A 57,671-nucleotide genomic window follows, 5' to 3' on the forward strand; every position below is an offset into this window, starting at 1 on the left:
CCTCATGTAATGATCTATGGAGTTTGCTTATTTGCGGCCAACCAAGAGCCAGCGACTACCTCGCCGGAAGAAGCCGTCTCTGTTGCAATGAATCAACTAATCAAGCTTATAAATTTTTCACTGAAGGATTCAGATCCAGTGATGAGAGAAAAAGAATTCTCGCGTGAAATCAGATCATATTGGCTTTATCAGTTGGGTAAGTCGCCAAGCAGATTTACACTGGTCAAGTTGCCAGTAGAAACTGGCCCGATATTCGTAGTTAGTGAGAATACTAACAATCCATTGAATAGTAGGCGATACATCGGTGGTGAAACCTATGAGTCTATTTCTCGATTTGAAAGAAGATACAAGCATACGACATCAAAACAGAGAGCAACGGCAAAGCCTGCTTTTTTTCTTAAGCTGGACTCAACACCTTCAAATATTATTAAAAAAGATAACTTGCTTGGTTGGATAGAAGGCCATGTGACTCCAGACGTGTTTTATACACTTAACCGATGGTTTGAGGAGACCTCTGGTCTCCCACTTAGATGGTTAATTCTTTCGTTGCCAACTGCTGAAATTTCTTTACAGGGATTTGTGTTTACTGAAAAAATCATTGATATAAAGAAAAAACACGCTACACTCTATGGTAGGAGAACAACCAGACGAAAATTTTTCCCGACTAAACGGAATCTTAATGTCAGATTCTCAAACATTGATGTATTAGATGCAGAGATCATACATCAACGGGCAGGCCCTGCTGCGAAAGGTCTGGCAAATAAAAAGGTTGTATTAGTTGGTGCCGGTAGCCTAGGTGGCGAAATAGCTGTGCTGCTTGCAAGATCAGGAGTAGGTAATCTCTATGTGATTGATCACGACAGATTTGAAGATGTAAACATAGGGCGTCATGCTCTGGGCGTTCCTGAGTTAGGCGCATACAAAGCTAAAGCTCTGGCCGAAAGAATCAGCCGGGATGTACCCACGGTTGAAGTTGATTACAGTACGAGTAGAATTCAATCAGAGAATAAGAATCACACTAAAGCGTTATTAGAGGCAGACTTAGTTATTGTCACCACTGCAAACTGGAACTCAGAAGATTATTTATGGAACTTGAAGTCGAAAGGTGCAGATTGGGCGTTAATTCAGGGATGGAGTGAGCCACATGGAATCGTTGGTCATATTTTGTGTGCTCCCTCAGGAGGGAATCATGATGCCCGATACCTTTTTGAAAGAGGAATATTTGTTAAAGCAATGTCAGAGTGGCCTGAAGGTGGAGTGATGGCCCTGCCAGCCTGTGGAGGTGGGTATATCCCTGGAGGGCCAGTTGCATTATCAAAAATTGCAGTGCAAACTGTGCAACATGCATTGAACCAACTTATTCAACCTATAGAAAATCCAGAATGGCATGCACTTGTTGGGAGTACAAAAAAAATTGAAGAATATGGTGGCACGTATAAAGGACCGGCTCTCCCAGAAGGTATGGATGGATGTGAGTTTAGTTACACATGGCCTGCACCTCAGCCCACTGGAGGATAGTGATTCTCCATATGCTTGGCAGTGGTTCTTCAGAGAGATTGGGGTCAGACTATTGGTTTCAAAATCGGTTTATGACCTGTTTAATAGAAACAGGCAGTTTGGTAAAAAACATGAACGTGGCGGTTTATTGTTCGTACATAATAATCATCGGGATGGTGTTGTATTGTGTCTAGCAACCCCACCCAATTCAAAAGACAAATCGACAAGATGCTCTCTAGATTTCGATCATGAGCGGGTAATACCCCCTAAAAGGGCGGCATCTAAAAGTAGAATCAACACAAGTCCTGCGTTTAGTGCAGGACGCGTGAGTTTGTTAAAGCCATCATACGCGTTTGCGCTGGAGTGAATCCACCGAGCGACATATGAGGACGGTTGTTATTGTAACACCACAGCCACTGTGTCGCCTCGATTTGAGCGTGTTCGAGTGACTCAAATAATGTCTGATTGAGCAATTCATAGCGCATGGTTCGGTTAAAGCGTTCAATGTAGGCGTTCTGCTGTGGGTTTCCAGGTTGGATGTAGAGCAGTTTAATGTCGTGCTTTTGCGCCCATTGTTGGTAGTGGTGGCTGATGAATTCAGGGCCGTTGTCCGAGCGTATCGCTTGAGGTTTACCACGCCATTCAATGAGTTGGTCGAGATAGCGCGTCAGCGTGGTTGCGGGGATTGAGAAGTTGATTTCTGCCAACAACCCTTCTCGGTTGTGGTCGTCAATGACGTTGCATGAGCGGATGCTGCGCCCATCCTCGAGGTTGTCGTGGGTGAAGTCGATTGACCACGTCACATCCATTGCGTCGGGCACTTCGAGTGGTTGCGGTGTTTCTCGGTCAAGGCGTTTGTTGGGAATCAGGCGCAAGTTGAGCCCGAGTTTGCAGTAAATGCGGTAGATGCGTTTGTGGTTGTATTTCCAGCCCAAGACGTTGCGGATGTGCAGGTAGCATAATCGAAAGCCCCATGTGTTTTGTCCTTTGGTGGTGGTCAACTCGATCAGTTTAGCGGCTATCATGGCGTTGGCTTGCGCGCGCGTTGGGATGTGGCGAAAGCGTTTTTCTGAGATACTCATGAGTTCGCAGGACGCACGGATGCTGATGTTTTTATCGTTGTGCAGTTGTTGCGCCATCTCTTTACGAGATGACGCGCTTACTTTTTTGCAAGGCACTCCTTGAGGATGTCGGTGTGCAGCTGGGATTCGGCATAGAGTTTTTTCAGGCGCGTGTTCTCGGCTTCTAAGGCTTTGAGGCGGCTCATGAGGTTTGCGTCCATGCCTGCGTATTTGCTGCGCCATTTGTAGAAGGTGGCACTGCTGATGCCATGCTCACGACACAGTGCGGGTACGGGTACGCCTGACTCGGCTTGTTTTAGAATGCTGGCGATTTGGCTGTCGCTGAATTTGGATACTTTCATGTAAAACTCCTTTGGGTTAGTTTAAAGGGTTCTACTTTTAGGTGCTGGCTTTTTTAGGGGGTATTACCAGCGTTGCCGTATTGAAACAAAAGAGGCCAATGAGAAAAATCTCAGATTAATTGGTTATTGGCATACGCATCCTGAAGATATTCCAGATTTATCTTCTCAGGATATGCAAAGTTTTCGACAGTTAATCAAAGATAATAAACATGAACTTCCTTCGCCTTTTGCCATTATTGTTGGACGCAATTCGGGGCCAGAAGGTATTAGAGCTTGGCTAATTCGAGGCAATACAAGATTTCAGGCGGAATTTCAGCCTGTCACTAAGGAGTAGGGGGTTACAAGCTACAGATAGAATAGAAGATAGATGCAAGAATCTCTACTGGGATCACCGTCATCCTTATGTATGCGATACAGATCAATTTGATTACAAACAGGATCAATACCTTGAAATACCAATTCCAAAAGAAATGATTTCCAGACGCTTGCACAAAGACTGGCGTGTATTTGTGCTTGTAGCGAACAGCGTAACTATTCCAGAGAACTTCATGACCGATCGTGAAGATCCTGAGCCGCAGATGCGCGAAGCATTGCTCAGCCAAACGCTTGCGAATGATAAAGTTAAAACCATTAATTTGAATAACATCAGAGGTCTGTGAAACAAATCTGTTTCTAATTTAAGAGCAAATCTGTTGTTCAACGAACCAAAGCTTGTTAGAATCCACTAACCTAAACATACAAACCAATCATGCAGTGGATATTCCCAATGAATAAAGTCACCCGTAAAGAGGTATACCGTTTCTCTATCGTAATGTGTTTGATTGCCATGTCTATGAATACCGGTTTGGCCCAAGCCCAAACCGCCCAAAGCATCGAACAAGAACAACTGCAAAAGGCACAGGATCGCCAAAAGGCCATCCAAGAACAACAGCCTCAAGCGCCGGACGTGAAATTACAAACGCCATCGAGCGAAACCGTTCAAACGCTACCCATTACTGAGTCTCCCGCCTTCCTGATTCAACACATCACACTCACCGGTGACTCAGCCGAACGCTTCCAATTCGCACTCCAATCGGGTCTCAAACAAACTGGCTTGCACGCCATCCAAAGCCAAGACCAACAAACCTACCTCATTACCGACCGCCAGCTCAAAGGGCAGGGCACACAAACCGGCGTCATGCTCGGCGCCAATGGTATCAACATCCTCATGAAAGCCGCCCAGAATGCCCTAGTCGCCCGTGGCTACACCACCAGCCGCATCCTGGCCGAACCACAAGACCTCAGCCAAGGCACACTCACGCTCACCGTAGTGCCCGGACGCATCCGTCACATCAACGTCGATCCAAGCAACATCCAACAAACCCATGCCGATCGCGCCATCCTATTCAACGCACTACCGATGAAGCAAGGAGACATCCTCAACCTGCGCGACATCGAACAAGCCCTAGAAAACATCAAACGGGCCCCTACGGTCGAAGCCGACATCCAAATAGCACCGGCCGACACCCCCAACCAATCCGATCTCAATATCCAATGGCGCCAACAAACGGTGCCATTGCGCTTTAATATGGCCGTTGACGACAGCGGCAGCAAAGCCACCGGTAAATACCAAGGCACCGCCACACTCTCGGTGGACAGCCCATTCCGCATCAACGACCTGTTCTACTTCAGCTACGGCGGCGACCTCACCGGCTACGACAAAGTCAGCACCACGGACGAACAAGGCAATATTAATGGCCACCAGCATGGCGGCTCCAACAACTGGGCACTGCACTACAGCATACCCTACGGCTATTGGGAACTCGCCTTCAACGCCAGTCGTTACCACTACAACCAAGCCGTGGCTGGCGCCAACCAAACCTACACCTACAGCGGCACCAGCCGCACCCAAGACCTCAAACTCAGCCGCGTGCTGCACCGAGACAGCGCCAGTAAAACCGGTGTCTACCTCAAAGGCTGGAACCGCTACTCCGACAGCTACATTGATGACGCCGAGATTGCTGTGCAGCGACGTAAAACCGCCGGCTACGAAATCGGACTGACCCACAAACACAACATCGGCACGATTCAACTCAACGGCGCGCTCACCTTCAAACGCGGCACCGGCGCATTCAACGCCATGCGTGCACCGGAAGAAGCCTTTGGCGAAGGCACCGGTCGCATGAAACTCATCACCGCTGACCTCAATATCACCGTACCGTGGCAGATCAAACAAACCCCGATCAGCTTCACCAGCAACAACCACGCGCAGTGGAACAAAACCCCACTGACGCCACAAGACAAACTCGCCATTGGTGGGCGCAGCACCGTACGCGGCTTTGATGGCAATATGAGTCTATCGGCAGAACGCGGCTGGTACAGCCGCAACGAACTCAGCCTCAGCTATCGACCCAGCCATCAAATCTACCTCGCACTCGATGCCGGACACGTCTCCGGCCCCAGTGCCCAATACCTGCTGGGTCAAACCCTGATCGGCACAGCTCTAGGTCTGCGTGGACAAGTAAAACTGGGCGGTAATCTCAGCTATGATGCCTTTGTCGGCACACCACTGCGCAAGCCACAAGGCTTCCAAACCGCTAAGATCACCTACGGCTTTAATCTGAGCTACGCATTCTAATCAACCATTGCTTGTTTCTTGAATCCAACAGGACACATCATGAACCAATACGCACACAAAATCATCTTCAACAAACGCCTGGGTCGAATGGACGTGGTGTCCGAAATCGTCAGCAACCAAGGTAAAGGCTCGCAAACCACAGGCTACAGCAACGGCATTACCACTACGCAGATCAAACCGCTGGTATTCGCGCTCATGCTCACGCTGGGCACGGCACAAATCCTGCCAGTGCACGCTGGTACCATCGTGGCCGACCCGAATGCCCCAAAAACCGAACAGCCGACCATTCTCAACACCGCCAGTGGCGCGACGCAGGTCAATATCCAAACCCCCACAGCGGGTGGCGTGTCGATGAACCAATATAAACAATTCGATACGCAAAGCAACGGCACCATTCTCAACAACAGCCGAACCAATGCCAACACCCAAACCGCTGGTTGGATTCAAGGCAACCCCTGGCTCGCCACCGGCACAGCCCGCGTGATCGTCAACCAAGTCAACAGCAGCAATCCCAGCTTGCTCAACGGCAACATAGAAATCGCAGGCAACCGCGCCGAAGTCATCATTGCCAATCCCGCCGGAATCCAAGTCAACGGTGCCACCTTCCTCAACGCCTCACGCACCACCCTCAGTACCGGCAACCCCATCCTTGCCAATGGCAATCTGAGCGGTTACCAAGTCAACCAAGGGCAGATCAGCGTCAACGGCCAAGGTCTCAACACCCAAGGCAGTGACTACACCGACATCCTCGCTCGCTCCGTACAAATCAATGCAGGTATCTGGGCCAACCAACTCAAAGTCACCACCGGAATCAACGTCATCAATGCAAGCAATGACGCTGTAACCCCCGGCAGTCAAACTGGCAACAGTCCTCAGTTCGCCATAGACACCAGTGCTCTAGGCGGCATGTATGCTGGCAAGATCACCCTGATTGGGACCGAGCAAGGTGTTGGCGTGAACAACGCCGGACAAATCGCCGCCAGTGCAGGCCATGTCACCGTTGATGTCAACGGACAACTGAGCAACAGCGGTACGATTAATGCCAACCTCGATGGCAACGGCGCAGCGGCTACGCAAATCAAGTCACAAAGCCTCAACAACAGCGGCACCATCTCCAGCCAAGGCAACACCCAGATACAAACCGGACAAGCGATGAACAGCGGCACTTTGGCCGCCGGTCGTGAACTCAAACTCAATGCCAGCGACATCAACAACAGCAAAGGCACCATCAACGGCCAGCGGATTGAGTTGAACGCCAATAGCCTCAACAACACCAACGGTAAAATCCAACAAACCGGCACACAAGCACTCGCGCTGAATTCCGGCAGTCTGAGCAACGTCAATAACGGCCTGATTGGCTACGAACCCCTGAGCAGTGGTACCGGCACAGGGACAGGGACCGGCAGTAGCGGTAACACCGGCAGTGGTACAGGTAGCAGCACACCAAGCACCGCTAACGGAGGCGGCAGCAGTACCGTGGTACAACCTGCACCCGTCGCGTTGGCCGATGGTGTCATCAATATCAGCGGCGCGGTGAACAACGATTCGGGACGCATCACTGCCAATGGCGGGATTGACCTGACCAGTACCACCGGTCTAGAGAACCATGCCACTCTGGATTTACGCAATTTGACGGTCAAAGGCAGCACACTGGATAACAGCAGTGGTCAGTTAGCATTGAGTGGTACACTCAATTCCACGACCGATAGCTTGAATAACCAAGCGGGCAAGATCAGTGCACAAAGCATTCAATTGACCCAAAAAACCACCAACAATACTCAAGGTAGTATCCAGGCCATCGATACCCTTACGCTCAACAGCAGTGGCCTGTTGAACAACCAAGCCGGTACAATCGGCGCGAATCAGGCGGTGAACATTACGGCAGGCAGTGTACAGAACAGTCAAAAGGGCAGTATCAGCTCCAGCCAAAGCACGCTCAATCTGACCAGTACTGGTGTGGTAGACAATGCCAGCGGTACCATCAAAGCCAACCAAGCCTTAAACCTATCCGCACAGGGTATCACCAACGACAGCGGTATCATCGGTTCTGGACAAAACCTCACCCTCAGTAGCCCAACGGGTGCTTTAAGTAACCAATCGGGTCAGATCGTCGCAGGCAATGAGCTAAAACTCAACTCATCCGAGCTGAACAACCAAAGTGGTCGCATCAGCGCGGTGCAAACTCAGATCACCACTGGTGCCATCAACAATATCTCCGGCTCCATCATCACGCAAAAGGATGCGCAAATCACCAGTCAGGCCTTAGACAATACCTCTGGTTTGATCTATGCCGGTACCACTTTGGGCATCAACACCCAAGGGCAAACCCTGACAAATCAGAATACCAACAGCGAGACACAAGGTCTGGTGGCGTTGCAGAACCTCAGCCTGCAATCTGGCAATCTGAACAACAACAGTGGGCGAATTCAAAGCAATCAAGCCGTTACGCTCAACAGCGCTGATATCAGCAGCGTACAAGGCAATCTGCAAGGACAAAACCTGAGCGTCACGGCCAACAGTCTGAACAATAACCAAGGCAAAGCAGGGGCAAAGGATCAAGCCCACTTCACCTTGAATCAGAACCTCAGCAATCAAGGCGGGCAAATCTGGAGCGAAACCGGCGCTGTTACGGTTCAAGCGGCCTCTTTGGACAACAGTGCCAAAGGGGTGCTCAGTGGCGACACTGCCGACCTTCGCGTGAGCGTACTCAATAACCAACAAGGCACCGTATCGGCCAATGCGGTCACTGTTAATACCGCCGACTTGAACAATCAAAGTGGTTTGATCGAAAGCGCACAACAAAACACGATCAACGCTACGAGCGTGAACAACACCGATGGCAGAATTACCAGTACCGGCCAACTGGATCTGACCACGCAAACCGCTAACTTAGCTGGGCAACTATCCGCTAATGAAAATCTCAACCTCACCGCACAAGCGAATATGACCAGCTCTGCGCAGATCAGCGCTGGCGCATTGGCGACCATCTCCGCCCAAAATTTCACCAATCAAGGCAAAATCAACGGACAAGCCGTACAACTGACGGTCAACAACCTGACCAATCAATCCAGCGGGGAGATCAGCAGCAAACAAACCACCCAGATCACCACAGCAGGAACGTTGAGCAATCAAGGCTTAATCGACGGTAAAACCACACTCATCCGCTCGGGTAGTACCGACAATAGCGGTCGTATTTATGGCGACCAGTTGGCCATGTCCGGTGATCTCAACAATCACGACATCGGCGTGATTGCTACGCGCAGTGGCACTTTAAACTTGGTAGGCAATCACCTGATCAACCAAAATGGCGGACTGATTCACAGTGAAGGCGATTTAAATATAGGCGGTAGTCTGGATGCCAATTACCAAACCAGTGGCAGTGCTCAGGTGGTCGATAATCTTGGAAGTACCATTGAATCGCAAGGCAATATGACCATTGCCAGCGCTCAGGTCAACAACCGCAATATTGGCTTTAGCTACTCCACTCATGAGACCATCGAGAATATTCCGCAAGAACACTATATTCGTTTCGTTTTTGCACCTGATCCGCAGCTGGCAATAAAACTTTTTAAAGTGGAAGACTTAGGGCGATGTTATAAATGTGGTGATTGGATAGACAATAGGATTTTCTCTCCCAATAATATTACACGTTTGGAATATGTTCCTCCGAGTGAGCAATATCCATTCAGTGAAGGGTATCAACGCCATACTTATAGCTTAAATCCTTCTTCATATAAAATTGAAGACCCGATTTGGGCACTGTTTAAAGTACAAGCTGGCGACTACACTGGGCTCATTCCTAAACTTAAAGCGTATAACAACGATTATATTAATCGTGGACACTATGCTGCTTTGCGTGATTATCACAGCATCTACATCAATCAGCGTAAAACGCGGGAAAGCAAAATCGACAACCCAGGCCAAGCTGCCGTGATCAGCAGCGGTGGGGCGATGACCTTCAAAAACAGTGATATCTTCAATGACAACAGCAAGATCATTGCGGGCGGCAAACTGGATACAGATGGCCGCGCCATTCGCAATCAGGAAGTATATGGATCCAAGAGCATTGAGCTAAAAGGTACATGGAGTGGTGACAACATCGAATATGACCCATATCGGATTCGTTATGGCTGGAATGGAGCGGGGGAATATGGTCAACTCGTCTTTACGGATGATAAAGTCAAACTGCACAATGACTTGGTACAAGAGAACTTAGGTGGCTATATCACCGGCTCTGCCCCAACGGCCAACAATACCACCACGGTCAATAACTCATTTACCGGAGGCAGTGCCAGTACCGATAGTGCCAATAGTCAAACGACTCAAGGCCTAACCGGCTGGGTCAATATTCGCAACACTACCAGTGATAGCATCACCGTACCAAACAGCAGCCTGTTCACGCTCAACCCGAATGCATCGGGTAGTTATGTACAGACCGACCCGCGTTTTACCAGCTATGGTCAATGGCTCTCCAGTGACTATATGCTGAGCGCGCTTAATCTAGATCCCGCGAATTTGCATAAACGTCTGGGCGACGGCTACTACGAACAAAAACTCATTCGTGATCAAGTGGCGCAGTTGACGGGGCGGCGTTTCCTCACGGGACACAACAGCGACGACGACCAATACAAAGCTCTGATGAGTGCCGGTGTAACTTTCGCGGGACAGTACAACCTGCGCCCAGGCATTGCCTTGACACCGGAACAATTGGCGCGTCTGACCAGTGATATTGTTTGGCTGGTGGAAGAGACCGTGACCTTGCCGAACGGGAACACAGTACAAGCCCTCGTACCGAAAGTCTATGTTGCGGTCAAACCGGGTGATGTGACCGGTGAGGGCGCCTTGATTTCTGCCAACAGCATGGATCTCAAACTCAGTGGTAATCTGGACAACAGTGGTACCTTACTGGGACGCCATCTGATTAAAATGGATGCCAACAATATCACCAACAGTGGCTTGATTCAAAGCAACCTCATTGATACCAAAGCTCAGTTGGACTTCAACAACATTGGCGGTACTGTCAATGCACACACCGCTATGAACATTGAAACTGGACGCGATGTTAATGTCATCAGCACCACCAGCACCGCTCAATCACACGCCGGTCTATCGGGTTCTACGCTCACGCAAGTCGATCGTGTGGCCGGACTGTATGTGGGTAATGGCAGCGATAGTACAACGAGCGATCAAGCCATGACCAGCCTGTCGGTCAAAGCCGGACGCGACGTCAACCTAACGGCCGCCAGCATTCAAAACGACAGCAAGAACCAAACCGTCGTCAGCGCAGGTGGCAATATCAACCTGAACACCGTACAAGCCCAATCCGGTGTAGATTTAGTCGCCAGTGATGTCAATAACAGCAAATACCTAGCGACTAATCAGGTAGGTACACAAATCAATACCACAGGCAATGTCCAACTCAAAGCCAAAGACAGCATCACCGCCACCGCAGCCAATATCAACAGCGACACAGGCAAAGTGATACTTTCGGCAGACAAGGACATCAACCTCCTCGCCGCTCAAGACCAGCTCAACTACGAGTCCAACTCCTATCACAAAGAGAGCGGATTCCTCTCCAGCTCCATGAGTCAGACCCATCAAAAGTCACAGACCAATACCGCTACCGGTAGCAATGTGACCGGTCAGCAGGTATTGATTCAAGCGGGGTATGATGCCAACGTCGTCGGCTCAAACGTGGTATCAGACAATTTAACCCAAATCAACGCGGGCAATGATGTCAACATCCTCGCCGCTCAAAACACCCAAACCGCCGAAGGCTTCAGCGTCAGTAAGCAGTCGGGATTGCTCGGAACGGGCGGTTTCGGTTTTATGATCGGTAGTAAGCAGCAATCCACCGACACCGACAACACCCATGTGACCCAAACCGGCTCACAAGTGGGTAGTTTGAGCGGTAAAGTCAATATTGTTGCTGGTAATCACTATCAGCAGACCGGCAGCAGTGTCACCTCCGGTCAATCGGTCGATGGGCAGTTTGTGGCCGGCGATGCGGTCAATATTGTTGCCAAATCCGTGGACATCACCGCTGGACAGAATACCTACGCCAACGATACCGTACATCAGATCAAACAAAGTGGCTTGACCGTCGCGGTCAATGTACCGGTGGTCAATGCCGTCATGGCGGTGGCCGATACCGCTAAGACAGTGGGACAGAGCAAGAACGACCGTGTCAACGCCATGGCAGCGGCCAATACCGCCTACACCGCCGTTAAAGCCGCCGATGCGCTCAAAGGTTTACAAAATGTGCAAAGTGCCAAAGACCTCAATGTCAGCGTTAGCATCACCGTTGGCTCGTCGCAATCCAAGCAGGAAACTCATACCAAAGGCACCGAGGCGGTTTCCAGCAATGTGGCAGGCAAAGAAGTCAACATCATCGCCACGGGCGCCGGCACAGACAGCAACATCCATGTTCAAGGCAGCAACATCAGTGGTACCGATGCCACCCGTCTGATTGCCGATAACAACGTCATACTCGAATCGGCACAGAATACCAGCGAGGAACACAGCGCCAACAAATCCAGCGGCTGGAATGCGGGTGTGGCGATCTCCTACGGCAAAGGCGGTCTTGCCTTCGGTGTGACCGCCGGCGGTAATGTCGGCAAAGGCAAGGGTGAAGGCACGAGCGTCACTCAAGTGAACAGCCATGTGGGCAGCCAAACCGGGCAAACGCTGGTTCAAGCCGGCGGCGATACCACATTGGCGGGTGCGCAGCTACTGGGGCAACGGGTTGAGCTGGACACCAACAACCTCACCATCGAATCACGCCAAGATACGAATCAGTACGACAGCAAACAAATGGATGCCAGTGCGCAGGTCACGGTTGGCTACGGCTTCTCCGCCAGCGGCAACTACAGCCAAAACAAAACCAATGCCGACTACGCCAGTGTCAACGAGCAATCCGGCATTCTCGCTGGTGACGGCGGGTATAACGTCAACGTCAAGAAACACACTGACCTCAAAGGCGGCATCATCACCAGCACGCAGGCGGCTGAGGACGCAGGCAAGAATAGCTTTACCACCGGCACACTCAGCGCCAGCGACATTCAAAATCACGCCGACTACAGCGCCAGCGGGTTTGGTATCGGTGGTGGCTTCTCTGTCGGTGGCAGCGGTACGCAGGACAAAGACAGCAAACTACAAAACTTCGGTAGCAATGGTCAGGTGAGCAATGTCAACAAGTCCATCGGCTATGGTTCAGACAGCGGATACGACCGCAGCATCACCACCAGCGGTATCAACACATCGAACATCAGCATCACCGATGCCGCAGGGCAGAATGCCACCAGCTCCAACGTTGAGCAGATCAAAGCCCAAGTCAAAACCGCTACCACCACCGATACAGTACAGGCCAATAGCGGTGCGATTGCGAACAACTTTGATAAAGACGCGGTGCAGAAAGAGATTGGCCTGCAAGTAGCGGTCACTCAGCAGTTTGATACCACGCGCCAAGGGGTGAAGGCGGAGATTAACCAGCACATTGATGGTTTACAAGCTGAATTGAAAGCCGCCAAAACCTTAGAGGAAAAAGCCGCCATTGAGCAGAAAATCAATTCTTGGCAAAACGCAGGTACGCTGACCGACATGATCGCGGGTGGTTTGTCTGCTCCGACCAGTTCAGCCTTGGGTATTGCGGCAGCGACTGCTGCACCAGCCGTTCAGTATCAGATTGGTCAGATATTCAAGGACAATCAAGCGAAGAATGAGTTAGATAAACTCATGACGGGCACGGCAGGCACTCGACCTGAGGAGGGTTCTGCGCTTCATGTTCTGGCACATACCGTATTGGCCGCTGCAGTTTCCGCAGCGGGTGGTAATGATGCACTTACAGCAGGTTTGAGTGCAGGCGGTGCTGAAGCCTTAGCGCCAAAAGTAGCGAATTGGCTTTATGGCAATACGGCAGGGGTTGAGAAGGATGAACACGGCAATGTCATTGCCAGCAAACTCACTGCTGAACAAAAACAAACCGTCAGTAATATCGTCTCACTCGGAGCCGCTGGGTTGACTGCGGGCGCTGGTGGATCTGTTGGCGATGTTGTACAGGCTTCTCAGTTGGCGAGCAGTGCGGTAGAGGATAATGAGATGTTAACTACGCTAGCTGGTAAGGTTTTCAGTAGTAATAGTATAGTTGGTAAGGAAAAAGGTTATGACAAAATTGCTATCGTTCAAAAAAAACAAATTCAAAGGGTTAAATATGATCATGTAACAAAGACCACCACAACAGAAACGAAAGATGAGTATGTTGTTGTGGATACATATGATGCTTATACTCTGGGAATAAAACCAACCGATAAAGAGCGATTAGAGCAAGCTAAAGATACTTATAATGATCAATCACAAGGTGTTTCTGGAGGGTGGTCTGTTAAACCTGACAGTGACCTTCATGATCAGAAGACAGGCGCAGATTACCGCGTATATCAAAGGTTGGGAACAGATGGGAAAATGTATTATGTAGTGGCAACAGCAGGAAGCTTACCAAAAAATGGAGCTGTTGATTTTTATGTTGATCGCGATCAAACACTGGGCAAAATTCCTGAGCAGTACACTCAAACTGTTTCAGGAGTTATTGATTTGAAACTTCCTGCATCCAGAACAGAAGCCGTTGGACATTCATTGGGATGTGGAACTGGCTCAGCATATGGACTTGCTACAGGTAGTAATGTGACGTGTTTTAGTGGAGCTGCGTTGCATCCAAACAGTATTCAATATTTTTCAGGACAAAATACAGGTCAACAGCCAATTATTCGTAATTATGCAATTCAAGGAGAGATTGTTACTAGCGGTCAAAATCTTTTGAATTTGTCTGTGCCCAATACGACTGTTTTGCGCAAACCAGATAGGATGCCTGTAAGCCCATCTTCAACTTTTAATGATGCTGTTCATTCTATTCTTAATCATTCGATTGATAGTGTGGGCGATCAGTTATTTAAACCCAATGTACTAGAGGAGAATAAATGATGAAATATCTTCATTATTTGTTTTCTCTCGCTGTAATGCTATTACTAACGGGATGCAATCAAAAAGATGAAAAGCTCTTAGGTGATGATATTCTTCTATTTAGGGGAACGCCGGCTTGGGGTTTAGCCAAAGCAATTGAAGCGAGTGATGTTGCTAAAATCAATCAAATACTTGATAAAGGAGAGATTTCTGTTGATTTTCGTGAACCGCGCTATGGTGTAACCCTCTTAACAATAGCGGTTAAAAGATATAAATATGATTCTATGGTGGCGTTGTTGGATAAAGGTGCTGATCCTAATTTGCAAGAAACTCATGGGCATGAGACGGCTTTACAAGCTGCAATTCTTTATCGAAAAATGAATAATAGTGGTGAGCATGACACTCGGTATGTAAAGAGTTTAATTGAGCATGGCGCCGATGTTAATTTATACGATCATCACCCTGGAAAATATGATGGACTTGCTGCTAAACCACCTTTGCATCTTGCTGCTATTATGCAAAGTATAGATATAGCTAAAATTTTATTAGGTGCTGATGCATTGATTAATGCAAGGGATGCAAGTGAATTTCAGTGTTTGGCGATATCAGAAACGACTTTGTCATTTATTTATTTTTTGGTTGTTGAACGAAAAGCTGAATTTAAAGAGCCATTGTGTCTATATGAACGCAGTGATAGAGTAAATAGATTAGTTGATTTGGTTCGAGCTGAAAATATGGCGTTCGATAATAGGGCAAGGAATAGTGATTTATCAGAGGAGTTGCGTAACAGTGCGAAAGAGCAATTACGTTATGGACTGATGCTTAAAGAATTTTTAATTTCTCATGGGGAAGATTATTAAATTCTTTAAAAAATTTTTAGGAATTTTAAGTTGAACACTTTTTTTTATACTCCCGAAAGCCACAGCAATAAATTGCTGTGGCTTTTGTCGTTTGAGGAGTTAGGAACCTGCAAAAGCCGGAGCTCAGACACATCGCAAAGCAGTGACCTCACAGGTAAACAAGTTGTGTTAATTACCGGACACAATACACTAATTTGGGGCTCAAATGTCGTCTCAGACAACTTGACCCAAATCAATGCCGGCAATGATGTCAACATCCTCGCAGCCAGCAACAGCAAAACCACCAGCAACTTCAAAGAGGTTAAGAAGTCCGGCCTTATGGGTACTGGCGGCATAGGTTTTATGATCGGCAAGAAACAAGACTCCACCGACACCGACAACACCAACATCACCCAGACCGGCTCACAGGTCGGTAGTCTGAGTGGTAAAGTCAACATCGTGGCCGGCAATCACTACCAGCAAACCGGCAGCAGCGTGACTTCGGGGCAATCGGTCGATGGGCAGTTTGTGGCCGGTGATACGGTCAACATCGTTGCCAAATCCGTGGACATCACTGCCGGGCAGAACACCTACGCCAACGATACCGTGCATCAGACCAAACAAAGCGGTTTGACCATCGCGGTCAATGTGCCGGTGGTCAATGCCGTCATGGCGGTGGCCGATACCGCTAAGACAGTGGGACAGAGCAAGAACGACCGTGTCAACGCCATGGCAGCGGCCAATACCGCCTACACCGCCGTTAAAGCCGCCGATGCGCTCAAAGGTTTACAAAATGTGCAAAGTGCCAAAGACCTCAATGTCAGCGTTAGCATCACCGTTGGCTCGTCGCAATCCAAGCAGGAAACTCATACCAAAGGCACCGAGGCGGTTTCCAGCAATGTGGCAGGCAAAGAAGTCAACATCATCGCCACGGGCGCCGGCACAGACAGCAACATCCATGTTCAAGGCAGCAACATCAGTGGTACCGATGCCACCCGTCTGATTGCCGATAACAACGTCATACTCGAATCGGCACAGAATACCAGCGAGGAACACAGCGCCAACAAATCCAGCGGCTGGAATGCGGGTGTGGCGATCTCCTACGGCAAAGGCGGTCTTGCCTTCGGTGTGACCGCCGGCGGTAATGTCGGCAAAGGCAAGGGTGAAGGCACGAGCGTCACTCAAGTGAACAGCCATGTGGGCAGCCAAACCGGGCAAACGCTGGTTCAAGCCGGCGGCGATACCACATTGGCGGGTGCGCAGCTACTGGGGCAACGGGTTGAGCTGGACACCAACAACCTCACCATCGAATCACGCCAAGATACGAATCAGTACGACAGCAAACAAATGGATGCCAGTGCGCAGGTCACGGTTGGCTACGGCTTCTCCGCCAGCGGCAACTACAGCCAAAACAAAACCAATGCCGACTACGCCAGTGTCAACGAGCAATCCGGCATTCTCGCTGGTGACGGCGGGTATAACGTCAACGTCAAGAAACACACTGACCTCAAAGGCGGCATCATCACCAGCACACAGGCCGCTGAGGATGCAGGACGCAACAGTTTTACCACCGGCACACTCAGCGCCAGCGATATTCAAAACCACGCCGACTACAGCGCCAGCGGGTTTGGCATGGGCGGTGGATTTGGGGTCAATGGTAAAGGAGAACAGGGCAAATGGGCGGCTCAGGGCGCGAACACCAACGGCGTTGTGGCCGATAATCAGCAAGGCAAAGCCGGCACCACCGTGACTAAATCCATCGGCTACGGCTCAGACAGCGGACACGACCGCAGTACCACCACCAGCGGCATCAACACATCGAACATCGCCATCACGGATGCAGCAGGTCAGAATGCCACCGGCATCAGTGTTGAACAGATCAAAGCACAGGTTAAGACCGATACCACCACCGACACGGTACAGGCCAACAGCGGTGCGATTGCGAATAACTTTGATAAAGACGCGGTGCAGAAGGAAATTGGCCTGCAAGTGGCGGTTACTCAGCAGTTTGATACCACGCGCCAAGGCGTGAAGGCCGAGATCAACAAGCAGGTGGACAAACAACAGCAGGCTGTCAAAGAAGCCGAAGCTGCATTGAAATTGAATCCAAATGATCAAGCCGCAGCGCAGAAATTAGCCGATGCCAATGCCGCGATTGAAAACTGGCAACAAGGCGGTGTGCTGGTCGATATGATCGCAGGCGGTTTGTCGGGGCCGACTTCTACCGGCGCAGCGGGTACAATTGCCAATGCGGCTGCACCAGCACTTCAGTATGCTGTGGGGCAGTACTTCAAAGACCAAAAAGCTGAAGGCTCCACAGCACATATCGTGGCGCATACCGTATTGGCCGCTGCCGTTGCCGCAGCGGGTGGCAATGATGCACTCACAGCTGGATTGAGCGCGGGTGGCGCAGAACTGCTTGCGCCGAAAGTAGCGAATTGGTTGTTTGGCAACACCGCAGGCATCGAGAAAGATGAAAATGGGAATGTGATAGCGAGTAAACTCACCGCCGAACAAAAACAAACCGTCAGTAATATCGTCTCACTCGGAGCCGCTGGGTTGACTGCGGGTGCTGGTGGGACTGGGACAGATGTGGTTTCGAGTTCTCAGCTCGCGAGTAGTGCGGTGGAGGATAATATCCTTACTATTCAGCAAAAATTAAACCTTGAGAAAGCAAAGAAGGCTTGCGATGGAAGTATATTTTGTGAGGGTTGGCAGGAGCAAAAGGCAGATTGGAAGAGTAAACAACAGGATGCTCTTATAGGAAAGGCAAAGCTTCAGTGTGCCGCTTTTGGTGATTGTGGTGATATAGAAAGATGGGATAAGTTGTTTGAGGATTCAATGTATTATCCTGCAGTTGTGAATCAAGTTAGGTCTGTTTATCCAAATCTGAATGATCAACAAGTTTATCAAATTGCAGATGAGTACATTAAAGAGTCACGCGAGGAGTATTCTGGCTTTACAAGAAGAGCGATCGCTAATGTTATCGTTATGGCAACCTCGCGAGGAAAAAATGCATCCGCGATTCGAACCACTGGCGGTGGGAAAAATGCACAGCATGCCAGTGAAGCTGCACGAGAAGCGGCTAAAGTGAAGTTAGATGCTGCGCAAGCTCAAATGGCTCAGGCAAAAGCAAATGGCGCAACAAAGAAAGAAAAGGCTGAAATTCAAAGACAAATAGATCATTGGCGTAATAAATATCAAAACTCTGGAGAAAATCATTCGATGAAGCCGAAAGGAAATAGATAATGACAAGTATTTTCCATTGGACTCCAAATACAAAAATTAATGAGTGGCAGTTAGGAGAGGCACTAACCAATGCAATAGAGTTTATGAATACACATGAAATTGTAGGCTTACCGGATTACGAAGAAGGAGCCTTACATTTTTTATATGAGCATCATGTTTGGTTTAGTATCAATGCTATGGGGGTGCTGGAATCTATTGAAACATGGACTAATCTTTATCTAGATGACATTAATTTGATTGGGTTATCTCGCCAAGAGCTAATTAATTTATTGATTGAAGAAAAGTTTCTTTATGATGATAACAACGACTGTTATACATTTGATAGTCTTGGAGCAATATTTTGGCTGGAAAATGATATTGTAACGGCTGCTTCGGTTGCACGGGTATCGCCAAAAGAGTAACAAAAGCACAAAGGAATATCAAAAATGGAAAAAAATCAGCTACTTTTCCCCTATTCAGTTGAAGTTGCGGAAGGTTTGGAATCTTCAAAATGCCAGTGTTGTATGGAGATATGTCGCATAACTCATGGATTTGTTTACAAGAATAATGATGCTCATGCCATATATTATGCTAGCTGGGTAGTAAGCCATAAGGATAATTGTGCTTATGTAGCCTTAGGAATTGGAGATTGGGATGAGTCTACAACAGAAAAAGACAGGCTATGCTTTAATTTAAAAATATACTCAGCTGCAAAAGAATATCAGTTATTTTTTATTGATCCACAAGAGGCACCTTGGAAAAACAATTCTCTATTAGGGGTTAAAATTACAAAGGTTGAGGCAAAACAACATCCTCTAAAAGAAGAGGTATTTCAGATTTTGAATGAGATAATTTTATCGGACCAATATTTGAAGGACTTCTTGGATCATCATTGAGTGCTCTGTCCGCAGGTATCATCAGGTTAAATTGGTATTAAAACGAAAGGGCGATAGAATAGGGTATGAATACCAAAAAGCTTACTATTGCCACCGTTTTCCGCCAGAGTGGGAGGTACGATTAGCGCAGCATAATCGTACGAATGAAAGTCACCGATGCCGCAGGGCAGAATGCCACCGGCACCCACGTCGAGCAGATCAAAGCCCAAGTCAAAACCGACACCACCACCGACACGGTACAGGCCAACAGCGGTGCGATTGCGAACAACTTTGATAAAGATGCGGTGCAGAAAGAGATTGGGCTGCAAGTGGCAGTCACTCAGCAGTTTGATACCACGCGCCAAGGGGTGAAGGCCGAGATTAATAAGCAGGTGGACAAACAGCAGCAGGCCGTCAAAGAAGCCGAAGCCGTATTAACACTTAATCCGAATGATCAAGCCGCAGTGCAGAAATTAAACGAGGCCAATGCAGCGATTAAGAACTGGCAGCAAGGCGGTGTACTGGTGGATATGATCGCAGGCGGCTTGTCGGGGCCAACCTCTACCGGCGCAGCGGGTACGATTGCCAATGCGGCCGCACCGGCACTTCAGTATGCCGTAGGGCAGTACTTCAAAGGTCAACAGGCCGAAGGCTCCACCGCACATATTGTGGCGCATACCGTATTGGCCGCTGCCGCTGCCGTTGCCGCTGCGGGTGGCAATGATGCGTTGACCGCAGGGATTTCAGCGGGCGCATCAGAGGCCTTGGCTCCTGGGTAATACCCCCTAAAAAAGCCAGCACCTAAAAGTAGAACCCTTTAAACTAACCCAAAGGAGTTTTACATGAAAGTATCCAAATTCAGCGACAGCCAAATCGCCAGCATTCTAAAACAAGCCGAGTCAGGCGTACCCGTACCCGCACTGTGTCGTGAGCATGGCATCAGCAGTGCCACCTTCTACAAATGGCGCAGCAAATACGCAGGCATGGACGCAAACCTCATGAGCCGCCTCAAAGCCTTAGAAGCCGAGAACACGCGCCTGAAAAAACTCTATGCCGAATCCCAGCTGCACACCGACATCCTCAAGGAGTGCCTTGCAAAAAAGTAAGCGCGTCATCTCGTAAAGAGATGGCGCAACAACTGCACAACGATAAAAACATCAGCATCCGTGCGTCCTGCGGTAATCCCCCCTAAAAAGGCGGTATCTAAAAGTAGAATCAGCACAAGTCCTGCGTTTAGTGCAGGACGCGTGAGTTTGCTAAAGCCATCATACGCGTTTGCGCTGGAGTGAATCCACCGAGCGACATATGAGGACGGTTGTTATTGTAACACCACAGCCACTGTGTCGCCTCGATTTGAGCGTGTTCGAGTGACTCAAATAATGTCTGATTGAGCAATTCATAGCGCATGGTTCGGTTAAAGCGTTCAATGTAGGCGTTCTGCTGTGGGTTTCCAGGTTGGATGTAGAGCAGTTTAATGCCGTGCTTTTGCGCCCATTGCTGGTAGTGGTGGCTGATGAATTCTGGGCCGTTGTCCGAGCGTATCGCTTGAGGTTTACCACGCCATTCAATGAGTTGGTCGAGATAGCGCGTCAGCGTGGTTGCGGGGATTGAGAAGTTGATTTCTGCCAACAACCCTTCTCGGTTGTGGTCGTCAATGACGTTGCATGAGCGGATGCTGCGCCCATCCTCGAGGTTGTCGTGGGTGAAGTCGATTGACCACGTCACATCCATTGCGTCGGGCACTTCGAGTGGTTGCGGTGTTTCTCGGTCAAGGCGTTTGTTGGGAATCAGGCGCAAGTTGAGCCCGAGTTTGCAGTAAATGCGGTAGATGCGTTTGTGGTTGTATTTCCAGCCCAAGACGTTGCGGATGTGCAGGTAGCATAATCGAAAGCCCCATGTGTTTTGTCCTTTGGTGGTGGTCAACTCGATCAGTTTAGCGGCTATCATGGCGTTGGCTTGCGCGCGCGTTGGGATGTGGCGAAAGCGTTTTTCTGAGATACTCATGAGTTCGCAGGACGCACGGATGCTGATGTTTTTATCGTTGTGCAGTTGTTGCGCCATCTCTTTACGAGATGACGCGCTTACTTTTTTGCAAGGCACTCCTTGAGGATGTCGGTGTGCAGCTGGGATTCGGCATAGAGTTTTTTCAGGCGCGTGTTCTCGGCTTCTAAGGCTTTGAGGCGGCTCATGAGGTTTGCGTCCATGCCTGCGTATTTGCTGCGCCATTTGTAGAAGGTGGCACTGCTGATGCCATGCTCACGACACAGTGCGGGTACGGGTACGCCTGACTCGGCTTGTTTTAGAATGCTGGCGATTTGGCTGTCGCTGAATTTGGATACTTTCATGTAAAACTCCTTTGGGTTAGTTTAAAGGGTTCTACTTTTAGGTGCTGGCTTTTTTAGGGGGTATTACCCTGCGAACTCATGAGTATCTCAGAAAAACGCTTTCGCCACATCCCAACGCGCGCGCAAGCCAACGCCATGATAGCCGCTAAACTGATCGAGTTGACCACCACCAAAGGACAAAACACATGGGGCTTTCGATTATGCTACCTGCACATCCGCAACGTCTTGGGCTGGAAATACAACCACAAACGCATCTACCGCATTTACTGCAAACTCGGGCTCAACTTGCGCCTGATTCCCAACAAACGCCTTGACCGAGAAACACCGCAACCACTCGAAGTGCCCGACGCAATGGATGTGACGTGGTCAATCGACTTCACCCACGACAACCTCGAGGATGGGCGCAGCATCCGCTCATGCAACGTCATTGACGACCACAACCGAGAAGGGTTGTTGGCAGAAATCAACTTCTCAATCCCCGCAACCACGCTGACGCGCTATCTCGACCAACTCATTGAATGGCGTGGTAAACCTCAAGCGATACGCTCGGACAACGGCCCTGAATTCATCAGCCACCACTACCAACAATGGGCGCAAAAGCACGACATTAAACTGCTCTACATCCAACCTGGAAACCCACAGCAGAACGCCTACATTGAACGCTTTAACCGAACCATGCGCTATGAATTGCTCAATCAGACATTATTTGAGTCACTCGAACACGCTCAAATCGAGGCGACACAGTGGCTGTGGTGTTACAATAACAACCGTCCTCATATGTCGCTCGGTGGATTCACTCCAGCGCAAACGCGTATGATGGCTTTAACAAACTCACGCGTCCTGCACTAAACGCAGGACTTGTGTTGATTCTACTTTTAGATGCCGCCCTTTTAGGGGGTATTACCAGTGCATATAGATTTTAATTGGTTAAGATCTTTTACCTTTAAGTCCTAAACTTTTTTTAATCGCATAATACCTATCTTCAGATATTATATTTTTAATAATATTTTTAGGTTTCATAAAGAAAATGATAATTTTTTTATAAAATACCCATTTAAATGGTACTGACTTTAACTCTTTCACCATAACTCCCAAAGTATTGCTCTTATCGTAAAGAGTTGATAATGAAAGTCCATCTTCATAGTATTCAATTACTTTAACTATAAGTGGACTAGTGTATATATTTGATGGAATTTGATAATAAAAAAGATGTTCAAAACCATTTTTAAAATATTTCTCTGGATATTGTAAATCGCACAGTAAAATTGAGCCAGATGACGGAGTAAAGTAGAGCCACTGAGCATTAAAAAAATAGACCGAAGTCCTCGTAGAGGATTGTATCGTAAATCCCGATATCATAAACTCAATCAACCGTCCAAATTAGCCTCCTTATCATTTTTGCGTCGTTTACGCGCCTCAAGTCGGTAGCTATCACCATTCATTTCAAGGATATGAGCATGATGTGTGAGTCTGTCGAGCAAAGCGCCAGTCAAACGCTCGGAACCAAACACCGAAGTCCATTCATCAAACGGCAAGTTACTGGTGACCAATGTTGCCCCTTGCTCATAGCGTCGGCTAAAAACCTCGAACAACAACTCAGCACCCACAGCGGTAAACGGCACATAACCCAACTCATCAACAATCAGCAATTGCACTCGCGCCAATTGTTTTTGCAAAGCCCGTAAACGCCGCTCATCCCGCGCCTCCATCAGCTCATGCACCAACGCGGCAGCGGTACTGAAGAAGACCGAATGATTCTTCTGGCAAGCCGCCAATCCCAATGCCAGAGCGGTATGGGTTTTACCCGTCCCCGCATTGCCCAAAGCAATCACCGACTCACGCTGTTCAATCCACTCGCAACGTGCCAATTCAAGCACCAATGATTTGTTCAAGCTCGGAATCGCCTTAAAGTCAAACGTGTCCAGCCCTTTGACTTGCGGAAACTTGGCTTGGCGAATTCGCCTCTCGATGTTGCGCCGCTCGCGGTCGATGTGTTCGAGTTCGCACAGGCGCAGTAAGTAACGCTGATAGTCCACATCGCCTTGAGCGCATTCAAGTGCCACCTTCTCGTGTTCGCGTACAAAGGTGGGCAAACGCAGTTGCTTCAAATGGTGGTTGAGTAATACGGCTGGCGGCACAGAGGTTTCCATCGTTGACAATTGATTAAGCGACATGGCGCACCTCCTGTGTCAACAGGCTCATGTAAGCACGGGTATCAGTCGTGCCCACCGATGCTTGTGGTACGTGTGGATAAGCCGATAGATTCAAACGTGGCTGACGACGCTCATGCTTGGCCAATACCAAATGTTTGACCGCATCATAACTGATGGTGGACAAACGCAAAGATTCCTCAACCGCAACGGCGACTTCTTCCTCACCAAAGTCTTCAAGCAATCGCAATACCTGAATGTACTCACGCCGTCCCCCATTGCCCAAACGAGCTTCCATCAACCTGCGCAGTCGCTCGAAGTCCTCTGGCAAAGCCCAACCGTGTAACGGTGCAGCTTGATTGAGTGCATTCGGCTTGGTTTCGAGTAAAGCCAGATAATGCAAAGGGTTATAGACAAACTGCGCTTTGCCATAATTGCGCTCATGCACGGCAATCACCTTGGCTGCGTGACCAATCACGACTCTGTCCACATAACCACGCACCTGCACGGTTTGATAGGCATATTCGGTCGGAACCGAATAGTCGTTGCAGCGATAGCGCACCAATGACAGCGAACTGACTTTGGTGGATACCGATTCACACGCATCGAACGGCACGTCGCTCAACGGCAAGAAATGTGCTTTGTCTGCCTGCAACCGTGCGCCAATCGTCCCCGAATGTCCACGCAATACAGCCTTTAGCCGCCGCTCGCATGCCTCTTGTAAACGCACATTGAGCTCATCAAGGGATTGCACACGTGGCATCGGCACTAGAAAGTTACGGCGACTATAGCCCACAATGCCTTCCACCTTTCCCTTGTCATTGCCACGCGCAGGTCGTCCGAAGCGCGTATCAAACAGATAATGACAGTGTAGACGTTTGAACGCATCGGTGAGCGTGCGCTCTTTGGTTTGTTTGTTGATACTCGACACCAACATCTTGCTGTTGTCGTACAGAATCGATTGCGGAATGCCGCCCAACCAAGCAAATGCGCTGACATGGCCATCGAGCCATGCCTCTGTGGTCTCGGCTGGGTAAACCTTCACATAGAATGCATCAGAATGCGGTAATGACAGGCAAAAGTAATGCACGCGCGTCTTGCAGCCGCGATAGATGATGTCGGTCTCGCCAAAGTCTGCTTGCGCTTGACCCGCTGGATGATGCAAAGGCATAAACACCTCTCGCATCCGTAACTGTTGTTTCATGACATAGCTGCGCACAATCGTATAGCCACCCGTAAAACCGTGCTCGTCTCGCAATCGTTCCAAGATTCGTTTGGCGGTGTGGCGCTGCTTCTTGATGACCAATTTGTCGTCTTCGAGTATCTGGTCAATGATGCCCGTAAATGCATCCAGCTTGGGGGAAACGGGGGCCGCTTTGCGGCGATAACCAGGTGGCAGATGGTGTTTGACCATCTTGGCGACCGTGTTGCGTGATAATCCTAATTCTTGAGCCACCGAGCGGCGACTGCGACCTTCTATCAGCACAGCTCGTCTGACTTGTGCGTATGTGTCCACTGTAAACATCCTTATTGCGCTTCCTTTGCTCTTCTAAAAGCAAAGTCTAACGCGCTTAACAGTGGCTCACTTTTACTCCGCGTTTTTTAAACATACTGCGCGGTAAGTGGCTCAGTTTTAAAGTGTCATTTACAAATTCAGAAGTGAATTCTCAAAATACTACTGGATCAACCAATAACCAAAGTTTGGAGTCGAAATGAACTCATGGTGGAAACTATCTATTGCAGGTCTAATCGGGATGATTGCTCCAATCTCTGCATTTGCCACTCAGTATGTTAATGGTCTACTAGACATTGCACAAACAGTCAATGTTTCGAAAAAGGAAATGACACGTATTTCTATCGAAGATGGGTACATATCAGACTTGCAGGCAATTGTAGGGGAACTTGATACCAAAAAAGATGAAGTTACCGGCCAGGTCTATATTCGACCTTTAGTATCAAAGCCAATCAATTTATTTATTAAATCTGAGCGTGGAAATAACTATTTATTGAAGCTTAAACCCACAGTGATGGATGCAGATAGCATCATCATTCGTGAAGGCAGCGCTGTGCGTGAAAATCAGGCTCGTGCTAATCAGTCAACATTGAGTCAATCACGAGAATTACAACGTAATTCCGAAGCTTATACTTCCTCAATCAAAAGTTTTATTAAAGCAATTACTACGCGACAACTTGATGGTGATGTTTCATGTGGTGATTACAGTGGCGAAGAGGTTCCTTTATGGAAGGAAGCATTCTTCGTCAAGATTGGCCAATGCACCACTCCGAATATGCAGGCTCAACTTTTTAATTTGACAAACATTTCTGGTAAACAAATGGTTTTAGATGAACAGGAGTTTTTTAAGAAGGGGGTTATTGCCGTTGTTATTTTGGAGCACCAATGGTAATACCCCCTAAAAGGGCGGCATCTAAAAGTAGAATCAACACAAGTCCTGCGTTTAGTGCAGGACGCGTGAGTTTGTTAAAGCCATCATACGCGTTTGCGCTGGAGTGAATCCACCGAGCGACATATGAGGACGGTTGTTATTGTAACACCACAGCCACTGTGTCGCCTCGATTTGAGCGTGTTCGAGTGACTCAAATAATGTCTGATTGAGCAATTCATAGCGCATGGTTCGGTTAAAGCGTTCAATGTAGGCGTTCTGCTGTGGGTTTCCAGGTTGGATGTAGAGCAGTTTAATGTCGTGCTTTTGCGCCCATTGTTGGTAGTGGTGGCTGATGAATTCAGGGCCGTTGTCCGAGCGTATCGCTTGAGGTTTACCACGCCATTCAATGAGTTGGTCGAGATAGCGCGTCAGCGTGGTTGCGGGGATTGAGAAGTTGATTTCTGCCAACAACCCTTCTCGGTTGTGGTCGTCAATGACGTTGCATGAGCGGATGCTGCGCCCATCCTCGAGGTTGTCGTGGGTGAAGTCGATTGACCACGTCACATCCATTGCGTCGGGCACTTCGAGTGGTTGCGGTGTTTCTCGGTCAAGGCGTTTGTTGGGAATCAGGCGCAAGTTGAGCCCGAGTTTGCAGTAAATGCGGTAGATGCGTTTGTGGTTGTATTTCCAGCCCAAGACGTTGCGGATGTGCAGGTAGCATAATCGAAAGCCCCATGTGTTTTGTCCTTTGGTGGTGGTCAACTCGATCAGTTTAGCGGCTATCATGGCGTTGGCTTGCGCGCGCGTTGGGATGTGGCGAAAGCGTTTTTCTGAGATACTCATGAGTTCGCAGGACGCACGGATGCTGATGTTTTTATCGTTGTGCAGTTGTTGCGCCATCTCTTTACGAGATGACGCGCTTACTTTTTTGCAAGGCACTCCTTGAGGATGTCGGTGTGCAGCTGGGATTCGGCATAGAGTTTTTTCAGGCGCGTGTTCTCGGCTTCTAAGGCTTTGAGGCGGCTCATGAGGTTTGCGTCCATGCCTGCGTATTTGCTGCGCCATTTGTAGAAGGTGGCACTGCTGATGCCATGCTCACGACACAGTGCGGGTACGGGTACGCCTGACTCGGCTTGTTTTAGAATGCTGGCGATTTGGCTGTCGCTGAATTTGGATACTTTCATGTAAAACTCCTTTGGGTTAGTTTAAAGGGTTCTACTTTTAGGTGCTGGCTTTTTTAGGGGGTATTACCCAATTACAACCCAATGAAAAAACCGATGTGTATGTAGTTTTTGCGAATTGATTGGAATTGTAATGAAATTTGGCAATAAAACCCCCATGAGTTCTGCACGCAAACGACAATTGATGACGGCGGTGACAATTTTTGGAGTGATTACTGCAATTGGCGCAGGCACAGCTTTTTTTACCAAGCGTAATGCGGCAGAGAATCAGAAAATGCAAGAGCCGGTGAAAAAGATAGAGCAAACCGACCTTAGTAAGCCGGATCAGATTTTAGATGGACCGGCTGTCTGGCAAGCAGATAAGGGAGCAAAGGTAGATTCACTCGAACAACGAATTGCTCAGCTTGAAAAGGAAAAGGCTCAGCAATTGGAAAATGGGAATGCCACTGCATTACCAAATATTGATCTTAGTAAGACACCACCTCCACCAGTTGCTCCTGAAGGAATTAAAGCTGGAGGTACGTTGTCAGTAGAGTCCAATCAGTCACTTATTGAGTCCATTACATTGTCTCGCCAACCTAATATGGCAAATCTTCAAAATGCAGGCAATTCAGATATCGCGAATAGTGGATATACAGCCAAGGTTAGTGGGGTGCGACCTAACATTGAAGTGGTTTCTGATGGCGGAAAGGTAATAAATAATTCAGCAGTCAATGAAGGAACTTCATCAGGAAATTTTCGAGCGCAAAAGTCCTACGTTCCAAGTGGTACGTTCTTCCGAGTGGTCTTGCTTGGGGGGATTGATGCGCCGACTGGGGGTGAAAGCCAAACAGCCAACCCCCATCCAGTATTAATGCGAGTAGCGGATATGGCTCAATTACCCAATCGCGTTCGGCAAAACTTCAAGGAGTGTTTCATTACAGGAACGGGCTATGGAGATCTTAGCTCAGAAAGAGCAATGATCCGCACAGAGCAACTTTCGTGTGTAGATAAAGATGGCAAAGCAATTGATATCGCCATTAAGGGATGGATCGCTGGTGAGGATGGCAAGGCTGGTATTCGCGGCAGACTTGTCTCTAAACAAGGCGCGGTTCTAAAAAATGCACTCATTAGTGGTGTATTAAGTGGCCTTGGTCAAGGATTTACGACTGCCGCAACTGCCACAACCACCACCGCATTGGGCACCGTGAGTTCAGTATCCAACGGCAAACAACTGCAATCCGCTTTAGGTTCTGGGGCAGGTAATGCCTTTGATCGCTTGGCGCAGTACTACATAAAGCTGGCTGACAAAATGTTCCCAGTCATTGAAGTTGACGCAGGAAGACGTGGAGATGTTGTTTTACTCAAGGGTTTTACGATTGGAGAATAAAATGAAATTGAAGGCCTTAGTTGCATGTATTTTAGGATTCCATATTCTAACTGGATATGCTGGAGAAGTAACTTCTGTGTCAGGTGTTGAACCTGAGAAATGGACAGATTCAGATGCGGTTATGGCTAATCTTAAAAGAAATTATCCAGCAACAAGTTTCACGGATATTAAAAAGACCCCTATTGATGGTATTTATCAACTCGTTTTGGGTAAAAACATAGTTTATGTTGAAAAAAATGGAAGGTACTTCCTATTTGGGCGCATGTTCGACATGTTGGAGCAAAAAGACCTGACCGGTGATGTGATCGCACAAGAGTCGAAAGTAAACTTTGCCGATTTGCCACTCAAGGATGCGATCAAAGTGAAAAAGGGTAATGGTAAAAGAACATTTGCAGTCTTTACCGATCCAGATTGCCCATACTGCAAGCAGTTAGAGTCAACTATTTCACGGATGGATGATTACACGATGTACCTATTCCTGTACCCAATTGCATCACTACATCCGAATGCAACTGAGGTTGCCGAATCAATTTGGTGCCAATCTAATCCAGCGAAATCATTCCAAGAATATGTGCTAGATGGGGTAAAGCCTACTATTAAAAAATGTGCCAATCCAATCCAGCGCAATATTGCGTTGGCTGATAAATACGGAATTTCGGGCACGCCTACCTTGATTCATAGCAATGGTTCTATTTCTCCTGGTGCGATGCAACGTCAAGACATGGAAAACTGGTTAGGGAGTAATAAATGAATATTCGGTTTCTCTTAGGAATCGCAGCGTTAGTATGTCTTTCAGCATGCTCAACCAGTGGTTTAGATGCTTCAAGTAATTTTAAGTGTTCGTATGCAGATAATTTCGCAGGCTGTAGTTCTTTGTCAAAAGTATATGATGGCTCAGTTAATGGTGGGGCATTAGATAAAACTTCATTAGCAAATACCGAACTCCGAAAAGGGTTGTACTCAGGTATGCCAGTAAGAACTCCGGAGTCTATCCTTCGAATTTGGATCGCACCTTGGGAAGACAAGGAAGGTGATTTACGTGATCAATCCTTCGTATACGTTGCTGTACGAAGTTCTAAATGGAATATTTCACACAATTTTGAAAATATCATTGAAGAATATCGCCCAACAATTCGACTGTTAGGGGATGGAACCAGTAATTCGGCTTCTGACGGAAATTCAGAAAAGGCTATTACAAATGAAAATTGGTTGGATAAGGCTGAAACAATGCCGGATACAACCAAGGATCCATTGCAATCGCCACCCAATTTAATTCCAGACCCAAAGTAAGAAGATTATGCTGACCTATTTGAAAAATCTATTCATTGGTGTGGATGATAACGACGCAATACCCGAGGCATTCGAACGAGATCCGGTTGCTCCAGCATTTGCTCATCTAAGTGAATATTTGAGCTATGCCGCATGGAAAGATGAAGAGGAGTTGTTCTATCTGGATTATCCGAACGAAGGGAAAAACAAACCTCAAGGACTAGGGTTTGTTATTGAATTGAATCCCATTTTGGGTGCAGATGATGAAGTCATGCAACGATTGATGTCTGTATTACAAACGCTTCCACAGAATGTTGGTGTTCAATTTTCCATTTTAGGTAGCCCCCTCATTGATGACTTTTTGAATGGATATTCAGCAATACAAGCCAGACGGCTTGCCTCTGGTAATGATAAATTGGAACCGACGTTATTTGCCGAACTTGCCAAAAAGAGAGTCTCATGGTGGCGTAAAGGCAGTTTGGATGGGTTGTATAGCGGTAATCCAATGCGATTTAGAAACTTTCGCGCAATATTATCCGTCAATGTGCCAGAAAGTAATATCAACAGTAAATACGACTTAGAACGAATTCTCAATATGCGTGAAGGATTGATAGCCGGTTTGAAGGCATCCAATATGTATTTACGCAAGTGGGGGCCTGTAGATTTAATTGAATGGACTCGCAATCTACTCAATCCTGAACGTATGGTTTACGGAAAAAACCGTGAAATTGCAGATGAATGGGATGAATTAATGCCATTGAGAGATCAAATGATTTCTCCATCAACATCAATGAAAGTTGTCAATAGTGGTCGTGAGTTACGTTTTGGGTGCAAGGAGAACGGCGATGCAGTTTCTGTACGATGTTTATCTGTTTCTCAATACCCCGGTTCAAAACCATTTCATCTTTCAGGTATGGGTCATCTGATTGGCGATCCTGTTCAAATCAATCTGAATTACACATGTCCATTCTTAATCACAATGAATGTGGTGCGGTCAGATTTTGAAACGAGTAAGGCAAAAGTCACTCTAAAATCTGCTAGAGCTACCACCAATGCTTCTTCTCCAATGGCAAAGGTTCTTCCGGAGTTCGGGAAAAAGGCAAGGGATTGGCAAATCGCTCTCGAGTCTTTTGAGGACGGTTCTGGCGGCACAATTGAATTGTTTCATTTAGTTACCTTATTCGATAAGCCTGAGCGAATTACTGCGTCCGAAAATGCTGCACGAGCAATATGGCAAACCAATGGGTTCTCACTCGCAGAAGATCAATACTTGCAAATACAGTCCTATTTGGCATCACTACCCATGTGCTTGAACAAAGACATGATTAAACACTTGGATGAGAGGAAACGCTTTGTTACCAAAACATTGGTCAATGCGGTTGCATTAAGCCCTGTTATAGGCGAGTGGCGTGGCGTTATGAAGGGTGTATCAGAAGCCGTTATTGGATTATTTGGCCGAAATGGTCAGGCCATGGGCATTGATTTATTTGCCAATCCATCAGGGAACTACAACGCAGCTGTGATAGGCACTTCTGGTTCAGGGAAATCCTTCTTTATAAATGAGCTTGTACGGAACTATTTGGGTGCTGGCGCTCGAGCTTGGGTAATTGATGTGGGTCGGTCCTATCAAAAATTATGCCAATTTCTAGGCGGTCAATATATTGAGTTCGATTCTGAGTCAAAAATCATCATTAATCCTTTTGACATGATCAAGGATTTTTCAGATGAGTTGACGATGCTGAAACTCATTTTCTCGTTAATGATTGCTCCGAGTGAAGGCTTAAATGATTATCAAATGTCCCGTTTGGAACTGGCGATCATTAATACCTGGAATAAATTGGGTGTTACTGCACAGAATGACGATTTACAGGTTGAGTTGATGAGCATGAGGGAGCAAGATGGCTCTCTGAATATGATTGCTTATCGAATGGGTGAACAACTTCAGTCATTTACATCTAAAGGTGTTTATGGTCGTTGGTTCACCGGTAAGTCGAATCTTGAGTTCACGAGTGATTTCGTGGTGCTGGAGATGGAAGAATTAAAATCAAAGCCAGATCTCCAGCAAGTGATCATGCGCTTTGTCATGTACCGCATTACCCAAGAAATGTATTTGAATCGTGGCCAACCAAAAATCGTTGTCATTGATGAGGCATGGGATCTATTAGCTGGTAACGAAAGTGCGGGCAAGTTTATTGAGGATGGTTATCGACGAGCACGTAAATATGGTGGTGCATTCATTACAGGCACCCAAGGTGCGGATGACTATTTGCGTACACCAGCAGCGCTGGCAACCCTGAGTAATTCTGACTGGATTTTCATTTTACGTGGTAAAGAAATTACCATCGAAACACTTAAGAGCCAAATTAATTTGACACCGTATATGGTTTCACGAATCCGTTCATTGAATACAGAGGCGGGTCAATACAGTGATATTTTCGTTTATTGTGGATCTGCTGGATATGGTATCGGTAGATTGGTGTCGGATCCTTATAACGCATTACTATCGTCTACCAAATCTGAAGACTTTGAGGCAATACGACAAAAACAAGCGCATGGATTATCAATTGGTGATGCGGTCGGGGCTGTATTGGCAGACCGAGGTTATATTTTAGAAGAGGAAATAGCAGCATGAACGAAATTGAGAAACTAAGTAAGGATACTCACAACGAGAATTCATCAGATGTACCCGGCGTTTCGCTGTGGTTGGCAATAGTTATGAGCTTTTTGGCCAGCATCCTGATCGTTTCGTTTTATCACTTTATGGTTGTTCGTGGAAAACCGAGTTTGACCATTGGCCTTGTGGATTTGCAGGCGATTATGCGCGAGATTGAAGAAGAGGCACGTAAATCTATGGTTGACAATGAGAATGCTACTGATGAACAACGTTCCAAAGCAGCAAGTATCTACGAATCACGAATGAAGAACCTTCAAACAGCAATTAATGAGGTTGGAAAAAACTGTCAATGCACATTGATGATTAAAGCCGCATTCTTGAACAATGAAACCAATAAAGAGCATGGCATTACGGAATATACCTCTGACGTTCGAAAACTGATTGGTTTGGGAGAAAAGTAATGCCTTCATCACGCCAAAAAATTTATGAATTGAATTCTGATGATATCACGCCATTTCAGAGGATTCACCGAGCCATGTTTGATTGGCTACCTTGGTTTTTTCTCTTTGGTTTAGTTTTATATGGAATTAGCAAAACCATTCTCATTGCTCATAATTTTTCTGATTCATTGCCAGGTACTTGGTATGTCATTAATCGTTTAAACAACCAAGTAATCCCAGGAGGGCTTGAAAAAGGCGATATTGTCGGCTTTAAATACTATGGAGAGGTCTACCCACATGGCACTGTATTTGCAAAACACATGGTGGGTATGCCTGGAGATATTGTTACTGAGAAAGAGCGTGAATTTTTTATTAATGGCATTTCAGTTGGTAAGGCCAAAGAGAAAAGTTTAGTGGGAGAGCCATTGGAAATGAATTCATTTCGTGGTGTCATTCCAGCAGGCAAGTTTTGGTATGCAACAGATAGCAAAGATGGATTTGACAGTCGTTATCAAATCAGTGGGCTTGGAGATTTTCAGGACATTATTGGTAAAGCATATTTACTGTTCTGAACTGAATCAGATGGCGTTGGATGGAGGTTGTCATGAAATTATCGTATAAAGTATTTGGTTTGGCTACTACGGTTGTCAGTATGGGAGCTACCGTAGCAATTTCTGCAATCATACCGTCCCTCGCTACTGAAAAAATGGGGCCAACGTATCCAGTTGTTGAAAAGGATGCAATTGAAACAATTACCAATAAACTCAAGGAAGCTCAAGCCCAAGGCAAGCTTCAAGAACTTGAAAAAGAGGCACTTCAAAGAGCAGATCAGTACTTGATGTCACCTACTCCAGTTACCGGCATTCATCAAGTTGAGCAAGCCAATATCCGTTACTTTGATCCAACATGGATACTGGATCAAGATTTATTTGATGATAATGGTAATCGAATTGCTTCAAAAGGAACCAGAGTAAATCCACTGGATGTTATGCCTGTCACAAAACAAATGTTCTTTTTTGATGGGAGAGATGATCGTCAAATCGCTAAGGCAAGTGAATTGGCAGAAAAATATGGCATAACATTTGTCCCGATTCTGGTTGCAGGAAGTTGGGTTGAAACTTCAAAGAAAATGAATCAGGCTGTTTATTTTGATCAGCAAGGACGATTAAGTGAGCGTTTGACGATCAACTCTGTACCTGCCTTGGTGACTCAAGAGGGTAAGTTGATGCGGATTGAGGAAATGAAGCCGTGAAGACCGTACTCAAATTTATTGCCTGCATGATTATGTTTACATGCTCAACCGTTAGAGCGGCGGATACCGGTGTAAATGCAGTGAAGAATCTCACGTGTTCTGGAAAATTCCTGAATCCAATTACCGACATTTGTTGGTCTTGTGTGCTGCCAATCAAAATTGCCAGCAATTACAAGTTCATGGATATGAGCTCACAAGAAGACTATGATTCAATGGAGGGTAAAGGGAAGATGATGTGCGCCTGTGGTAGTGCTCCCAATACAAAACTGGGAATTCAATTGTCATTTTGGGAGCCGACGCACATCGTTGAAACAGTACGCCACCCGTTCTGCTTCGTTTCCCTCGGCGGTGCAAATATTGGTGGTAATTTTGATAGTGCTACGCAATCTAATAGTAACTTCAATAAGTGGTTTGGAGGTTCGCATGGCAATAATGGTACAACTCCTGACGCCTCAAATAGCACTACTTTTTACCATGCTCATTGGTACAAAAATCCAGTGATTACGTTGCTACAAGTCATTTTGGACAATGATTGTCTCGATAAAGGCGTAGGTATGGATCTGGGTTGGTTGAGTGAAATTGATCCTACCTGGAAAAATCCAGATATTGCATTTTTGCAATCGCCGGATGCTGCACTATTTGCCAATCCTATCTCACAAGCATTATGTGCGGCTGATTGCGTCAACGCAAACCTAGGATTTCCATCAAAGTCGCTATTTTGGTGTGCAGGTTGCTTGGGCTCAATATATCCCTATACCGGTTTCATTCAGGCGCAGGCATCTCCAGTTCAAGCTGCAAAATTAATGGCCGCTCGTGTTCAATCGAAAATGCACAGAGATTTTGCTGCACATACCGCAACTGGAGAGCGTGGTTTGTGTGGATTTCGATTGCAACCATTAATGGATAAACGCCAATACAAAATTGGTATGACTTACCCAATTGCTGCCCGTAAAGAGCAAGTACTAAGCGGGATGACGGCTCAACAAGCAGATCTGGTTAAAACAGGAAAATGTTGTGAGCCACTGGGTCGAACACCTCTCGTTCGTGATTCAGGGAAATCATTTCCATATAAGGGGCAAGATTTTGCCTATCAAGTTTTCCGGAAGCGCGATTGTTGTTCAGGTTATAAGTTCAATAATTAATTGATTAAAGGCAGAGACCTCAAATGAATACTATGAAAATGGTTCTAAGCACTGTTTTGATGAGTGTGATTGCCGTGGCCTTGGCAAAAGATATAGCCATAGATAAGACCGAAATTCAACGTGCGGCTGAGCAAGCTAAAACAGTTATAAATAAGGTTCAAACAGAATCAATCAATGTTGAGGATGTCAGAAGAACGCCTCAAATTCCAGATATGCAATCTCAAGGTGCGAATATTCATTCGGAACAATCAATTGATCCAATGGTTATTGCCAAAGAAATGGAATCCAAGACTTCCGTACAAAGCCATAATGTTAATATGGATAGCTTTAAGTCAGGTAGCTTGGTTGTATTTGTTTCAATGTCTATGCCAGAACCTAGTTTAAAACGAATCGCTCGCGAAGCTGCAAAAGTAGGCGGTGTGTTGATGCTACGCGGTTTTGTGAATGACTCATTGATGCAAACTGTATCTGCGACCAAAGAATTGGCAAATTTAGGAGTCGAAATTCAAATAAATCCGGACTTATTCCGTGCTTATGAAGTTAACGCGGTTCCCACCTTTGTTTTGGCTGTCAATCCTGAATCTCAAGCTGGTTGTGCGGGTAAAACGATGTGCCAAAACCATATCAAACTGGAGGGTGATGCCAGCTTAACCTCAGTACTGGAAAAAATGTCATTGTCAAATGACAAGAAGATGGCAACCTTGGCTGAATCAAAGCTATCAGTGCTTCGGGGTGAGTTGCCATGAAGCAATTATTGATCCGTTTTTACATCCTTGCCTTGTACAGTATTTCAGCTTTTGGTCAAACTATGACTAATGAGCAAATACAGAATGCAATTAATGAAATTGGAAATAAAGCTGTAAGTACCAGTGTATCGGTACAAAAGCCTTCAGATTTTGTGCCGAAATACAGCGAATCGGGTGCTGGTAATGATTTGTTTGGGGAGGGTGATGTCACACCAGTAGGTCAAGGTGGTGTCAAAATCACAGACTGCTCAACCAAGGCATTGGATTCTAATCTATACAATCGTCAAGAGTGTGAAAGTATCAACTTTGTTTCAAGGAATAAAAGTATTCGCCCTAATATGACAGTTACAACTACAGATCCGGTGATTACGGGAAATCGGTCTGTGGTAAAGGATCCTTTAGTTGTTTTAGACAAATATGGATACCAATATCCTAAAAACTCTGATGGCTCAGTTGGTACATTTCCTGCTGGCTCATGCAAGCCGACCACTACTACAATTAGTCCACAATACGAAGAACGTGTTTGCACAGACTATCGTGGTGCCGAGAATTTTATGTGTAAGCAAGTGTTGAAATACACCGTTGTTCCACATTTTAATTATAGATGCAATGACGTACTTGGCGAAAATACAATCGAAAAATGCTCTAAGAGATTGGTTGTGCGGTAATCCCCCCTAAAAAGGCGGTATCTAAAAGTAGAATCAGCACAAGTCCTGCGTTTAGTGCAGGACGCGTGAGTTTGCTAAAGCCATCATACGCGTTTGCGCTGGAGTGAATCCACCGAGCGACATATGAGGACGGTTGTTATTGTAACACCACAGCCACTGTGTCGCCTCGATTTGAGCGTGTTCGAGTGACTCAAATAATGTCTGATTGAGCAATTCATAGCGCATGGTTCGGTTAAAGCGTTCAATGTAGGCGTTCTGCTGTGGGTTTCCAGGTTGGATGTAGAGCAGTTTAATGCCGTGCTTTTGCGCCCATTGCTGGTAGTGGTGGCTGATGAATTCTGGGCCGTTGTCCGAGCGTATCGCTTGAGGTTTACCACGCCATTCAATGAGTTGGTCGAGATAGCGCGTCAGCGTGGTTGCGGGGATTGAGAAGTTGATTTCTGCCAACAACCCTTCTCGGTTGTGGTCGTCAATGACGTTGCATGAGCGGATGCTGCGCCCATCCTCGAGGTTGTCGTGGGTGAAGTCGATTGACCACGTCACATCCATTGCGTCGGGCACTTCGAGTGGTTGCGGTGTTTCTCGGTCAAGGCGTTTGTTGGGAATCAGGCGCAAGTTGAGCCCGAGTTTGCAGTAAATGCGGTAGATGCGTTTGTGGTTGTATTTCCAGCCCAAGACGTTGCGGATGTGCAGGTAGCATAATCGAAAGCCCCATGTGTTTTGTCCTTTGGTGGTGGTCAACTCGATCAGTTTAGCGGCTATCATGGCGTTGGCTTGCGCGCGCGTTGGGATGTGGCGAAAGCGTTTTTCTGAGATACTCATGAGTTCGCAGGACGCACGGATGCTGATGTTTTTATCGTTGTGCAGTTGTTGCGCCATCTCTTTACGAGATGACGCGCTTACTTTTTTGCAAGGCACTCCTTGAGGATGTCGGTGTGCAGCTGGGATTCGGCATAGAGTTTTTTCAGGCGCGTGTTCTCGGCTTCTAAGGCTTTGAGGCGGCTCATGAGGTTTGCGTCCATGCCTGCGTATTTGCTGCGCCATTTGTAGAAGGTGGCACTGCTGATGCCATGCTCACGACACAGTGCGGGTACGGGTACGCCTGACTCGGCTTGTTTTAGAATGCTGGCGATTTGGCTGTCGCTGAATTTGGATACTTTCATGTAAAACTCCTTTGGGTTAGTTTAAAGGGTTCTACTTTTAGGTGCTGGCTTTTTTAGGGGGTATTACCGTGCGATGCCAAGCTGGAGCAAATAATTGTGCGCAATCTGGTGTAGTGCCTACAAGTTATGATACTGACATGAAGACAATCTTTACTCCATTAGGTGGTGGTGATTATAAGATTTCATATGGTGTCATTGGTGATCAATATTGGGGAGGAGGTAGTTATCAGACTGGCAATTTTTACTATCGCCATCTAAAAGTCAATATTAAGAATAAATCTCAACTCACCAAATTTGTTTTATCTAGGGTTGATTGGGATGATTGGGTCATTATTCGGATCAATGGACAAATTGTCTTTAAAGACGCGGAAATCGAAGACCGATTAGAAGCTGTAACCTCAAAAAACTGCCCAAAGCTAGGCTTTAATAGTACTAGCAAAACCTGTCTTCAAATTGGACCTAACAAGTATGCCTTCGCACAACACCATAATTCGTGGAAGGCAAACCCAAATATTGAATTAAAGCAATTCCTTAATGAAGGTGAGAATGATATTTTCGTAACTGTAGTGGTTTACGATGGTGGAGAATTCTATTCAGAGTTTATCACTCAAATGTTTTGTCCAGCAACTTGCACTGAAGCTTGGCAGAATCTGTGCACCACACTCGAAGAAAGGGCGAAATAATGACCAATCTTTACTTCGAGAAGTCGGATAATTCGCCATCATTTTGGCAACGAATTGTGTCTGCATTCATGTCAATCGTAATATTGGCACATATTTTCATTCCTTCAATTGCTACAGCGGCAGAGTGCATTAAAACCGCATCGATTTGTGTTGAAGGATCGGAGACTAGGCTGATTGATGATGTTCCTGTTACTAAGGATTGCTGGCGCTATGAAGACACTTACTCGTGCACAACAGCAGTTGCAGGACAAAAAGCATGTGATCCACTAGCCAATAAATCAGGATGCGGCCAAACTTTTTCAAACTGTTTACAGAAAGGTTTGAATGGAGAGTGTATTCGATTTACGCGTGATTACACTTGCTCATCCGACTTGAAGAAGGATTATTCGGGGAGTTTACCAGTCGGTATTACAGAACTTGATCCTACCCACGAAATATCAAAAACATGGGATGAATCAGATTGTACCAATAAGACCGCAAATCTGACTGCCTGTAGCAATACGAATACAACCTGTAGTGCAAGCGCTGAAACTCGTGAAATTAATGGCGTCTCAATTACTGAGCCATGCTGGGAAAATACCAAGGAATATCAATGCTTGAGTGGACAAAATCAGACTGTCTGTGATGCGGCGACAGATGCCAATTGTCGTCAAACTTCTGTTACATGCCAAAATATGGTGAATGGGGTTTGCCAAACAAGTTCAACAAAGTTTCAATGTCTAGTACGTGCAGGAACCACCACACCTTCAGACACTTGCAAGGACCAAGATTTTGCCAAGGTAATGACTGGGTTAGAAGGATCCCGTGAATTTGCTCGATATTTCGATACCAATTCAATGACGTTCTTCAATGGTACAGATTCACGTTGTTCTATTAAACTCGGCGGCTCATTAGGAGGTAACTGCTGTAGAACCGCTGAAAGTGCTGACAAATGGAAGGATGCTGCAATTAGCGCTGCTGCCAGTTATGGGGTGAATGCAGTAATTGCCCCAGCAGTAAGTTCTTATACATACTCAATTATCGTAACACAATCATCAAGCTTGGTCGCATCGATGACTACAGCAGCTGTATCTGCTGCTGGGGTGAATATGGCTGGTACAGCAACGATTGTTACTGCTCCAAGCGTAGGTACTGCTGGAGTAGGTATAACTGCCACTGGATCTGGTCAACTTGCATTTGCAATTAATCCGGCAATGATGGCGATTGCGATTGCGATTATGTTGGTTCAGATGTGGTTGCAGTGTTCACCCGATGAGCAAAAGGTTGCTCTACGTAAGAAGGCAGGACTTTGTACCTATGTAGGGTCCTATTGTTCAAGTAAGTTTTTAGGCGCTTGTGTCGAAAAATCACAAACATATTGCTGCTACGTATCCAAGTTGGCTCGCATTATCAGTGAAGGTGGCCATGCTCAATTAAAAAAATCCTACGGTAGTCCAGAGTCACCAGATTGTTCTGGATTTAACCAAAATGAAATGTCTCAGCTGGATTTATCAAAAATTGATATGAGCGAGTTTTTTAATGAGCTTCAATACAAAACTTTAGACTCGGCAAGCACAATAAAGAATGCTAATACAGCAACACAGCAAATTTTTCAAGGAGGTACGGGTGGTTATTACAATCAATAAAGGGCTTATAGCCATTCTGGTTGGGGTATTGGTAAGTACTCATGCTATGAGCCAACCTTCGAAGTATGCGTTAATCAATGAAAAACCGGAAGTGTCAAATCTATCAAATGCCATACCAATGCCAGATGGTGATGTGCGGCCAATACTTGCCATGGCAGTTCAGCAGGGTCAAGCATTAGGTGTTTTAACCGGAAATGCAGCAAAACAAATTGCAGAAAAATTTGGCGCAGATAGTAAGGTGTTTGTGCGCGCAGTGAAAATGCGTGATCAGTTTGAAGGTTGTCCGAAAGTAATAGCTAAATTTTTTCAACCGGGGACACCAAACGAATATGAAGTGGCATTTAAAGTCTGCCCAAAATAAAGGTATACATGGATCATGAAAAAGCTATTTGTAATTTTACTTGTTGTGATGAATTATTCCTCAACCCATGCCATGGAGGGTGGAAACCCTTGGTATGAACAACGCGCGCTATTTGATCCAGATCGCCCGTATCTCTATTATCCGGATCAAGAAGTCAAATCTAAGAAGGCGGAAGCGCGTTTGCCACAAACACCTCAAGAAGCTCAAGCTGCTTTGGAACAACTTCAGGAAAGCCTGAAATTGTCCCGCGCATTAGCAGTGATGAACCCTTCATCAGAAAACATCAAAAACTATATTCAGATGCAGGAAGTAGCAATGGAAAAGTCATCGGTCTTTGCAGATCAGTGGCGGCGAACCCTTTGGGCCAATCCTCAGCTGGACTATTCATTGAAAGGACGCCCTACTCAACAATTGGCCATCCAAATGTATGACAAAAACCGTGATACGCAGACAGACAATATCATCAAGTATGTTGCGCAAAATCAAGGCTTGGTTTGGTTTGTCCGAAGCGATTGTTCATATTGTCATGCGTTCGCACCTATTTTGCAACAATTGAAACAAGCCTATGGCATGAGGATTATGACGGTTAGCCTCGACGGTCGTGGTGTTCCAGGCTTTGAAGATGCGCTGCCGGACAATGGAATTGCGGCACGCTTGGGAGTTTCTGTCACACCAACGCTTTTTATAGCCGATACCAAGAGACGTCAATACATTCCCCTTGGCGCGGGCTTCATGTCCATGCAAGAGCTAACCAATCGCTTCAATGTTGTATTTACGCAGGCAGGAAGTCAATTCTAAATACTGGAGAGAAGGTATGAACGCTTATCAATTGGCAGAAAAAACCGGCCAATTATTGGCCGAAAAAGGTGTTGCCCTTACTGAGGGTGATTGGATACATGTTTTGCAGACAATCGGTGATGTTGCTCGATCAGAACTGCATCAAGGGCATCAAGTGGTCTTGTTGGGCTTAGGAAAGCTCGTTCCTATCAAGTTAGATCAAGATGAAGCGATTGTGCGATTTAGAGCATCCAATGCTCTTAAGTCGCGATCTTGCGATTCTGTGAAGGAGAGTCTTAATGAAACAGTTTAAGAAGTCAATCATTGTTGCCGCAATGATCTCAACATCAGCTCATGCCGGTGTCGAAAGTGACATGGCGGACATGTTCAATAGCATGGGTGCTGTTACGAGCTATACAGAATCTGGCGCATATCGCTCACAAGCTGCCAATATGTATACTGGTGGTGGATTTAGTGCGAAATGGGGAAATAAGACGATATCGCCATTCCAAATTCAATTACCAAGCGTGAAGGGTGGATGTGGCGGTATAGATTTCTTCTCTGGCGCATTCTCATTTGCAAATAAAGAGCAATTTGTCCAATTCGTTCGAAACTTGGGCAACAACGCGGTCGGTGTTGCATTTGATATTGCTTTGAGTACTCTGGATCCACTGATTCAAGACAAGATATCTTCAATACGGGACTTGGTTAACCGAGTGAATGGGATGGGGCTCAATTCTTGTGAATCTGCACAACACCTCGTCGGTGGGTTAGCAGGGATGATTGGAGAAGGAATTAAAAATCAATGTGAAGCCAAAGCCACGAGTTCTGGTTCAGCGGCAGATGGAGCTGAAGCAAAATGGATCTGTAGTGATACCAGCAAAATGATCAGCCAGCAATTGACAGCTCGAAGTGATGCAATCAATAAAAAAGGAAATCCAAACTCAGTTAGCTTTACTGGTGGCAATACAACTCTCTATGCTTTATCAAAATACGGCATATCAGACGAAGAAAAAACATGGCTGTTGAGTATTTTGGGCACCGCAATTGTTAAAGAGCCTAAAACAGGGGACACCGCCAATCTGGTGGAACCTGAGTTTATTGCGCCTACAATTATGGGAGTAGAAGACATTACTAGAACATTGGGGGTGCAAGGCGCTGCAAATATGTAGTAGCCACGACTTGACCTGACAGACAGTTATTAGGCTGTCGCTAAAACTGACTCGGTTGTCTGAAATGTCCGATTCAGTTGTTTCTCGATAGCGATATGTTTGCTATCTAAAAAAGTTTGCATGGGTGTTTTACCAAAGCAATGCTTCCCTGAGTGGGTTCGTTGCTCGTTGTAATCCAGCACCCATGCGTCCAAGTCGACTTGTAACTCTTCCAAACTGTTGTATATTTTACGCCGAAATGCGGTGGCGTAGAATTCGTTTTGTATGGTTTTGTGGAAACGTTCACAAATGCCATTGGTTTGCGGATGCTTGACCTTGGTACGCGTGTGCTCAATGTCCTCTAAGTCCAAATATAACTGATACTCATGCGTTTCTCGGTTGCCACAGTATTCACTGCCTCGGTCTGTAAGGATGCGTAACAGCGGTATGTCGTGCGCCTCATAGAACGGTATCACACGGTCATTAAGCAAATCAGCCGAAGTAATGGCGTGTTTTTGTTGATACAGTTTGACAATCGCCAGCTTGCAGTAAGTGTCGATGTAGGTTTGTTGATAAATCCGCCCCACGCCTTTAATCGTGCCGACGTAATAGGTGTCTTGCGAACCCAAATAGCCTGGATGTTCGGTTTCGATTTCACCATGCGCTTGTTTCTCTTCGCGAGCACGTTCGAGTGCAAACAGTTGGTCTTCTGTGAGTATGATGCCGTCTTGTGCGATTTTGGCTGATAATGCTTTGAGTCGCTTCTGGAAGGTTTCTAAGTCATGGCGTAACCAAATGGAACGAACGCCACCACCTGAAACAAATACGCCAACTTTGCGTAATTCATTGCTCACTCGGTGCTGTCCATACGCGGGTTTGTCTATGGCGAAGTTGACCACCTGTAAATCGCACAGTAAAATTGAGCCAGATGACGGAGTAAAGTAGAGCCACTGAGCATTAAAAAAATAGACCGAAGTCCTCGTAGAGGATTGTATCGTAAATCCCGATATCATAAACTCAATCAACCGTCCAAATTAGCCTCCTTATCATTTTTGCGTCGTTTACGCGCCTCAAGTCGGTAGCTATCACCATTCATTTCAAGGATATGAGCATGATGTGTGAGTCTGTCGAGCAAAGCGCCAGTCAAACGCTCGGAACCAAACACCGAAGTCCATTCATCAAACGGCAAGTTACTGGTGACCAATGTTGCCCCTTGCTCATAGCGTCGGCTAAAAACCTCGAACAACAACTCAGCACCCACAGCGGTAAACGGCACATAACCCAACTCATCAACAATCAGCAATTGCACTCGCGCCAATTGTTTTTGCAAAGCCCGTAAACGCCGCTCATCCCGCGCCTCCATCAGCTCATGCACCAACGCGGCAGCGGTACTGAAGAAGACCGAATGATTCTTCTGGCAAGCCGCCAATCCCAATGCCAGAGCGGTATGGGTTTTACCCGTCCCCGCATTGCCCAAAGCAATCACCGACTCACGCTGTTCAATCCACTCGCAACGTGCCAATTCAAGCACCAATGATTTGTTCAAGCTCGGAATCGCCTTAAAGTCAAACGTGTCCAGCCCTTTGACTTGCGGAAACTTGGCTTGGCGAATTCGCCTCTCGATGTTGCGCCGCTCGCGGTCGATGTGTTCGAGTTCGCACAGGCGCAGTAAGTAACGCTGATAGTCCACATCGCCTTGAGCGCATTCAAGTGCCACCTTCTCGTGTTCGCGTACAAAGGTGGGCAAACGCAGTTGCTTCAAATGGTGGTTGAGTAATACGGCTGGCGGCACAGAGGTTTCCATCGTTGACAATTGATTAAGCGACATGGCGCACCTCCTGTGTCAACAGGCTCATGTAAGCACGGGTATCAGTCGTGCCCACCGATGCTTGTGGTACGTGTGGATAAGCCGATAGATTCAAACGTGGCTGACGACGCTCATGCTTGGCCAATACCAAATGTTTGACCGCATCATAACTGATGGTGGACAAACGCAAAGATTCCTCAACCGCAACGGCGACTTCTTCCTCACCAAAGTCTTCAAGCAATCGCAATACCTGAATGTACTCACGCCGTCCCCCATTGCCCAAACGAGCTTCCATCAACCTGCGCAGTCGCTCGAAGTCCTCTGGCAAAGCCCAACCGTGTAACGGTGCAGCTTGATTGAGTGCATTCGGCTTGGTTTCGAGTAAAGCCAGATAATGCAAAGGGTTATAGACAAACTGCGCTTTGCCATAATTGCGCTCATGCACGGCAATCACCTTGGCTGCGTGACCAATCACGACTCTGTCCACATAACCACGCACCTGCACGGTTTGATAGGCATATTCGGTCGGAACCGAATAGTCGTTGCAGCGATAGCGCACCAATGACAGCGAACTGACTTTGGTGGATACCGATTCACACGCATCGAACGGCACGTCGCTCAACGGCAAGAAATGTGCTTTGTCTGCCTGCAACCGTGCGCCAATCGTCCCCGAATGTCCACGCAATACAGCCTTTAGCCGCCGCTCGCATGCCTCTTGTAAACGCACATTGAGCTCATCAAGGGATTGCACACGTGGCATCGGCACTAGAAAGTTACGGCGACTATAGCCCACAATGCCTTCCACCTTTCCCTTGTCATTGCCACGCGCAGGTCGTCCGAAGCGCGTATCAAACAGATAATGACAGTGTAGACGTTTGAACGCATCGGTGAGCGTGCGCTCTTTGGTTTGTTTGTTGATACTCGACACCAACATCTTGCTGTTGTCGTACAGAATCGATTGCGGAATGCCGCCCAACCAAGCAAATGCGCTGACATGGCCATCGAGCCATGCCTCTGTGGTCTCGGCTGGGTAAACCTTCACATAGAATGCATCAGAATGCGGTAATGACAGGCAAAAGTAATGCACGCGCGTCTTGCAGCCGCGATAGATGATGTCGGTCTCGCCAAAGTCTGCTTGCGCTTGACCCGCTGGATGATGCAAAGGCATAAACACCTCTCGCATCCGTAACTGTTGTTTCATGACATAGCTGCGCACAATCGTATAGCCACCCGTAAAACCGTGCTCGTCTCGCAATCGTTCCAAGATTCGTTTGGCGGTGTGGCGCTGCTTCTTGATGACCAATTTGTCGTCTTCGAGTATCTGGTCAATGATGCCCGTAAATGCATCCAGCTTGGGGGAAACGGGGGCCGCTTTGCGGCGATAACCAGGTGGCAGATGGTGTTTGACCATCTTGGCGACCGTGTTGCGTGATAATCCTAATTCTTGAGCCACCGAGCGGCGACTGCGACCTTCTATCAGCACAGCTCGTCTGACTTGTGCGTATGTGTCCACTGTAAACATCCTTATTGCGCTTCCTTTGCTCTTCTAAAAGCAAAGTCTAACGCGCTTAACAGTGGCTCACTTTTACTCCGCGTTTTTTAAACATACTGCGCGGTAAGTGGCTCAGTTTTAAAGTGTCATTTACAACCACCGCTTCTTCTATTGACGGGTCGATACGGTTCTTGAGTATCGGTTTACGGCGACTGATTTCTTGTAACGCCGCCTCACCTCCGCGCTCATACAAATCTCTAAACCGATAGTAACTGTCTCGACTAAATCCCATCGTCTTGCAGGCTTTTGAGACACTGCCCAAAGTTTGGGCTAAATTGAGCAAACCTAATTTATTTTTGATAATCTTGTGACTTGATTGAGTGTTCATTTCTGACTCCTTTGTTTCCTATATGATAAACAAAACGTCAGATTAAGTCTTAACTAATACAGCAAAGATTGATATTACGCTGCTTGAATGTGCTCCGGCCTCTGGCGGATCGCCAACCACTGATTATCTTCGGGCAACTAGTTGCAAGCCTGTAAAAAAACAGTACACCAGTTTAAAGACCTTGGTTAAAACTCGTGTTGATGCTCTTAAACAAGGAATTAAGGCCGGTAATAACAGTCAGGCAGCCAGTCAAGGTGTACTTTCTATGATTCAGAATTCGGAGTTTCCACTTCTTAAAATGGCTCTACTCGATGTATCAACTGGCAATGATGCCTTAACAGATAAAGCGATTAATGCAATCACATATGGATTGGCTGAAAGGTATTTGACCAATCTGGTTCAAGCAGGTTCTGAAGTTTTGGGGCGTTATCCAAATCGTGATGAAATCGAACGTAAAGCCATGGAATCAGCCTTAAAGAATATTAGCGTAGCTTTAGAAGGTATTCGATCTGACAAGCAGGCTGCTTACAGTAAGTTGAATGTTGAAAGTAATTTCAGCAATTATATTCAAACTGTTAATGCACAGTTCAAAGCCGTCCAACCAAATCTAGGTAAAGCGGTCGCATTTAGCCAAGTACTGCTTGGCAAATAAAATATTCGAGGCGATATGGATTATTACGCATACGGCAATACTGAAGTTATCAAACGCATTTTTAGCACCATTGTCATGATGACCGGTGGTAACAGCAGTTTTGATAGTTTGATGGCTGCGATAATTTTGCTGGTTTTTACGATAATGCTGGGAAAAACTGCATTTGAACTAAATTTCAGTCCTTTGGCAAAATGGTTTTTGGGTAGCATATTTGTCTGGTATGTGATGGTAATGCCAAAAGTAACAGTGACAATTTCTGACCAAACAAACCCTACCAATATTACTGCAATTTCGAATGTTCCGTTAGGTCCAGCATTTGTTGGCTATTTAACCAGTTCAATTGGTAAATGGTTTGTCGATAAAGCAGAAATTGTATTTACACCAATCAACGATATCAACTATAGTCGTAGTGGAATGGTATTTGGAGCAAATGCCTATAGCGAAATGCGTCGAGCAGATATTGCACGGTTTGTGCCACAAATTCAAACTGATTTTTCTCAGTATTTGGCCAATTGCACGACTTATGATATCCGTTTGTATAATAAATTCACACAAGAAAATATCCTGAACTCTGATGATATTTGGTCTTTAATTAAAAATACAAATTCAGTATTACCAACTCCTGTGTGGAATAGAAATTCCAATCAAATTGAAACAAAATTCTGTAATGAAGCAGCGATCCTAATGGAGCAAAACATAACTGCTGCATTAGGTAATCCCAAGTTACTACAAGCCTTTGCAGTACGTTTAGACCCGGCTGGGAATAGGGGTGCGACAACAGATCAAACTCGCGTAATGAATGCACTGGAAGCTGCGTATAGCAATATTTTTGAAGGCATTAGAAAGCCTGCCCTAAAAATCATTCAACAAGAAATGATGGTGAATGCCGTCAAAGGGTAATACCCCCTAAAAAAGCCAGCACCTAAAAGTAGAACCCTTTAAACTAACCCAAAGGAGTTTTACATGAAAGTATCCAAATTCAGCGACAGCCAAATCGCCAGCATTCTAAAACAAGCCGAGTCAGGCGTACCCGTACCCGCACTGTGTCGTGAGCATGGCATCAGCAGTGCCACCTTCTACAAATGGCGCAGCAAATACGCAGGCATGGACGCAAACCTCATGAGCCGCCTCAAAGCCTTAGAAGCCGAGAACACGCGCCTGAAAAAACTCTATGCCGAATCCCAGCTGCACACCGACATCCTCAAGGAGTGCCTTGCAAAAAAGTAAGCGCGTCATCTCGTAAAGAGATGGCGCAACAACTGCACAACGATAAAAACATCAGCATCCGTGCGTCCTGCGAACTCATGAGTATCTCAGAAAAACGCTTTCGCCACATCCCAACGCGCGCGCAAGCCAACGCCATGATAGCCGCTAAACTGATCGAGTTGACCACCACCAAAGGACAAAACACATGGGGCTTTCGATTATGCTACCTGCACATCCGCAACGTCTTGGGCTGGAAATACAACCACAAACGCATCTACCGCATTTACTGCAAACTCGGGCTCAACTTGCGCCTGATTCCCAACAAACGCCTTGACCGAGAAACACCGCAACCACTCGAAGTGCCCGACGCAATGGATGTGACGTGGTCAATCGACTTCACCCACGACAACCTCGAGGATGGGCGCAGCATCCGCTCATGCAACGTCATTGACGACCACAACCGAGAAGGGTTGTTGGCAGAAATCAACTTCTCAATCCCCGCAACCACGCTGACGCGCTATCTCGACCAACTCATTGAATGGCGTGGTAAACCTCAAGCGATACGCTCGGACAACGGCCCTGAATTCATCAGCCACCACTACCAACAATGGGCGCAAAAGCACGACATTAAACTGCTCTACATCCAACCTGGAAACCCACAGCAGAACGCCTACATTGAACGCTTTAACCGAACCATGCGCTATGAATTGCTCAATCAGACATTATTTGAGTCACTCGAACACGCTCAAATCGAGGCGACACAGTGGCTGTGGTGTTACAATAACAACCGTCCTCATATGTCGCTCGGTGGATTCACTCCAGCGCAAACGCGTATGATGGCTTTAACAAACTCACGCGTCCTGCACTAAACGCAGGACTTGTGTTGATTCTACTTTTAGATGCCGCCCTTTTAGGGGGTATTACCAAAGTAGCTGATATTCAGAATGCAGCTATTGATGGAAGCCCGGAGCAAATGCAGGCGGCACTCGCTGCGGCACAAGCTCAAGCTCAGGTTCATACACAGAATACTTCTGCCTGGATAATGGCTTCAAAATACTTACCAATTGCTCATAATGTGATTGAGGCGGTTTTGTTGGCTTTGGCTCCGTTAGTGATCGTTATGATGATTATGGGTGGAATGAGCATGGGGCATGTTGCATTAGGCTATGTCGCAACGGTCATGTGGGTCAAACTCTGGCCGGGGATGTTTGCAGTTGTTAATGGCATAGCCAATATGTATCAAGCCAACCATACTTACGGAGCAGCGTATGGTGCGCGTGGAACCACACTGGCCAATTCAATGGATGTATTGAGTGTAGCATCTGATACTCAGGCATTTGCCGGATCCTTAACCATGCTGGTACCCTTAATTTCGTGGGGGTTAATCAAGTTAGGATCAATGGGTTTACAAGCAGCATTTTCAGGGGTGTCTGCGCCTGGTGGACGTGCTACAGAGAGTTCTTCAGCCTCTGTCGGGGCAGGCAACATAAATGTCGGCAATTCAAGCTATGACAATGCCAATGCACATAAAAATGATCGATCGAGCTGGTTTAAGGATCCTGGCGTCAATCAAACCAGTACATATGCTGGGACAAAAGTTTCCGGGGCTATGGGCGGAAGTTACTTTAAGGGTGACTTGCCAGTTACGGCAACTAGCAGCCTAGCCCAAAGCCAAGAATACAGCCGCATGGCTGCTCAATCCCAAGAGGCGGGACGTAGAGAGGAAGCAAGTGCCACTCAGAGTTATTCTGCTGCAACAAGCAGCGCCTTTGAATATATGATGTCCAAGGGTGATGATTATGCCAAGAAGATTGGAGCAAGTAGTTCAATATCAGCAGATTCAAGAAGAGCGCTGCAATACGCTGAAAGTGCAGCACAAGATATAATGAATAAAACAGGAGTAAGTAACAGTCTTACAGCCAAAAGTGCACTCGCAGCAACAATATCAGCTGGGTTAGGTGATTTAGGGCTACCTCTCAAGTTGGGTGGATCTGCTGGAGTTAGTCAAGAACAAGCGCAACAACTCCAAACGGCAGCAGATAATGCAATTAAAGCGGGTAGATCCCAAGGATATAAGATTGATAAAACTGTGGCCGAGTCTGTACGTAATTCTGAAGAGTATGCGCATGATCAAAGCCAAGGAAACTCTTTAACACAAAGAATTGGCTCTAATCTGTCATCAGCTGAATCGGCATCGAAAAATGCTTCGGTCTACAGAAGCGAGGCTGATTCGTTGTCACAGAAGGCTACCGAGTCATGGAAAGAAGGCATTCAGATTTCAGGAAATATACCAGTCAACGATTCTACAGTCCAAGGTATAGAGTCAGCTGATTTAACTAAACCGAGCAATATTCTTGGTGCTCAAAGTGCTACTTCTCGAACGATGGGGGTATCGGCACCGCCAACCAACTATTCAGAAATGAGTTCTGGCATTCAGAGTTCAATCGGTTCTCAACGAAGTAATATAGATGATTTTTTTGCTAAAGCAACAGGCTCTGTCAATCATATGAGTCAGTCTGGACAAAATAGAGTTCAGAATAGCGCAGGTAAATTGGGCCAAGAATCCGGCTTGCCTGGGGAATTTCAACAGAAAAGAAATAGTAACTCGCAGGCAATTTCTGGGCAAGGAAGCGCTATCAATACAGGGCGTTCCCATATTGGTGATGCGCAAAATCAGGTTATTGAACGTGGTGCTAAAATTTCTGAACTATCCCCAGGCAATCAAATCTTCTCTGGTAATTTGTGGCAACATGACAATAAAGCTGCATTTGGGGATGCAGGGAATATTGGTGGAAGCGGCATAACAAATGGGGGATTAGATGCACCTCAATTTGGTTGGGAAGGCCAGGGTGATCCACAACGCCAAGGAGTCATAAACAATCTCCCAAAGGTTCAGCCGGATCGTACTCAGGATCCGGCTCGAACCCCAGATACGATGGTAATCGACTCATCACAAAAACCAGCTTTGCGAAAGTTAACTCGAAGAAAGTAGGTGGCTTTTCTTCGAATTCTGGTGCATTTGCAAATAATACATTATTTTTGAGCAAACAAAGCATACTTGATTTAGTAAAAGTGACTTCAACTGAAGTTGATTATGGGTTGAAAGATCGAGTATTCCAAGCGCAAGTTGGTGCTGTTGTTGACACAATCTTAAATCGAGCAGCATCGGGTCGTTGGGGATCTAAAGGTGACATTCGTAGCGTGGTGAATGCACCACTTCAGTTTTCTCAAATAAGTGGTAACAAAGGAGCTTATGGTTCAGTACAAAATATGCCTAACAATCACATAAAGAGAAGAGCTGAAATAGCTGTTTTACGGCATTTAGAAGCGAGAATGAATGGGGCTGATTCTACAGTTGGCGGGCATTTAAATTATGCAAATCCATATTCATCATCGCCAACATCAATGGCTTGGGTGAGGCCTCTACAAATTAGAGCTCAGCGCGAAGGATTGGTTTTTGGTGAAGGTAGGGCAATACATGTGCATGGCACAGATCCAGGGTTTGCACGATTTAAACCAAAACCATTCAACATTAAGTTAATGTAAAAAACCGGATGTTGCCTCCGGTTTTTTGACTATAAGGATATAATTAAGTCCTGAATATTAAATATAAAACCCAGAGCCTCCATCTTCACCAGAAAGATTGTGAAGTTTACCATTAGCCGCAGCATCAACCGAATTATTATAGAATTCAGGCCGTTCACTTTTCACGATAACTTTAATAGGTAAAACTGAGGCAAAGAGTGAATTATGAATTCGGTAAACTGGGTCAATCGAATATCTAATCCAGTGTGTAACGAATTGAAATACCAAAAAGACAACAATGCAGGTTAATAGTGCCAGCAACATGATTGATTGAAGATTCATATTGGCCAGCATAACGACCTCCTATTAAATGAGATTTTTTAGGAAATGGAAACACGAAATGTCTAAAACTAATCTTCATCCGCATCAATGATGCTGACAACTTTATTTGTAGTAGCCACGACTTGACCTGACAGACAGTTATTAGGCTGTCGCTAAAACTGACTCGGTTGTCTGAAATGTCCGATTCAGTTGTTTCTCGATAGCGATATGTTTGCTATCTAAAAAAGTTTGCATGGGTGTTTTACCAAAGCAATGCTTCCCTGAGTGGGTTCGTTGCTCGTTGTAATCCAGCACCCATGCGTCCAAGTCGACTTGTAACTCTTCCAAACTGTTGTATATTTTACGCCGAAATGCGGTGGCGTAGAATTCGTTTTGTATGGTTTTGTGGAAACGTTCACAAATGCCATTGGTTTGCGGATGCTTGACCTTGGTACGCGTGTGCTCAATGTCCTCTAAGTCCAAATATAACTGATACTCATGCGTTTCTCGGTTGCCACAGTATTCACTGCCTCGGTCTGTAAGGATGCGTAACAGCGGTATGTCGTGCGCCTCATAGAACGGTATCACACGGTCATTAAGCAAATCAGCCGAAGTAATGGCGTGTTTTTGTTGATACAGTTTGACAATCGCCAGCTTGCAGTAAGTGTCGATGTAGGTTTGTTGATAAATCCGCCCCACGCCTTTAATCGTGCCGACGTAATAGGTGTCTTGCGAACCCAAATAGCCTGGATGTTCGGTTTCGATTTCACCATGCGCTTGTTTCTCTTCGCGAGCACGTTCGAGTGCAAACAGTTGGTCTTCTGTGAGTATGATGCCGTCTTGTGCGATTTTGGCTGATAATGCTTTGAGTCGCTTCTGGAAGGTTTCTAAGTCATGGCGTAACCAAATGGAACGAACGCCACCACCTGAAACAAATACGCCAACTTTGCGTAATTCATTGCTCACTCGGTGCTGTCCATACGCGGGTTTGTCTATGGCGAAGTTGACCACCGCTTCTTCTATTGACGGGTCGATACGGTTCTTGAGTATCGGTTTACGGCGACTGATTTCTTGTAACGCCGCCTCACCTCCGCGCTCATACAAATCTCTAAACCGATAGTAACTGTCTCGACTAAATCCCATCGTCTTGCAGGCTTTTGAGACACTGCCCAAAGTTTGGGCTAAATTGAGCAAACCTAATTTATTTTTGATAATCTTGTGACTTGATTGAGTGTTCATTTCTGACTCCTTTGTTTCCTATATGATAAACAAAACGTCAGATTAAGTCTTAACTAATACACTTTATTCAAAATTTCGTTGATCGTATCATTATCCAAAGTTTCAACAAATCGCGCTGATGATGCTTTAACGCGGGCTTCTATATCAAAGCTCCTAACTTGGTGACACAACGCAACTCCGTTGGTGTCATGTCCAGAGATTACTACAGTCAATCCATTACTTCTTGCTGCGAGTCCACCAGAAGTGACTGGCACAACTATTGATGTTCCTAATTTATTTATGGCCGAAGGAGAAACAACGACAAAACGATGCCGATTCATGATTTCTCTCCCAACCACTGGATTCGGATCAATCCAATAGATATCACCTCGCTTTGGTGCCCTTGATCTAATCAATTACAATTGCTCCTGACCTATTGCTGGTGTGTCCATCCACTCCTGGGCACTGCTTCGTATTTCTGAAGCAAACTCCGGAGTTACGCCTTCAAGTAACTCTGCGAGAGTATAACGTTTTCGCAAACGCAAATTTGCAATTTTTGCTGTTAATACGCCATCGATCACGTCAAGTTCCAATTTGTCACCAACACCAGAATTTAAACCCTTGAGAACGGTCGGCGGCAGTGTAATGATAGCTGCACCACCTTGCTTTCTAATCTGAACGACAGATCCACTCATAATTAACTCCTCACAAAACAGGAACTTCATTTGTTTATTAGATAGTAGCACAATTATGCAACATTGTTGGTCAAGTTTAGATTGTTAGTCGTATTTATGCAACTCTTCATATGAAAGCACGATATCATCAGTCGTAATCCAACGGGTTTCACCCCCACGATCAATTTGGATCTGAATCAGGCCATTGTCTTTACGATCAATTATCATAGCACTGCCAAACTTGGTTTTAATGGCATCACCAGGCGCATAAGCACTTAATAATCGATAGGCATTATTGGCCAATTGACGGTTTTGATGGGTAAATATGACTTGATTGATTGCTAATGGTGATGAATCCTTTTGTCGTCGATCATCAATTTCCCATTGCATTCGAGCAATGGCAATACCTTTTTCATTGATGCAAAATACTTCAGATTTAAATTTGACGATTTTTCTGGGTGCTCCATTGGTACAAAAAGCCTCAAATGTTTTTACAGATGGTTGAATTAAATCACCGCTACGCAAACTGTACGTTCTCTTGATTTCAGAACTGGTGTCCGAGTATGTTCCACCGCCAGTGAATCGTCCAATGACTCCCATGGTTTTATTAAAGCCGTCTAATGCCATCCACTCTTTAGCAAATGTGATGTATTCCTGATTCATGACAGGCTTAACTTGCTCAAGAGTTTTTGGTGCATCTGCAAATGCAGTAACAGAGCACAGCAGAATGGGTAAGGTTGATGTCAAACGAATCCATTTTTTCATAATTCTTTCTCCAGACAATAAATTAGTTTTCAAAACGTCGTTGTGTCATAGCCTTGTAAGCTTTGGTCACTGGTGTTGTGGCATACGCATCATTAATAGTTAGATTTAGTTTAACTGTTTTGTCGATATCTAATCCACTGCCAAATGTCCGAATGATCCCGCTGACGGATTGGTATCCAAAGCATTTACTTTCTTTGGTATCGCCGTCACAGCCATAACTGCCATCTTTGCGCACAAGTGTATTGATGAATTGTGGTGCTTTACCTCTAAACGTGTGACCAAAACGTTCCTCGATTCGAGGGTCAATTTTAATGAGTGCACCCGTTTCGAGTAGCGGCGTGACGGCTTGAATGGTGTCAGCAACTGAGTCATTAACCAGACCTCGCATGACCAAAACGCCTTTTGTTTTAACAGAGTATTCGGCGATTTGTTTGAGAACTTTCTGATCTAACTTGGTTGTGATCAAAAACAGCAAATCAGTTCGATAATCGCCTTCGGACAAGCGATAAGGGTGATTGTTGCCAACAGGCTTGAGCCCATCTTTGGTAACGTAGACCGGCCCAGCTAAAAGCATCTCTTTTTCTGTTTGGCTACCTTTGAATGTGGCACTTTCGAGGTTTTTTTGTAATGGGGCTTCAGCATATGTAACATAATTACCAAGGGTCTTAGGAAGCAAACGCATTAAAATAAGCGCTAAGCTCTTGAGACCAAATGAAAAACAAGTACTTCAACCATTCAAAAATTAGCGAAGCAAAGTTTCGTCAGATTTTAAGGTATTTTGCTCTAGATTTAACAGCAACCGAATGTGCCGCATTAAGCGGTATATCCGTCCGTTCAATCAACAGCATATACCTCAAGATTCGTCGTCGCTTGGCGATTGTTTGCCAGCAAGCCTCACCGCTTAAAGGCGAATTAGAAGCCGACGAATCTTACTTTGGTCCGCATCGAGTACGTGGTAAACGCGGACGAGGAGCTTCAGGTAAAACCATCGTGTTTGGCTTACTCAAACGCGATGGAAACATCTACACTGAGATTGTGCCGAATGCTTCAAAAGCCAGTCTGCAAGCCATTATCCGCGGAAAAGCAGATATTAATAGTATCATTCACACCGATGGCTGGCGTGGTTATGATGGCTTGGTGGACATCGGCTTTGATAAACACTTTCGGGTCAATCACGGTGCAGATGAGTTTGTGAATGGTTCTAATCATGTAAATGGGATAGAATCATTCTGGAGTTATGCCAAACGTCGTTTGATGCAGTTTAACGGCGTTCCGAAAAACACTTTTTTACTACACTTGAAGGAAACTGAATTTAGGTTTAATCACCGTAAGACTGATTTATATAAAGTCATTCTTAAGTTACTTCGTGATCAACCTTTGTAGCATTCTGCTTCCTAAGACCCTTACCAAAATTTGGCCCGGAGTTTACCTGGTCAATCTGAGCAGTAGCCTGCTGAGCCACCATTGAAATAAACCAGCTACTGAGCAGATCAACACCTTGAGCCTTGCTGATGTGACTGAATGGGATCAGCATCAAAAGAATTATTGTACTAAATATTTTTTTCATAAACATCTCCGTTTAATTTGCTTCGATCAAGATCTTACTGCATTCTACACACATCAACTTTAGACTGGGCTTACCCCAAGCATTAATACCGCAAGTAGGGCATGAAAACTTTATTCGAGTTTGTTTGGATTCGGGTATCATCGTTTCAGAGTCAATTCCCAAAAACTCATTTCTGATCGGTTGTGTCAGCACGGATTGTATATCTTCAGCATTTTCTAGGTTAGCAGTAGTCACTAGAGCATTCGCTGGGGCTCGATTGATTCCCCATCGATCGACCCAATTGAAAAAGTAGCCCGATTCAATCAATGAAACACACGCTTGCATGAACATTCCACCTTCAATAGGGTAGTCATTCATGTGCTGGCCAGTTTTTTTCCCGCCTGGGCGACCAGTACTGCTTGGCATTAAGCCGATGGCTTCCATTTTTTCAGACCACTCACGATTGTGGTAGGTCTTCCTGCTTGGCGTTCCAAATTCAAACTGCCATAGATGGCATTGCTCATGAACAATCGTTTGAAAAATCTCAATTAGCGGATACCCCGCGAAAAACAGGGGGTTTACAGCGATCTCATGGGTATTTTTGCCATTGCGGTTGCTCCACCGCAATGGCGAGAAATACCCCATTGTGTTTTTTTCTCGTTGGACGGTCAGTAAGCACACGGGAAGTTTACCTTCAAACAACCGATCATTAAAGTGCTGGAAGGCTACCTCAAGGTGCTTGTATATTTCCTGCGTGGGTGTTTGTTGCATTTTTGCCCTATTTAATCGATTTATGTTATTGTATTGTACAATACAATTAAATCATTAGGAAAATTAAATACAATCGAAATTTTTTAATGAAAGCACCCACTGACTTATTTGGCCAGGTACCAATTTCAAGACTTGAAGTAAAAAGGAAATGCAAAGTGATGACAGGCTCAGCTGATGACGTGGTGATGGAAGTTATATTGCAAAAAATTGCGGAGGCTTCCGGCCTAGTTTATCAGTTGAGTAATTACAAAAAAATTAGAAGAGCAGCGATGGAAGAGGAAATGACTTCTAGGCTTAGCCAAGCCGAAACATTCTATGGTTCGTTGTGCTTAAAAACGTCAGAATACAACAAGCGTTTACGGGAACTCAAAGCGGCAGCAGGGCGCAGTTTTGAATCACCAACAGAACTCGAATTGAGGTCGGCACTTCATCAGAAGTCAGTCGAAGCTCAAGAAAAGGCATTGGAGATCATCGCAAAGGCCAAAAGTACTAAAAAGTTAACGATCACGCAAATCAGGCAGCTGAACAATCTAAAAATTGATCCATCTCTCGTCC

Annotated in this window: 47 protein-coding genes and 8 pseudogenes (2 of these 55 running past the window's edge); 36 read left to right on the top strand and 19 right to left on the bottom strand. The window is 46.2% G+C overall.

Annotation, left to right across the window (positions count from 1 at the left end; genetic code table 11):
- A protein-coding gene (locus ACZ41M_RS02735) for a ThiF family adenylyltransferase (protein ID WP_464730391.1) crosses the window boundary here: on the top strand, positions 1 to 1,518 show its 3' portion. Its footprint begins 228 nt before the window's first position; 1,518 of the gene's 1,746 nt are visible here — the last part of the coding sequence; the start codon falls outside the window, past its left edge; the stop codon is at positions 1,516 to 1,518.
- A 290-nt stretch (positions 1,519 to 1,808) separates the two neighbouring features.
- Here the strand turns inward: ACZ41M_RS02735 and ACZ41M_RS02740 are convergent.
- Positions 1,809 to 2,920: pseudogene (locus ACZ41M_RS02740) on the bottom strand (IS3 family transposase).
- 79 nt (positions 2,921 to 2,999) lie between these two features.
- On the opposite strand from ACZ41M_RS02740, the gene ACZ41M_RS02745 reads away from it, so the two are divergent.
- From ACZ41M_RS02745 to tnpA, 10 genes and pseudogenes are all read left to right on the top strand, one after another.
- A complete protein-coding gene (locus ACZ41M_RS02745; RefSeq protein WP_464732127.1) occupies positions 3,000 to 3,254 on the top strand; it encodes a Mov34/MPN/PAD-1 family protein in 255 nt (84 codons plus the stop codon).
- 136 nt (positions 3,255 to 3,390) lie between these two features.
- On the top strand, positions 3,391 to 3,579 hold the full coding sequence (locus tag ACZ41M_RS02750) for an AbrB/MazE/SpoVT family DNA-binding domain-containing protein (protein WP_464730390.1): 189 nt from the start codon (positions 3,391 to 3,393) through the stop codon (positions 3,577 to 3,579).
- Between the two features lie 107 nt (positions 3,580 to 3,686).
- Positions 3,687 to 5,537, top strand: a complete 1,851-nt coding sequence (locus ACZ41M_RS02755) for a ShlB/FhaC/HecB family hemolysin secretion/activation protein (RefSeq protein ID WP_464730389.1) — start codon at positions 3,687 to 3,689, stop codon at positions 5,535 to 5,537.
- Between the two features lie 39 nt (positions 5,538 to 5,576).
- Positions 5,577 to 14,510, top strand: a complete 8,934-nt coding sequence (locus tag ACZ41M_RS02760) for a hemagglutinin repeat-containing protein (protein ID WP_464730388.1) — start codon at positions 5,577 to 5,579, stop codon at positions 14,508 to 14,510.
- Positions 14,507 to 15,349, top strand: a complete 843-nt coding sequence (locus ACZ41M_RS02765) for an ankyrin repeat domain-containing protein (protein WP_464730387.1) — start codon at positions 14,507 to 14,509, stop codon at positions 15,347 to 15,349. The genes ACZ41M_RS02760 and ACZ41M_RS02765 overlap by 4 nt, the downstream gene beginning before the upstream one ends.
- Positions 15,350 to 15,433: 84 nt before the next feature.
- Positions 15,434 to 18,577 carry a hemagglutinin repeat-containing protein gene (locus ACZ41M_RS02770; RefSeq protein ID WP_464737499.1) on the top strand — a complete coding sequence of 1,048 codons (3,144 nt, stop codon included), beginning with the start codon at positions 15,434 to 15,436 and terminating at the stop codon, positions 18,575 to 18,577.
- Complete coding sequence (locus ACZ41M_RS02775; protein ID WP_464730385.1) at positions 18,577 to 18,978, top strand: hypothetical protein; 402 nt, start codon at positions 18,577 to 18,579, stop codon at positions 18,976 to 18,978. The genes ACZ41M_RS02770 and ACZ41M_RS02775 overlap by 1 nt, the downstream gene beginning before the upstream one ends.
- Positions 18,979 to 19,002: 24 nt before the next feature.
- The gene (locus tag ACZ41M_RS02780) at positions 19,003 to 19,452 is read left to right on the top strand and encodes a hypothetical protein (protein ID WP_464730384.1); all 450 of its coding nucleotides are present in this window, start codon (positions 19,003 to 19,005) and stop codon (positions 19,450 to 19,452) included.
- Between the two features lie 143 nt (positions 19,453 to 19,595).
- The gene (locus tag ACZ41M_RS02785) at positions 19,596 to 20,210 is read left to right on the top strand and encodes a hypothetical protein (RefSeq protein WP_464730383.1); all 615 of its coding nucleotides are present in this window, start codon (positions 19,596 to 19,598) and stop codon (positions 20,208 to 20,210) included.
- A gap of 63 nt (positions 20,211 to 20,273) precedes the next feature.
- A pseudogene (tnpA, locus tag ACZ41M_RS02790) lies at positions 20,274 to 20,608 on the top strand (IS66 family insertion sequence element accessory protein TnpA); the annotation flags it as partial.
- A gap of 56 nt (positions 20,609 to 20,664) precedes the next feature.
- Here tnpA and ACZ41M_RS02795 read toward each other — a convergent pair.
- A pseudogene (locus tag ACZ41M_RS02795) lies at positions 20,665 to 21,776 on the bottom strand (IS3 family transposase).
- A gap of 78 nt (positions 21,777 to 21,854) precedes the next feature.
- Here ACZ41M_RS02795 and ACZ41M_RS02800 point away from each other — a divergent pair.
- On the top strand, positions 21,855 to 22,625 hold the full coding sequence (locus ACZ41M_RS02800; protein ID WP_464730382.1) for an IS3 family transposase: 771 nt from the start codon (positions 21,855 to 21,857) through the stop codon (positions 22,623 to 22,625).
- A gap of 78 nt (positions 22,626 to 22,703) precedes the next feature.
- Here ACZ41M_RS02800 and ACZ41M_RS02805 read toward each other — a convergent pair whose 3' ends face one another.
- The 3 genes from ACZ41M_RS02805 to istA (ACZ41M_RS02815) are packed head-to-tail and all read right to left on the bottom strand — an operon-like array spanning position 22,704 to position 25,451.
- Complete coding sequence (locus ACZ41M_RS02805; protein ID WP_464730381.1) at positions 22,704 to 23,135, bottom strand: hypothetical protein; 432 nt, start codon at positions 23,133 to 23,135, stop codon at positions 22,704 to 22,706.
- Between the two features lie 8 nt (positions 23,136 to 23,143).
- Complete coding sequence (istB, locus tag ACZ41M_RS02810; RefSeq protein ID WP_464730363.1) at positions 23,144 to 23,950, bottom strand: IS21-like element helper ATPase IstB; 807 nt, start codon at positions 23,948 to 23,950, stop codon at positions 23,144 to 23,146.
- Positions 23,940 to 25,451 carry an IS21 family transposase gene (gene istA / locus ACZ41M_RS02815; RefSeq protein WP_464730362.1) on the bottom strand — a complete coding sequence of 504 codons (1,512 nt, stop codon included), beginning with the start codon at positions 25,449 to 25,451 and terminating at the stop codon, positions 23,940 to 23,942. Before istA (ACZ41M_RS02815) ends, istB (ACZ41M_RS02810) begins: the two co-directional genes overlap by 11 nt.
- A gap of 187 nt (positions 25,452 to 25,638) precedes the next feature.
- Between istA (ACZ41M_RS02815) and ACZ41M_RS02820 the strand changes: the two genes are divergently transcribed.
- Positions 25,639 to 26,331 (top strand): TraK domain-containing protein, encoded by a 693-nt coding sequence (locus tag ACZ41M_RS02820; RefSeq protein ID WP_464730380.1) that lies wholly within the window; start codon positions 25,639 to 25,641, stop codon positions 26,329 to 26,331.
- 51 nt (positions 26,332 to 26,382) lie between these two features.
- Here the strand turns inward: ACZ41M_RS02820 and ACZ41M_RS02825 are convergent.
- Positions 26,383 to 27,494: pseudogene (locus tag ACZ41M_RS02825) on the bottom strand (IS3 family transposase).
- Positions 27,495 to 27,624: 130 nt separating this feature from the next.
- Between ACZ41M_RS02825 and ACZ41M_RS02830 the strand changes: the two are divergent.
- The 10 genes from ACZ41M_RS02830 to ACZ41M_RS02875 are packed head-to-tail and all read left to right on the top strand — an operon-like array spanning position 27,625 to position 36,991.
- Positions 27,625 to 28,860 carry a TraB/VirB10 family protein gene (locus tag ACZ41M_RS02830; RefSeq protein WP_464730379.1) on the top strand — a complete coding sequence of 412 codons (1,236 nt, stop codon included), beginning with the start codon at positions 27,625 to 27,627 and terminating at the stop codon, positions 28,858 to 28,860.
- Between the two features lies 1 nt (position 28,861).
- On the top strand, positions 28,862 to 29,611 hold the full coding sequence (locus tag ACZ41M_RS02835) for a DsbC family protein (RefSeq protein WP_464730378.1): 750 nt from the start codon (positions 28,862 to 28,864) through the stop codon (positions 29,609 to 29,611).
- Positions 29,608 to 30,150 (top strand): TraV family lipoprotein, encoded by a 543-nt coding sequence (locus ACZ41M_RS02840; RefSeq protein ID WP_464730377.1) that lies wholly within the window; start codon positions 29,608 to 29,610, stop codon positions 30,148 to 30,150. The genes ACZ41M_RS02835 and ACZ41M_RS02840 overlap by 4 nt, the downstream gene beginning before the upstream one ends.
- Before the next feature lie 7 nt (positions 30,151 to 30,157).
- Entirely contained in the window at positions 30,158 to 32,761 is a 2,604-nt protein-coding gene (traC, locus tag ACZ41M_RS02845) for a type IV secretion system protein TraC (protein WP_464730376.1), read from the top strand.
- A complete protein-coding gene (locus tag ACZ41M_RS02850; RefSeq protein WP_464730375.1) occupies positions 32,758 to 33,204 on the top strand; it encodes a hypothetical protein in 447 nt (148 codons plus the stop codon). Before traC ends, ACZ41M_RS02850 begins: the two co-directional genes overlap by 4 nt.
- On the top strand, positions 33,204 to 33,755 hold the full coding sequence (locus ACZ41M_RS02855; protein ID WP_464730374.1) for a S26 family signal peptidase: 552 nt from the start codon (positions 33,204 to 33,206) through the stop codon (positions 33,753 to 33,755). The genes ACZ41M_RS02850 and ACZ41M_RS02855 overlap by 1 nt, the downstream gene beginning before the upstream one ends.
- Before the next feature lie 32 nt (positions 33,756 to 33,787).
- On the top strand, positions 33,788 to 34,435 hold the full coding sequence (gene traW, locus ACZ41M_RS02860) for a type-F conjugative transfer system protein TraW (RefSeq protein WP_464730373.1): 648 nt from the start codon (positions 33,788 to 33,790) through the stop codon (positions 34,433 to 34,435).
- On the top strand, positions 34,432 to 35,577 hold the full coding sequence (locus ACZ41M_RS02865) for a TraU family protein (protein WP_464730372.1): 1,146 nt from the start codon (positions 34,432 to 34,434) through the stop codon (positions 35,575 to 35,577). Before traW ends, ACZ41M_RS02865 begins: the two co-directional genes overlap by 4 nt.
- Before the next feature lie 23 nt (positions 35,578 to 35,600).
- Positions 35,601 to 36,323, top strand: coding sequence for a type-F conjugative transfer system pilin assembly protein TrbC (trbC, locus tag ACZ41M_RS02870; RefSeq protein ID WP_464730371.1), 723 nt, complete (start codon positions 35,601 to 35,603; stop codon positions 36,321 to 36,323).
- On the top strand, positions 36,320 to 36,991 hold the full coding sequence (locus ACZ41M_RS02875) for a hypothetical protein (protein ID WP_464730370.1): 672 nt from the start codon (positions 36,320 to 36,322) through the stop codon (positions 36,989 to 36,991). Before trbC ends, ACZ41M_RS02875 begins: the two co-directional genes overlap by 4 nt.
- A 51-nt stretch (positions 36,992 to 37,042) precedes the next feature.
- Here ACZ41M_RS02875 and ACZ41M_RS02880 read toward each other — a convergent pair.
- Positions 37,043 to 38,154: pseudogene (locus tag ACZ41M_RS02880) on the bottom strand (IS3 family transposase).
- Between the two features lie 41 nt (positions 38,155 to 38,195).
- On the opposite strand from ACZ41M_RS02880, the gene ACZ41M_RS02885 reads away from it, so the two are divergent.
- The 6 genes from ACZ41M_RS02885 to ACZ41M_RS02910 are packed head-to-tail and all read left to right on the top strand — an operon-like array spanning position 38,196 to position 42,772.
- Positions 38,196 to 38,837, top strand: coding sequence for a hypothetical protein (locus ACZ41M_RS02885; protein ID WP_464730369.1), 642 nt, complete (start codon positions 38,196 to 38,198; stop codon positions 38,835 to 38,837).
- Entirely contained in the window at positions 38,837 to 40,462 is a 1,626-nt protein-coding gene (gene traN, locus ACZ41M_RS02890) for a conjugal transfer protein TraN (protein ID WP_464730368.1), read from the top strand. Before ACZ41M_RS02885 ends, traN begins: the two co-directional genes overlap by 1 nt.
- Complete coding sequence (locus tag ACZ41M_RS02895; protein ID WP_464730367.1) at positions 40,443 to 40,823, top strand: hypothetical protein; 381 nt, start codon at positions 40,443 to 40,445, stop codon at positions 40,821 to 40,823. The genes traN and ACZ41M_RS02895 overlap by 20 nt, the downstream gene beginning before the upstream one ends.
- Before the next feature lie 15 nt (positions 40,824 to 40,838).
- Positions 40,839 to 41,621, top strand: a complete 783-nt coding sequence (locus ACZ41M_RS02900) for a conjugal transfer protein TraF (RefSeq protein WP_464730366.1) — start codon at positions 40,839 to 40,841, stop codon at positions 41,619 to 41,621.
- Positions 41,622 to 41,637: 16 nt separating this feature from the next.
- On the top strand, positions 41,638 to 41,913 hold the full coding sequence (locus ACZ41M_RS02905) for an HU family DNA-binding protein (protein WP_464730365.1): 276 nt from the start codon (positions 41,638 to 41,640) through the stop codon (positions 41,911 to 41,913).
- The gene (locus ACZ41M_RS02910; protein WP_464730364.1) at positions 41,900 to 42,772 is read left to right on the top strand and encodes a conjugal transfer protein TraH; all 873 of its coding nucleotides are present in this window, start codon (positions 41,900 to 41,902) and stop codon (positions 42,770 to 42,772) included. Before ACZ41M_RS02905 ends, ACZ41M_RS02910 begins: the two co-directional genes overlap by 14 nt.
- A gap of 29 nt (positions 42,773 to 42,801) precedes the next feature.
- On the opposite strand, the pseudogene ACZ41M_RS02915 reads toward ACZ41M_RS02910, so the two are convergent.
- The 4 genes and pseudogenes from ACZ41M_RS02915 to ACZ41M_RS02930 form a co-directional block, all read right to left on the bottom strand.
- Positions 42,802 to 43,650, bottom strand: a pseudogene (locus ACZ41M_RS02915) (integrase core domain-containing protein); the annotation flags it as partial.
- Positions 43,651 to 43,772: 122 nt separating this feature from the next.
- Positions 43,773 to 44,579, bottom strand: coding sequence for an IS21-like element helper ATPase IstB (istB, locus tag ACZ41M_RS02920; RefSeq protein ID WP_464730363.1), 807 nt, complete (start codon positions 44,577 to 44,579; stop codon positions 43,773 to 43,775).
- Entirely contained in the window at positions 44,569 to 46,080 is a 1,512-nt protein-coding gene (istA, locus tag ACZ41M_RS02925; RefSeq protein ID WP_464730362.1) for an IS21 family transposase, read from the bottom strand. The genes istB (ACZ41M_RS02920) and istA (ACZ41M_RS02925) overlap by 11 nt, the downstream gene beginning before the upstream one ends.
- Before the next feature lie 124 nt (positions 46,081 to 46,204).
- Positions 46,205 to 46,438: pseudogene (locus ACZ41M_RS02930) on the bottom strand (helix-turn-helix domain-containing protein); the annotation flags it as partial.
- 265 nt (positions 46,439 to 46,703) lie between these two features.
- On the opposite strand from ACZ41M_RS02930, the gene ACZ41M_RS02935 reads away from it, so the two are divergent.
- From ACZ41M_RS02935 to ACZ41M_RS02955, 5 genes and pseudogenes are all read left to right on the top strand, one after another.
- Entirely contained in the window at positions 46,704 to 47,090 is a 387-nt protein-coding gene (locus ACZ41M_RS02935) for a hypothetical protein (protein WP_464737480.1), read from the top strand.
- A 15-nt stretch (positions 47,091 to 47,105) separates the two neighbouring features.
- Complete coding sequence (locus tag ACZ41M_RS02940) at positions 47,106 to 47,990, top strand: conjugal transfer protein TraG N-terminal domain-containing protein (protein ID WP_464730360.1); 885 nt, start codon at positions 47,106 to 47,108, stop codon at positions 47,988 to 47,990.
- Positions 47,991 to 48,053: 63 nt separating this feature from the next.
- Positions 48,054 to 49,165: pseudogene (locus ACZ41M_RS02945) on the top strand (IS3 family transposase).
- 11 nt (positions 49,166 to 49,176) lie between these two features.
- Positions 49,177 to 51,288 (top strand): conjugal transfer protein TraG N-terminal domain-containing protein, encoded by a 2,112-nt coding sequence (locus tag ACZ41M_RS02950; RefSeq protein ID WP_464730359.1) that lies wholly within the window; start codon positions 49,177 to 49,179, stop codon positions 51,286 to 51,288.
- Positions 51,289 to 51,335: 47 nt separating this feature from the next.
- Positions 51,336 to 51,842 (top strand): cell wall hydrolase, encoded by a 507-nt coding sequence (locus ACZ41M_RS02955; RefSeq protein ID WP_464730358.1) that lies wholly within the window; start codon positions 51,336 to 51,338, stop codon positions 51,840 to 51,842.
- A gap of 57 nt (positions 51,843 to 51,899) precedes the next feature.
- Here ACZ41M_RS02955 and ACZ41M_RS02960 read toward each other — a convergent pair whose 3' ends face one another.
- From ACZ41M_RS02960 to ACZ41M_RS02985, 6 genes are all read right to left on the bottom strand, one after another.
- Entirely contained in the window at positions 51,900 to 52,175 is a 276-nt protein-coding gene (locus ACZ41M_RS02960; protein WP_464730357.1) for a hypothetical protein, read from the bottom strand.
- A gap of 129 nt (positions 52,176 to 52,304) precedes the next feature.
- Entirely contained in the window at positions 52,305 to 53,381 is a 1,077-nt protein-coding gene (locus ACZ41M_RS02965) for an IS481 family transposase (RefSeq protein ID WP_464729930.1), read from the bottom strand.
- A gap of 53 nt (positions 53,382 to 53,434) precedes the next feature.
- The gene (mazF, locus tag ACZ41M_RS02970) at positions 53,435 to 53,776 is read right to left on the bottom strand and encodes a type II toxin-antitoxin system toxin MazF (RefSeq protein ID WP_464730356.1); all 342 of its coding nucleotides are present in this window, start codon (positions 53,774 to 53,776) and stop codon (positions 53,435 to 53,437) included.
- Positions 53,777 to 54,055 (bottom strand): AbrB/MazE/SpoVT family DNA-binding domain-containing protein, encoded by a 279-nt coding sequence (locus ACZ41M_RS02975; protein ID WP_464730355.1) that lies wholly within the window; start codon positions 54,053 to 54,055, stop codon positions 53,777 to 53,779.
- A gap of 84 nt (positions 54,056 to 54,139) precedes the next feature.
- Positions 54,140 to 54,799, bottom strand: a complete 660-nt coding sequence (locus tag ACZ41M_RS02980) for a hypothetical protein (RefSeq protein ID WP_464730354.1) — start codon at positions 54,797 to 54,799, stop codon at positions 54,140 to 54,142.
- Between the two features lie 22 nt (positions 54,800 to 54,821).
- Complete coding sequence (locus tag ACZ41M_RS02985; RefSeq protein ID WP_464730353.1) at positions 54,822 to 55,481, bottom strand: TrbC family F-type conjugative pilus assembly protein; 660 nt, start codon at positions 55,479 to 55,481, stop codon at positions 54,822 to 54,824.
- Between the two features lie 29 nt (positions 55,482 to 55,510).
- Here ACZ41M_RS02985 and ACZ41M_RS02990 point away from each other — a divergent pair, with 29 nt between their 5' ends.
- A complete protein-coding gene (locus ACZ41M_RS02990; RefSeq protein ID WP_464729991.1) occupies positions 55,511 to 56,182 on the top strand; it encodes an IS1595 family transposase in 672 nt (223 codons plus the stop codon).
- On the opposite strand, the gene ACZ41M_RS02995 is transcribed toward ACZ41M_RS02990, so the two are convergent.
- The gene (locus tag ACZ41M_RS02995) at positions 56,154 to 56,366 is read right to left on the bottom strand and encodes a hypothetical protein (protein ID WP_464730352.1); all 213 of its coding nucleotides are present in this window, start codon (positions 56,364 to 56,366) and stop codon (positions 56,154 to 56,156) included. The genes ACZ41M_RS02990 and ACZ41M_RS02995 overlap by 29 nt on opposite strands.
- Before the next feature lie 12 nt (positions 56,367 to 56,378).
- Positions 56,379 to 57,116 carry a SprT-like domain-containing protein gene (locus ACZ41M_RS03000; protein WP_464730351.1) on the bottom strand — a complete coding sequence of 246 codons (738 nt, stop codon included), beginning with the start codon at positions 57,114 to 57,116 and terminating at the stop codon, positions 56,379 to 56,381.
- 86 nt (positions 57,117 to 57,202) lie between these two features.
- Here ACZ41M_RS03000 and ACZ41M_RS03005 point away from each other — a divergent pair, with 86 nt between their 5' ends.
- Positions 57,203 to 57,671, top strand: partial view of a hypothetical protein gene (locus ACZ41M_RS03005; protein ID WP_464730350.1) — the 5' portion only. The gene runs 110 nt beyond the window's last position; 469 of the gene's 579 nt are visible here — the first part of the coding sequence; the start codon lies at positions 57,203 to 57,205; its stop codon lies off the right edge, out of view.

The sequence above is a fragment of the Puribacter membranae genome, assembly GCF_055380425.1.

Excerpts from the sequence above, each read along its gene's own strand:
- ACZ41M_RS02755 (WP_464730389.1), top strand. The coding sequence starts at position 3,687 with ATGAATAAAGTCACCCGTAAAGAGGTATACCGTTTCTCTATCGTAATG.
- ACZ41M_RS02995 (WP_464730352.1), bottom strand. The coding sequence starts at position 56,366 with ATGAAAAAAATATTTAGTACAATAATTCTTTTGATGCTGATCCCATTC.
- traW (WP_464730373.1), top strand. The coding sequence starts at position 33,788 with ATGAAATTATCGTATAAAGTATTTGGTTTGGCTACTACGGTTGTCAGT.
- ACZ41M_RS03000 (WP_464730351.1), bottom strand. The coding sequence starts at position 57,116 with ATGCAACAAACACCCACGCAGGAAATATACAAGCACCTTGAGGTAGCC.
- ACZ41M_RS02875 (WP_464730370.1), top strand. The coding sequence starts at position 36,320 with ATGAAGCAATTATTGATCCGTTTTTACATCCTTGCCTTGTACAGTATT.
- istB (WP_464730363.1), bottom strand. The coding sequence starts at position 44,579 with ATGTCGCTTAATCAATTGTCAACGATGGAAACCTCTGTGCCGCCAGCC.
- ACZ41M_RS02990 (WP_464729991.1), top strand. The coding sequence starts at position 55,511 with ATGAAAAACAAGTACTTCAACCATTCAAAAATTAGCGAAGCAAAGTTT.
- ACZ41M_RS02835 (WP_464730378.1), top strand. The coding sequence starts at position 28,862 with ATGAAATTGAAGGCCTTAGTTGCATGTATTTTAGGATTCCATATTCTA.
- istA (WP_464730362.1), bottom strand. The coding sequence starts at position 25,451 with ATGTTTACAGTGGACACATACGCACAAGTCAGACGAGCTGTGCTGATA.
- ACZ41M_RS02780 (WP_464730384.1), top strand. The coding sequence starts at position 19,003 with ATGGAAAAAAATCAGCTACTTTTCCCCTATTCAGTTGAAGTTGCGGAA.
- ACZ41M_RS02855 (WP_464730374.1), top strand. The coding sequence starts at position 33,204 with ATGCCTTCATCACGCCAAAAAATTTATGAATTGAATTCTGATGATATC.
- ACZ41M_RS02800 (WP_464730382.1), top strand. The coding sequence starts at position 21,855 with ATGAGTATCTCAGAAAAACGCTTTCGCCACATCCCAACGCGCGCGCAA.
- ACZ41M_RS02785 (WP_464730383.1), top strand. The coding sequence starts at position 19,596 with ATGAAAGTCACCGATGCCGCAGGGCAGAATGCCACCGGCACCCACGTC.
- ACZ41M_RS02900 (WP_464730366.1), top strand. The coding sequence starts at position 40,839 with ATGAAAAAGCTATTTGTAATTTTACTTGTTGTGATGAATTATTCCTCA.
- ACZ41M_RS02980 (WP_464730354.1), bottom strand. The coding sequence starts at position 54,799 with ATGAAAAAATGGATTCGTTTGACATCAACCTTACCCATTCTGCTGTGC.
- ACZ41M_RS02805 (WP_464730381.1), bottom strand. The coding sequence starts at position 23,135 with ATGATATCGGGATTTACGATACAATCCTCTACGAGGACTTCGGTCTAT.
- ACZ41M_RS02905 (WP_464730365.1), top strand. The coding sequence starts at position 41,638 with ATGAACGCTTATCAATTGGCAGAAAAAACCGGCCAATTATTGGCCGAA.
- istA (WP_464730362.1), bottom strand. The coding sequence starts at position 46,080 with ATGTTTACAGTGGACACATACGCACAAGTCAGACGAGCTGTGCTGATA.
- ACZ41M_RS02775 (WP_464730385.1), top strand. The coding sequence starts at position 18,577 with ATGACAAGTATTTTCCATTGGACTCCAAATACAAAAATTAATGAGTGG.
- ACZ41M_RS02935 (WP_464737480.1), top strand. The coding sequence starts at position 46,704 with ATGATTCAGAATTCGGAGTTTCCACTTCTTAAAATGGCTCTACTCGAT.
- ACZ41M_RS02960 (WP_464730357.1), bottom strand. The coding sequence starts at position 52,175 with ATGCTGGCCAATATGAATCTTCAATCAATCATGTTGCTGGCACTATTA.
- traC (WP_464730376.1), top strand. The coding sequence starts at position 30,158 with ATGCTGACCTATTTGAAAAATCTATTCATTGGTGTGGATGATAACGAC.
- istB (WP_464730363.1), bottom strand. The coding sequence starts at position 23,950 with ATGTCGCTTAATCAATTGTCAACGATGGAAACCTCTGTGCCGCCAGCC.
- ACZ41M_RS02760 (WP_464730388.1), top strand. The coding sequence starts at position 5,577 with ATGAACCAATACGCACACAAAATCATCTTCAACAAACGCCTGGGTCGA.
- ACZ41M_RS02765 (WP_464730387.1), top strand. The coding sequence starts at position 14,507 with ATGATGAAATATCTTCATTATTTGTTTTCTCTCGCTGTAATGCTATTA.
- ACZ41M_RS02985 (WP_464730353.1), bottom strand. The coding sequence starts at position 55,481 with ATGCGTTTGCTTCCTAAGACCCTTGGTAATTATGTTACATATGCTGAA.
- ACZ41M_RS02850 (WP_464730375.1), top strand. The coding sequence starts at position 32,758 with ATGAACGAAATTGAGAAACTAAGTAAGGATACTCACAACGAGAATTCA.
- ACZ41M_RS02820 (WP_464730380.1), top strand. The coding sequence starts at position 25,639 with ATGAACTCATGGTGGAAACTATCTATTGCAGGTCTAATCGGGATGATT.
- traN (WP_464730368.1), top strand. The coding sequence starts at position 38,837 with ATGACCAATCTTTACTTCGAGAAGTCGGATAATTCGCCATCATTTTGG.
- trbC (WP_464730371.1), top strand. The coding sequence starts at position 35,601 with ATGAATACTATGAAAATGGTTCTAAGCACTGTTTTGATGAGTGTGATT.
- ACZ41M_RS02975 (WP_464730355.1), bottom strand. The coding sequence starts at position 54,055 with ATGAGTGGATCTGTCGTTCAGATTAGAAAGCAAGGTGGTGCAGCTATC.
- ACZ41M_RS02830 (WP_464730379.1), top strand. The coding sequence starts at position 27,625 with ATGAAATTTGGCAATAAAACCCCCATGAGTTCTGCACGCAAACGACAA.
- ACZ41M_RS02965 (WP_464729930.1), bottom strand. The coding sequence starts at position 53,381 with ATGAACACTCAATCAAGTCACAAGATTATCAAAAATAAATTAGGTTTG.
- ACZ41M_RS02750 (WP_464730390.1), top strand. The coding sequence starts at position 3,391 with ATGATTTCCAGACGCTTGCACAAAGACTGGCGTGTATTTGTGCTTGTA.
- ACZ41M_RS02910 (WP_464730364.1), top strand. The coding sequence starts at position 41,900 with ATGAAACAGTTTAAGAAGTCAATCATTGTTGCCGCAATGATCTCAACA.
- ACZ41M_RS02840 (WP_464730377.1), top strand. The coding sequence starts at position 29,608 with ATGAATATTCGGTTTCTCTTAGGAATCGCAGCGTTAGTATGTCTTTCA.
- ACZ41M_RS02940 (WP_464730360.1), top strand. The coding sequence starts at position 47,106 with ATGGATTATTACGCATACGGCAATACTGAAGTTATCAAACGCATTTTT.